Annotated in this window: 73 protein-coding genes and 1 tRNA gene (1 of these 74 only partly in view); 69 read left to right on the top strand and 5 right to left on the bottom strand. The window is 53.9% G+C overall.

The features are described from left to right. From BM235_RS05040 to BM235_RS05005, 8 genes are all read left to right on the top strand, one after another. Positions 1-358, top strand: the end of a protein-coding gene (locus BM235_RS05040; RefSeq protein WP_090110108.1) for an ATP-dependent DNA ligase. It extends 494 nt beyond the left edge of the window; 358 of the gene's 852 nt are visible here — the last part of the coding sequence; its start codon lies beyond the left edge, outside the window; it ends in the stop codon at positions 356-358. Between the two features lie 479 nt (positions 359-837). Then, positions 838-1,065: a hypothetical protein gene (locus BM235_RS05035; protein ID WP_090110106.1), complete on the top strand. Its 228-nt coding sequence runs from the start codon at positions 838-840 to the stop codon at positions 1,063-1,065. Between the two features lie 28 nt (positions 1,066-1,093). Then, positions 1,094-1,169 (top strand) — tRNA-Gly (locus BM235_RS05030). A gap of 428 nt (positions 1,170-1,597) precedes the next feature. After that, positions 1,598-4,108 (top strand): GDSL-type esterase/lipase family protein, encoded by a 2,511-nt coding sequence (locus tag BM235_RS05025; RefSeq protein WP_158543911.1) that lies wholly within the window; start codon positions 1,598-1,600, stop codon positions 4,106-4,108. Further along, positions 4,105-4,569, top strand: a complete 465-nt coding sequence (locus BM235_RS05020) for a hypothetical protein (protein WP_090110101.1) — start codon at positions 4,105-4,107, stop codon at positions 4,567-4,569. Before BM235_RS05025 ends, BM235_RS05020 begins: the two co-directional genes overlap by 4 nt. Then, entirely contained in the window at positions 4,475-6,997 is a 2,523-nt protein-coding gene (locus BM235_RS05015; RefSeq protein ID WP_090110099.1) for a glycosyl hydrolase family 28-related protein, read from the top strand. Before BM235_RS05020 ends, BM235_RS05015 begins: the two co-directional genes overlap by 95 nt. Positions 6,998-7,015: 18 nt before the next feature. Further along, positions 7,016-7,741, top strand: coding sequence for a hypothetical protein (locus BM235_RS05010; RefSeq protein WP_090110097.1), 726 nt, complete (start codon positions 7,016-7,018; stop codon positions 7,739-7,741). Beyond that, positions 7,741-9,897 (top strand): hypothetical protein, encoded by a 2,157-nt coding sequence (locus BM235_RS05005; protein WP_090110095.1) that lies wholly within the window; start codon positions 7,741-7,743, stop codon positions 9,895-9,897. Before BM235_RS05010 ends, BM235_RS05005 begins: the two co-directional genes overlap by 1 nt. 1,211 nt (positions 9,898-11,108) lie before the next feature. Here the strand turns inward: BM235_RS05005 and BM235_RS32890 are convergent. Continuing rightward, complete coding sequence (locus BM235_RS32890) at positions 11,109-11,516, bottom strand: CBO0543 family protein (RefSeq protein ID WP_369803481.1); 408 nt, start codon at positions 11,514-11,516, stop codon at positions 11,109-11,111. Positions 11,517-11,803: 287 nt separating this feature from the next. Here BM235_RS32890 and BM235_RS04990 point away from each other — a divergent pair, with 287 nt between their 5' ends. The 31 genes from BM235_RS04990 to BM235_RS31935 all read left to right on the top strand — a co-directional run bounded on the left by BM235_RS04990 (position 11,804) and on the right by BM235_RS31935 (position 33,324). Beyond that, entirely contained in the window at positions 11,804-12,307 is a 504-nt protein-coding gene (locus BM235_RS04990) for a hypothetical protein (RefSeq protein WP_090110088.1), read from the top strand. Continuing rightward, a complete protein-coding gene (locus BM235_RS04985; RefSeq protein WP_090110086.1) occupies positions 12,304-14,178 on the top strand; it encodes a phage terminase large subunit family protein in 1,875 nt (624 codons plus the stop codon). Before BM235_RS04990 ends, BM235_RS04985 begins: the two co-directional genes overlap by 4 nt. A gap of 25 nt (positions 14,179-14,203) precedes the next feature. After that, positions 14,204-14,443, top strand: a complete 240-nt coding sequence (locus BM235_RS04980) for a DUF6148 family protein (protein WP_090110084.1) — start codon at positions 14,204-14,206, stop codon at positions 14,441-14,443. Continuing rightward, on the top strand, positions 14,440-16,050 hold the full coding sequence (locus BM235_RS04975) for a phage portal protein (protein WP_090110082.1): 1,611 nt from the start codon (positions 14,440-14,442) through the stop codon (positions 16,048-16,050). Before BM235_RS04980 ends, BM235_RS04975 begins: the two co-directional genes overlap by 4 nt. After that, positions 16,016-17,107, top strand: a complete 1,092-nt coding sequence (locus BM235_RS04970; protein WP_090110080.1) for a head maturation protease, ClpP-related — start codon at positions 16,016-16,018, stop codon at positions 17,105-17,107. The genes BM235_RS04975 and BM235_RS04970 overlap by 35 nt, the downstream gene beginning before the upstream one ends. Continuing rightward, positions 17,107-17,490: a head decoration protein gene (locus BM235_RS04965; protein WP_090110078.1), complete on the top strand. Its 384-nt coding sequence runs from the start codon at positions 17,107-17,109 to the stop codon at positions 17,488-17,490. The genes BM235_RS04970 and BM235_RS04965 overlap by 1 nt, the downstream gene beginning before the upstream one ends. 13 nt (positions 17,491-17,503) lie before the next feature. Beyond that, positions 17,504-18,541, top strand: a complete 1,038-nt coding sequence (locus BM235_RS04960; protein WP_090110076.1) for a major capsid protein — start codon at positions 17,504-17,506, stop codon at positions 18,539-18,541. After that, positions 18,541-18,924 (top strand): hypothetical protein, encoded by a 384-nt coding sequence (locus BM235_RS04955; protein WP_090110074.1) that lies wholly within the window; start codon positions 18,541-18,543, stop codon positions 18,922-18,924. The genes BM235_RS04960 and BM235_RS04955 overlap by 1 nt, the downstream gene beginning before the upstream one ends. Next, positions 18,905-19,249, top strand: coding sequence for a hypothetical protein (locus BM235_RS04950; RefSeq protein WP_090110072.1), 345 nt, complete (start codon positions 18,905-18,907; stop codon positions 19,247-19,249). The genes BM235_RS04955 and BM235_RS04950 overlap by 20 nt, the downstream gene beginning before the upstream one ends. After that, positions 19,246-19,824 (top strand): phage tail protein, encoded by a 579-nt coding sequence (locus BM235_RS04945; RefSeq protein WP_090110069.1) that lies wholly within the window; start codon positions 19,246-19,248, stop codon positions 19,822-19,824. The genes BM235_RS04950 and BM235_RS04945 overlap by 4 nt, the downstream gene beginning before the upstream one ends. A gap of 3 nt (positions 19,825-19,827) precedes the next feature. Beyond that, on the top strand, positions 19,828-20,253 hold the full coding sequence (locus BM235_RS04940; protein WP_090110067.1) for a hypothetical protein: 426 nt from the start codon (positions 19,828-19,830) through the stop codon (positions 20,251-20,253). Beyond that, the gene (locus BM235_RS04935) at positions 20,250-20,534 is read left to right on the top strand and encodes a hypothetical protein (RefSeq protein ID WP_090110064.1); all 285 of its coding nucleotides are present in this window, start codon (positions 20,250-20,252) and stop codon (positions 20,532-20,534) included. The genes BM235_RS04940 and BM235_RS04935 overlap by 4 nt, the downstream gene beginning before the upstream one ends. 3 nt (positions 20,535-20,537) lie before the next feature. Beyond that, positions 20,538-21,983, top strand: a complete 1,446-nt coding sequence (locus tag BM235_RS04930; protein ID WP_090110062.1) for a phage tail sheath family protein — start codon at positions 20,538-20,540, stop codon at positions 21,981-21,983. A gap of 16 nt (positions 21,984-21,999) precedes the next feature. After that, entirely contained in the window at positions 22,000-22,521 is a 522-nt protein-coding gene (locus BM235_RS04925) for a phage major tail tube protein (protein ID WP_090110060.1), read from the top strand. Between the two features lie 13 nt (positions 22,522-22,534). Next, complete coding sequence (locus BM235_RS04920; protein WP_090110059.1) at positions 22,535-22,861, top strand: phage tail assembly protein; 327 nt, start codon at positions 22,535-22,537, stop codon at positions 22,859-22,861. A 157-nt stretch (positions 22,862-23,018) separates the two neighbouring features. Next, entirely contained in the window at positions 23,019-24,950 is a 1,932-nt protein-coding gene (locus tag BM235_RS04915; RefSeq protein WP_090110057.1) for a phage tail tape measure protein, read from the top strand. Beyond that, a complete protein-coding gene (locus tag BM235_RS04910) occupies positions 24,920-25,153 on the top strand; it encodes a tail protein X (protein WP_369803472.1) in 234 nt (77 codons plus the stop codon). Before BM235_RS04915 ends, BM235_RS04910 begins: the two co-directional genes overlap by 31 nt. Before the next feature lie 12 nt (positions 25,154-25,165). Then, complete coding sequence (locus BM235_RS04905) at positions 25,166-26,182, top strand: phage late control D family protein (RefSeq protein WP_090111022.1); 1,017 nt, start codon at positions 25,166-25,168, stop codon at positions 26,180-26,182. Between the two features lies 1 nt (position 26,183). Continuing rightward, positions 26,184-26,522, top strand: coding sequence for a hypothetical protein (locus BM235_RS04900; RefSeq protein WP_090110053.1), 339 nt, complete (start codon positions 26,184-26,186; stop codon positions 26,520-26,522). After that, on the top strand, positions 26,519-26,926 hold the full coding sequence (locus BM235_RS04895; protein ID WP_090110051.1) for a phage tail protein: 408 nt from the start codon (positions 26,519-26,521) through the stop codon (positions 26,924-26,926). The genes BM235_RS04900 and BM235_RS04895 overlap by 4 nt, the downstream gene beginning before the upstream one ends. Beyond that, positions 26,923-27,246: a GPW/gp25 family protein gene (locus BM235_RS04890; protein ID WP_090110049.1), complete on the top strand. Its 324-nt coding sequence runs from the start codon at positions 26,923-26,925 to the stop codon at positions 27,244-27,246. Before BM235_RS04895 ends, BM235_RS04890 begins: the two co-directional genes overlap by 4 nt. After that, complete coding sequence (locus BM235_RS04885) at positions 27,246-28,370, top strand: baseplate assembly protein (RefSeq protein WP_090110047.1); 1,125 nt, start codon at positions 27,246-27,248, stop codon at positions 28,368-28,370. The genes BM235_RS04890 and BM235_RS04885 overlap by 1 nt, the downstream gene beginning before the upstream one ends. After that, complete coding sequence (locus BM235_RS04880) at positions 28,363-28,926, top strand: phage tail protein I (protein ID WP_090110045.1); 564 nt, start codon at positions 28,363-28,365, stop codon at positions 28,924-28,926. Before BM235_RS04885 ends, BM235_RS04880 begins: the two co-directional genes overlap by 8 nt. Beyond that, positions 28,926-30,446, top strand: a complete 1,521-nt coding sequence (locus tag BM235_RS04875) for a phage tail-collar fiber domain-containing protein (RefSeq protein ID WP_090110042.1) — start codon at positions 28,926-28,928, stop codon at positions 30,444-30,446. The genes BM235_RS04880 and BM235_RS04875 overlap by 1 nt, the downstream gene beginning before the upstream one ends. 12 nt (positions 30,447-30,458) lie before the next feature. Continuing rightward, a complete protein-coding gene (locus tag BM235_RS32445) occupies positions 30,459-30,593 on the top strand; it encodes a hypothetical protein (RefSeq protein ID WP_255374058.1) in 135 nt (44 codons plus the stop codon). A gap of 33 nt (positions 30,594-30,626) precedes the next feature. Further along, positions 30,627-31,070: a hypothetical protein gene (locus BM235_RS04870; protein WP_090110040.1), complete on the top strand. Its 444-nt coding sequence runs from the start codon at positions 30,627-30,629 to the stop codon at positions 31,068-31,070. A gap of 14 nt (positions 31,071-31,084) precedes the next feature. Next, on the top strand, positions 31,085-31,366 hold the full coding sequence (locus BM235_RS04865; protein ID WP_090110038.1) for a phage holin family protein: 282 nt from the start codon (positions 31,085-31,087) through the stop codon (positions 31,364-31,366). Then, a complete protein-coding gene (locus tag BM235_RS04860) occupies positions 31,356-32,129 on the top strand; it encodes a DUF1906 domain-containing protein (protein WP_090110036.1) in 774 nt (257 codons plus the stop codon). The genes BM235_RS04865 and BM235_RS04860 overlap by 11 nt, the downstream gene beginning before the upstream one ends. A 126-nt stretch (positions 32,130-32,255) precedes the next feature. After that, positions 32,256-32,768, top strand: a complete 513-nt coding sequence (locus tag BM235_RS04855) for a DUF4352 domain-containing protein (RefSeq protein ID WP_090110034.1) — start codon at positions 32,256-32,258, stop codon at positions 32,766-32,768. 135 nt (positions 32,769-32,903) lie between these two features. Beyond that, a complete protein-coding gene (locus BM235_RS04850) occupies positions 32,904-33,128 on the top strand; it encodes a helix-turn-helix transcriptional regulator (protein ID WP_090110032.1) in 225 nt (74 codons plus the stop codon). A gap of 28 nt (positions 33,129-33,156) precedes the next feature. Next, a complete protein-coding gene (locus BM235_RS31935; protein ID WP_158543913.1) occupies positions 33,157-33,324 on the top strand; it encodes a hypothetical protein in 168 nt (55 codons plus the stop codon). Between the two features lie 360 nt (positions 33,325-33,684). Here the strand turns inward: BM235_RS31935 and BM235_RS31585 are convergent, their stop codons facing one another. Further along, positions 33,685-35,019, bottom strand: coding sequence for a hypothetical protein (locus BM235_RS31585; protein WP_143106630.1), 1,335 nt, complete (start codon positions 35,017-35,019; stop codon positions 33,685-33,687). A 155-nt stretch (positions 35,020-35,174) separates the two neighbouring features. Between BM235_RS31585 and BM235_RS04835 the strand changes: the two genes are divergently transcribed. From BM235_RS04835 to BM235_RS04815, 5 genes are read left to right on the top strand one after another with little or no spacing between them, the layout of a single operon-like run. Continuing rightward, positions 35,175-35,486, top strand: a complete 312-nt coding sequence (locus BM235_RS04835) for a hypothetical protein (RefSeq protein WP_090110028.1) — start codon at positions 35,175-35,177, stop codon at positions 35,484-35,486. Between the two features lie 11 nt (positions 35,487-35,497). Next, complete coding sequence (locus BM235_RS04830; protein WP_090110015.1) at positions 35,498-36,124, top strand: hypothetical protein; 627 nt, start codon at positions 35,498-35,500, stop codon at positions 36,122-36,124. Continuing rightward, a complete protein-coding gene (locus BM235_RS04825) occupies positions 36,121-36,648 on the top strand; it encodes an accessory gene regulator ArgB-like protein (protein ID WP_090110013.1) in 528 nt (175 codons plus the stop codon). Before BM235_RS04830 ends, BM235_RS04825 begins: the two co-directional genes overlap by 4 nt. Before the next feature lie 14 nt (positions 36,649-36,662). Further along, entirely contained in the window at positions 36,663-36,767 is a 105-nt protein-coding gene (locus tag BM235_RS04820; protein ID WP_110468958.1) for a cyclic lactone autoinducer peptide, read from the top strand. Between the two features lie 13 nt (positions 36,768-36,780). Next, complete coding sequence (locus BM235_RS04815) at positions 36,781-37,158, top strand: LytTR family DNA-binding domain-containing protein (RefSeq protein ID WP_090110009.1); 378 nt, start codon at positions 36,781-36,783, stop codon at positions 37,156-37,158. Positions 37,159-37,435: 277 nt separating this feature from the next. On the opposite strand, the gene BM235_RS04810 is transcribed toward BM235_RS04815, so the two are convergent. Further along, positions 37,436-37,657: a helix-turn-helix transcriptional regulator gene (locus BM235_RS04810; RefSeq protein ID WP_090110006.1), complete on the bottom strand. Its 222-nt coding sequence runs from the start codon at positions 37,655-37,657 to the stop codon at positions 37,436-37,438. Between the two features lie 120 nt (positions 37,658-37,777). Next, positions 37,778-38,179, bottom strand: coding sequence for a helix-turn-helix domain-containing protein (locus BM235_RS04805; protein WP_158543914.1), 402 nt, complete (start codon positions 38,177-38,179; stop codon positions 37,778-37,780). Positions 38,180-38,591: 412 nt separating this feature from the next. On the opposite strand from BM235_RS04805, the gene BM235_RS04800 reads away from it, so the two are divergent. The 19 genes from BM235_RS04800 (at position 38,592) to BM235_RS04715 (ending at position 49,920) form a co-directional block, all read left to right on the top strand. Then, positions 38,592-38,804, top strand: a complete 213-nt coding sequence (locus BM235_RS04800; RefSeq protein ID WP_090110003.1) for a hypothetical protein — start codon at positions 38,592-38,594, stop codon at positions 38,802-38,804. Between the two features lie 20 nt (positions 38,805-38,824). Beyond that, the gene (locus BM235_RS31930; protein WP_158543916.1) at positions 38,825-38,971 is read left to right on the top strand and encodes a hypothetical protein; all 147 of its coding nucleotides are present in this window, start codon (positions 38,825-38,827) and stop codon (positions 38,969-38,971) included. Position 38,972: 1 nt separating this feature from the next. After that, complete coding sequence (locus BM235_RS04795; protein ID WP_090110001.1) at positions 38,973-39,215, top strand: helix-turn-helix domain-containing protein; 243 nt, start codon at positions 38,973-38,975, stop codon at positions 39,213-39,215. A 26-nt stretch (positions 39,216-39,241) separates the two neighbouring features. Then, positions 39,242-39,514, top strand: coding sequence for an AbrB/MazE/SpoVT family DNA-binding domain-containing protein (locus tag BM235_RS04790; RefSeq protein WP_090109999.1), 273 nt, complete (start codon positions 39,242-39,244; stop codon positions 39,512-39,514). Continuing rightward, positions 39,507-39,785, top strand: a complete 279-nt coding sequence (locus BM235_RS04785; protein ID WP_090109997.1) for a hypothetical protein — start codon at positions 39,507-39,509, stop codon at positions 39,783-39,785. The genes BM235_RS04790 and BM235_RS04785 overlap by 8 nt, the downstream gene beginning before the upstream one ends. Positions 39,786-39,794: 9 nt before the next feature. Next, positions 39,795-41,312, top strand: coding sequence for an AAA family ATPase (locus BM235_RS04780; RefSeq protein WP_090109995.1), 1,518 nt, complete (start codon positions 39,795-39,797; stop codon positions 41,310-41,312). Positions 41,313-41,315: 3 nt separating this feature from the next. Further along, the gene (locus BM235_RS04775; protein ID WP_090109993.1) at positions 41,316-42,254 is read left to right on the top strand and encodes a RecT family recombinase; all 939 of its coding nucleotides are present in this window, start codon (positions 41,316-41,318) and stop codon (positions 42,252-42,254) included. After that, positions 42,251-43,000 carry an MBL fold metallo-hydrolase gene (locus tag BM235_RS04770; protein ID WP_090109991.1) on the top strand — a complete coding sequence of 250 codons (750 nt, stop codon included), beginning with the start codon at positions 42,251-42,253 and terminating at the stop codon, positions 42,998-43,000. The genes BM235_RS04775 and BM235_RS04770 overlap by 4 nt, the downstream gene beginning before the upstream one ends. After that, positions 43,001-43,396 carry a hypothetical protein gene (locus BM235_RS04765; protein ID WP_090109990.1) on the top strand — a complete coding sequence of 132 codons (396 nt, stop codon included), beginning with the start codon at positions 43,001-43,003 and terminating at the stop codon, positions 43,394-43,396. A gap of 1 nt (position 43,397) precedes the next feature. Then, on the top strand, positions 43,398-43,973 hold the full coding sequence (locus BM235_RS04760) for a hypothetical protein (protein ID WP_090109988.1): 576 nt from the start codon (positions 43,398-43,400) through the stop codon (positions 43,971-43,973). Between the two features lie 16 nt (positions 43,974-43,989). Beyond that, positions 43,990-44,883 carry a replication protein gene (locus tag BM235_RS04755; protein WP_090109986.1) on the top strand — a complete coding sequence of 298 codons (894 nt, stop codon included), beginning with the start codon at positions 43,990-43,992 and terminating at the stop codon, positions 44,881-44,883. Further along, positions 44,861-46,288 (top strand): replicative DNA helicase, encoded by a 1,428-nt coding sequence (locus tag BM235_RS04750; RefSeq protein ID WP_090109983.1) that lies wholly within the window; start codon positions 44,861-44,863, stop codon positions 46,286-46,288. The genes BM235_RS04755 and BM235_RS04750 overlap by 23 nt, the downstream gene beginning before the upstream one ends. After that, complete coding sequence (locus BM235_RS31580; RefSeq protein ID WP_158543918.1) at positions 46,257-46,412, top strand: hypothetical protein; 156 nt, start codon at positions 46,257-46,259, stop codon at positions 46,410-46,412. The genes BM235_RS04750 and BM235_RS31580 overlap by 32 nt, the downstream gene beginning before the upstream one ends. 135 nt (positions 46,413-46,547) lie before the next feature. Then, positions 46,548-47,129 (top strand): RuvC family protein, encoded by a 582-nt coding sequence (locus tag BM235_RS04745; protein WP_090109980.1) that lies wholly within the window; start codon positions 46,548-46,550, stop codon positions 47,127-47,129. A 297-nt stretch (positions 47,130-47,426) separates the two neighbouring features. Beyond that, positions 47,427-47,777, top strand: a complete 351-nt coding sequence (locus tag BM235_RS04735) for a hypothetical protein (protein ID WP_090109976.1) — start codon at positions 47,427-47,429, stop codon at positions 47,775-47,777. A gap of 3 nt (positions 47,778-47,780) precedes the next feature. Continuing rightward, the gene (locus tag BM235_RS04730; RefSeq protein WP_090109974.1) at positions 47,781-48,056 is read left to right on the top strand and encodes a hypothetical protein; all 276 of its coding nucleotides are present in this window, start codon (positions 47,781-47,783) and stop codon (positions 48,054-48,056) included. A 6-nt stretch (positions 48,057-48,062) separates the two neighbouring features. Continuing rightward, positions 48,063-49,070, top strand: a complete 1,008-nt coding sequence (locus BM235_RS04725; protein WP_090109972.1) for a DUF5131 family protein — start codon at positions 48,063-48,065, stop codon at positions 49,068-49,070. Beyond that, positions 49,067-49,303: a hypothetical protein gene (locus BM235_RS04720; RefSeq protein WP_090109970.1), complete on the top strand. Its 237-nt coding sequence runs from the start codon at positions 49,067-49,069 to the stop codon at positions 49,301-49,303. The genes BM235_RS04725 and BM235_RS04720 overlap by 4 nt, the downstream gene beginning before the upstream one ends. Then, entirely contained in the window at positions 49,303-49,920 is a 618-nt protein-coding gene (locus BM235_RS04715; RefSeq protein ID WP_090109967.1) for an HNH endonuclease signature motif containing protein, read from the top strand. The genes BM235_RS04720 and BM235_RS04715 overlap by 1 nt, the downstream gene beginning before the upstream one ends. Positions 49,921-50,058: 138 nt before the next feature. On the opposite strand, the gene BM235_RS31925 is transcribed toward BM235_RS04715, so the two are convergent. Further along, positions 50,059-50,226 carry a hypothetical protein gene (locus tag BM235_RS31925; RefSeq protein ID WP_158543920.1) on the bottom strand — a complete coding sequence of 56 codons (168 nt, stop codon included), beginning with the start codon at positions 50,224-50,226 and terminating at the stop codon, positions 50,059-50,061. Positions 50,227-50,283: 57 nt separating this feature from the next. On the opposite strand from BM235_RS31925, the gene BM235_RS04710 reads away from it, so the two are divergent. From BM235_RS04710 to BM235_RS04685, 6 genes are all read left to right on the top strand, one after another. Then, positions 50,284-50,724, top strand: coding sequence for an XF1762 family protein (locus BM235_RS04710; protein WP_090109965.1), 441 nt, complete (start codon positions 50,284-50,286; stop codon positions 50,722-50,724). Beyond that, positions 50,721-51,122, top strand: a complete 402-nt coding sequence (locus BM235_RS04705; protein WP_090109963.1) for an ASCH domain-containing protein — start codon at positions 50,721-50,723, stop codon at positions 51,120-51,122. The genes BM235_RS04710 and BM235_RS04705 overlap by 4 nt, the downstream gene beginning before the upstream one ends. Beyond that, positions 51,076-51,477 (top strand): hypothetical protein, encoded by a 402-nt coding sequence (locus BM235_RS04700; protein ID WP_090109962.1) that lies wholly within the window; start codon positions 51,076-51,078, stop codon positions 51,475-51,477. The genes BM235_RS04705 and BM235_RS04700 overlap by 47 nt, the downstream gene beginning before the upstream one ends. Positions 51,478-51,553: 76 nt before the next feature. Then, positions 51,554-52,276 (top strand): putative metallopeptidase, encoded by a 723-nt coding sequence (locus BM235_RS04695; RefSeq protein ID WP_090109959.1) that lies wholly within the window; start codon positions 51,554-51,556, stop codon positions 52,274-52,276. Positions 52,277-52,390: 114 nt separating this feature from the next. Beyond that, a complete protein-coding gene (locus BM235_RS04690; protein WP_090109957.1) occupies positions 52,391-52,849 on the top strand; it encodes an ArpU family phage packaging/lysis transcriptional regulator in 459 nt (152 codons plus the stop codon). Positions 52,850-53,059: 210 nt separating this feature from the next. Further along, the gene (locus BM235_RS04685; RefSeq protein WP_090109955.1) at positions 53,060-54,628 is read left to right on the top strand and encodes a recombinase family protein; all 1,569 of its coding nucleotides are present in this window, start codon (positions 53,060-53,062) and stop codon (positions 54,626-54,628) included. Positions 54,629-54,994: the final 366 nt, after the last annotated feature.

Raw genomic sequence — 54,994 nt, 5'->3', positions numbered from 1 at the left:
ATCCCGGCAGCTCGAAGGGACTGTCGCGAAGCGGTCGAACAGCGTATATGTCGGCCGGCGGGATCCGCGGTGGATCAAAATTATCAACTACACCTATGCTGAGGTCGCGATCGCGGGCTATCGACGCGAGGAATTCGGATGGCTGGCGCATTACGAGGGGCGACCGGCAGGACTGATCGAGTTCGCTGTGCCTTCCGCCCATAAGAAAGCTTTTTACGGAGTCGCCAAACAGCTCGTTACGGGACAGGACAAAGACTTCGTTTACTTAGAGCCACTTCTGCGCGTGCAAGTCAGGTTTCGGAATTGGACCCGGCGGGGAATGTTACGGTCGCCGGAATTCGTCAAGTTCGTGGTTTAAAATTTTGTTTATCGTGAATTATTTTTCTATAAAAAATGCAAATTAAAAGCGGTGCATTAGACTTGTACAGTGTTATATTTATATCATCGAGAAATCGATAAGGGAGCAAGTCGCCGCCGAATATGTGCCGGATGAAACAGGCCGGACCTATAGCGCGTACCGATCTTCCTGCTCAGGGTTCGGGGATATCCCGGACGAAAATTGCTCACGTCCGCAATCGAAAGATAGAGAGCAATCATATCGTGCATCTGCACGGAATGGTCGGCAATATCAATGGCGGTTGAAATACGTGGGAGACATAGCAAAGAACCGTGCGATCCCGCCCGGTTCTTTTTGTTTTGTACGTGATGTCGAGTGGCGCGCGGTAACACACGAGAAAACACCGCCGGATGCTTTCCGAGCGGTGCAAATTTATTATAGCATATATTGGCTATTAATGGAAGGTGGGGTAAGATAGAAATAGGAGGTGAATAACAAATATGCCAAAGTCAAAGGCTGGTTTTTCCGCAGAAGAAATAAAAGCATTAATTAACGATGCACTAAGAAGTAAGAGTGAAGTCAATACCGAGGATCTGATCGATGCGTTTGCGGATGTTATTGCGAAAAACAATGCTTCGCTGGTCCAGTATATGAAGGAGAACGTATCAGATATTGTACAGAAAGACTTGAGCGATAAATTGCGAAGAAAAGGAATAGCGGGTTTGTAAGCACCTTCGGGTGCTTTTTTTATTGCATGCGGACGTAGCTCAACGGTAGAGTTCCGGCCTTCCACGCCGGCGATGATCGGGTTCGAATCCCGCCGTCCGCTCCATTCGTTAACCCTTTTTACGCCGGACCTCCCCAAGACGCCCATGACATGATCTGCATGCCGGGGCAAGAGCATGCAGGGGCGGACACTCCATCCTCGGGCGTTGATGCCAAGCGCCTATGAACAAGGTCTGGATCGGCAGCGCACGCGGCCAGCGTCAATAATGGCCGCACCTAGAACGAAGCCGCTGATTGGGCCAACCGGGAGGCAATCGCGCCAAGGCGGCGGCCTGATTAAGCCAATGCAGCTGAGCGCCGCTCGGCGGCTTCGTTGTGTGGTTCGAGAAACCTAAGCGAAAGGATGAAATTATGCCAACCACGGTGATTTACATTGGCCCGAATGCCGATGGGCTTGAATCGAACGCAGTTTTTACCGGCGGTTTGCCGGCGAGTTTGTCCGCTCTCCTTACGAAATATCCTGAGATCAATGTCTTGCTCGCGCCCCTGGACAACGTAAGCGCAGCACGTGTCGCAGTGAATACGCCGGGCACGCCCGAGTTTGAAGCATATCGGAAGCTGGGCGGGATCGTTGGAGGGGCCGCAGCGGCTCCTGTCGCTACGCCTGCAGTTGTAAAGGGCATCACCTTTCAGGACGCGACGACGTCCGCCAAGGACGGTACAGCCTACGTGCCGGCGAGCGACGCAGAGGTCGTCACGTTCTCGATCCGCGGCACGAGCTCGAGCAGGACGGTCGTCTTCGAGATATCCGACGATGGATCAAGTTTCTTGCCGCATACCGCGTTCAGCGTCAACGATCCGACCAAATACGGCACGCAGACGACCGGAGGCAACAATGCAACTCCCGAGCTGTGGCAGGCGATCGTGCCGAAGGGCTTCTTTTTCCGGGCTCGCGTCGCTGCGGTGTCTGGCGGCAATGTAACGATCAAGGGCGGATCCAGCACCGCGAAGGGCGGGCTCAGCGTGATCGGGGCGTCGTCGGGCGGCTCAGTGACGCCTATAGCACCCGCCGCGCCGACCGGGCTCGCAACGTCGGTCTCCGGCGGCCAGATGGTCGTTACGTGGTCCGCATCCTCCGGAGCGACGGGATACACCCTCAAACGGGGCACGACCGCGGGCGGACCTTACAATACGTCCGTATATACGGGGGCGAGCCTCACGTACACCGATACAAGCGCGGTTGCAGGGACGACATACTACTACGTTGTCACCGCCTCTAATTCGGCCGGCGAAAGCGCGGCTTCGTCACAGGCGAGCGGAATTGTGTCTTTACCTGTGCCGAGCGCCCCAACGGGTCTGGCTGTTGTTACGAGCAGCGGTCAGGCCGTCGCGAGCTGGTCCGCAGCCAGCGGCGCGACTTCCTACAAGCTGAAGCGAGGAACCGCAGCCGGCGGCCCGTATACGACGATCTACACCGGTCCCAACTTGACCTACACCGACGTGAACGCCGTAGCAGGCACCGCTTATTACTACATCGTGACCGCGAGCAACGCCAGCGGCGAGAGCGCGAACAGCACTGAAGTGAGCGCGACGGTAGCGGTGCCGGTCCCTGCGGCGCCTACGGGCGTTGCTGCGGCGACCGGAACGGGTCAGATGGTATTGTCGTGGATTGCGGTGTCGGGCGCCACGAGCTACAAGGTCAAGCGCGGCACGGCCGCCGGCGGTCCCTACGGATCTACCGTGTATACCGGCTCGAACACAACGTACACGGACACGACGGCGGTTATCGGTACTTCATACTATTACGTCGTCACTGCATCCAATGCGTCCGGCGAGGGAACCAACAGTTCCGAGGTTAACGGCACCCTCGAGCTCATGCCGGCGCAGAACTACGGCAGCAATATGTCGGTGATCGCCTCATTCGTCACAAAGGTCAAGACGGCCGGAAGCCAGCCGCGAATCTTGATGCTGGGCGACTCCATCACGCGCGGGCTCACGTCGTCCGACGAGACTCAAATGTCTTGGGCCGAGCAGCTGCGAAAGCTCATGCAGGCCAAGTACGGCAACGCTGGTGTTGGCTTTATCGCCGCGCGCGAAGGCAGCGAAAGTGTCGGGACGCCAGGTACCGCGTCCGGCGTCTACCAAGCAACGAAGCGGACGGAGCCAGTCAGCCGATCGACCGGGTCTTATTACGCTGCTCCGCTGTTCACCGGCGGATTCGCCGGCGAGTACGTGAAGCTAGGCGGAGGCTACGATGTCCGTTTCCGCGGAATCAATTGCAATAAATTCACGCTTCTGTACGTCGACCGCAACGCAGGAAACGGCGGAAAGGCGAGCGTTTGGGTAGACGGGACGGCGATCGCGACCAACGTCGGCGACAATACTGTGACCGAGGATACGGCGCGCTCTGTGACGTACACCGTGACGGCCGGCATGCATGACATTTACGTCGGCTGCACGTCCGGGAACTTTAACGTTGTCGGCATTACCGCAGAGTCGGCGACGAGCGGAATCCTCACGTACCGGACGGGGCGCGAATCTTGGAAGGCATTCGACTGGAATCGAAACCCAATGACGGCCGGCGCCGATGCCGGGAAGTCCATTATTCACGTCCACTGGGCGCAGCAGCAGATTGATCTTGCGATTATCGCGCTCGGTACGAACGATTACAAAGCCGATTCAACCGCAACCTTCAAGACCAATATGACTACGATCATCAACGACCTTAAGGCGCAGGGGGCGGCGGTTATTCTGTATGCGATGCACCAAGCCGGAGATTCCTGGATCGCGAACGCCTCGACGCTATGGCCGACCTATGTCACTGCCATGCAGGAATTGGCGACTGATCTCGGCTGCGGATTCATCAACGGATACACGGCATGGGGCAGCAGCTACACGTGGGGCCAAAACAACGGTCTTTACGGTATCAACCCGTCCGACTTCACCGGCGGCGCCGGCACCGATCCGGTTCACCCCAGCGACAAGGGACATCGTTACATCGCACAGACGATTTTCAAGTCGATTGACGCGGCGATCACGGCATGACGCAGTCTATTTATCTCGGGCCGCCTATTGACGGGCTTGCTCAAAATACGGTGTTCATTGGCGGCGTGCCGGTTAGTCTCGCCTGGATCCTCGACGCGAATCCGCTTGTTGAATACCTGATCGTCCCGATCGAGGCGACGGTCACGACGATGATTGCGATCGATACGGAGGGCACGCGCGAGCATGAAGCGTTCAGGCTGCTTAGCGGATATGTGCCAACCGACATGGACGGATCTGATCCCAACCCCGGGGGCGGCAACAACGGCGGGGGCAGCTCGGGCCCAGTTGGCGAAATCTCGATCGAGAAGATCACGACGCTTCCGGCGGCGACGCAGGTGCTTGCCGAATCTTCAAAAATCGTGAAGCTTGCCGGTTCGACGGACGTCACGCCTTCGCCCGATCGTCTGTACGTTTGCTCGATGCTCGGAGACGGTTCATACGGATGGATTATGCTCGGATAGGGGTGAGGAATTGGAATATAATGTTTTGCACTTTGGAGCAGATCCGGACGGCATCAATGACAGCACGAACGCATTCAAACAGGCGCTTTTGGCCTGCGACAATAAGCATAATCTCTATGTCCCTACAGGGCGATACATCATCAAGGATTCACTCGACGTGACCTGCCGAGTGCTTCGCGGCGATGCACCTTTCGTCGACAGTTCTTCGGGCGGCACGACGCTCTATTTCTCGCCGACCAGCCCGACCGATCTCATGCCTTGCCTTCGGGCCGGCAGCGGCATCATCCGTGACATTATGGTTTGGGGAGCGACGTCGTACAGCTTGCCGAACCTCGCGAACTGGATCGACAAGACGCTTTTTGACCAAGATCGCTATGAGATGTTCGTAGCCGGCCAGGTCGCCATCGGCGTCTATGGCGGCGCGACGCTGACGTTCGAGAACGTGCGGACGCGAAATATCAAGGTCGGGCTGCTGCTCAACAACAACGTCGGGCATGTTACTTCGCGGGATTGCACATGGAGCGGTCTGGCCGGCGTGTACGTCAAAACCAACAACTACGATTACACCTTCGAGCGCGGCAATATCAACGGGACGTTCTGCGGCATTCTGATCGGCACATCCGGTAACAGCGGCCTCGGCGGCGCGTTCTGGAACGTTCATGCGGGGTTCAGTCCGTACGGGATTTATCAGTGCATCGACGACGGCGGCGCACGCATTGATCCGGTCGGGCTCACCGGATCGCTTGATTTCCTCCAGTTCGAGGTTTGCGGCGAGGCGGCCATCAAACTGCTCAACAACGCTACTTCAAACGGGCTAGATATCAACGGATTCGGCTTCTCCTGGGCGTCGCATATCCAGAGCGGAGGCACGGGCTGGCTGTTTGCACTTCCTGACACATTGAAACCGTTGAACGAGAAGCAAAAGTATGCGGCCTACCTCGGGAAAATCGGGGCCAATGTGCGCATCGAATCGTACAGTGCTGCGCTGAAAAAATCCGGCGCGCCGGGTGCGATCGGGTCTGTGTATATTCACCAACTTGCAAATAGTGCAATTTTAAGCGGCGTGAACGTTTCGCAGGCAACGATCGCCAATCGCATCGATGAGGCGTATACGACCCTGGATCTCAAGACCGTATTAGACGAGCGGCAGCATCGTCGCAACAGCCCGCCTGGTCTCAATCTGCTCCAGAACGTGAACGACCCGGCGAACTGGAAGGTCAGCGGAACGGGCGCAACGATCGAGGTTGTCTCGGACTTGTCGACGCTGCCTGTGCCTTTGTCGCCGGCGATCAAGCAGACGGTCGGGGCGAGCCCAGTCGTTCTCAAGATCACGCCCAACGGCGTCGACAAGCCGAATCTTAAGATCAAGTTTCGGGGCACGAGCGGATCTCTCGATCAAGGGCCGGTACAGCTCGACACAGGCCGCGACGTCGCCTACAGCATTTTCATCCAAGGCGGCCTATCGAACAGCTCGTATTCGGCTCGTATATCGGGTGGCGCGAACGGCGACGAGTACCTGTATCCGTACGCGATCGGCGGTGCATTCAGCAGTTGGGTGCAGGCGGTCGGACGCGGCCAGCGAACAACGGACGGCCAGTACATTCAGTTCTACATCGCCGAGCTGCCTGCGACCGCGCCGACATACATCTGCGGGGCCATGGTCACATACGACGACGTCGCGCCATTCTCACCCGGAGACAAACACTATTTCGAGCAAGGCGTGCTGATCGGCAACGAGCTGCAGGCGGACAACTACGTCGGCCGAGTCAACGGATATGACGTCCCGGTCGTACGCTCGCCGCGGAACATCCCTTACAAGGTCGCGATCGATGACAGCGGCGCCCTCATATCGCCTCTCCCGTTCGCAGGCCTCGCCTACGATACGTTCGTAAGGGCAGATGCATCCTCGCTCGGCAGCGCGCCTGCAGGCGGATCCTGGACGGTTTCAGGGGCATGGGCGATCGTGAGCAACGAGGCGGCGAACACATCCGACGTGGACGGAAACGCCGCGACGCTCGCGCTGCCAGGCGTCGACTATGCGATCTCCTGCAAGGTTAAGGGGCAGCTGACCGGCGGTGTCCGGATGGCGAGCCTTACGTTCAGGCGCGTCAACGCCAGTAATCAATTCTGGCTGTCGATCGATGCGACGTCCATCAAGCTTAACCGGCGCGTCGCCAACACAGCAGCCACGCCACAGACGTACCTGTTCGCTTTCACAAACGATACGTACTACACGCTCAAGGTCATCTGCAAAGGCCGCCGTATTAGGGTGTACGTCAACAACATGATTGCAATCGACCACAGCGTCAGCGACACCGAACACGCAGCAACCGGCACCGGACAAAACGCCGGGCTGTATCTGCTTAAAAGCGGATCGCCGACAATCGCTGCGCGGTGGAGTAATTTTATCGTCGAACCAAATGCCTGACCATGAAAGGGTGTGCTTATGCCGATTATATACGTCGGTCCGAACATTGGCGGTTTGAATTCGAATGCAGTATTTTCCGGTGAAATCCCCTCCAGCCTTGCGCCGCTCTTAACCAAGTATCCGCAAATCGAATTGCTTCTCGTGCAGATCGAAGACGCTGCTGCAGCTTACATCGCAATCAGCACACCGGGCACTCCGGAGCACGAAGCCTATCGGTCGCTCGGCGGTAGCGCGCCAGGAAATGAGCAGCCTTCCACGACGCCTCCGCCGACAGTTGATCCGCTGAGCAAAGCTGTCCCGTCTCGGCAAAGGAGGACCAACGGCACCTACGTAAACGCGGCGGACGGATACAACGATGACGGGTCTTTAAACGTTCGGGTATTGAACGGGTCATCCGATACAGGGGTGATCGACGTCACGTTGCAAAATGATGTCAGCGCGATCGGGAATGGCACGCCATTTACGGCGACGGCGGGAAATGCGACGCTTCGCTTTACGATCCGCGGTACAAGCACGAGCCGGACGGTGCTATTTGAATTGGCTGACGAGAGCGGCGTCTATATTACCTGCACTGCTTTCGGCGTCACCGATCCGACCAAGATGGCATCACAATCTTCGGGCGGCAGCAATTCAGCCCCCGAAAGCTGGACGGTTGATGTACCTGCAGGCTGTTCGTTCCGGGCCAGGTCGACGGCCTTGGTTGGCGGGACGCTCGCAATTAAGGGCAAGGCGGTGATCAGGTAATGGATTATGGCAAAGCAGCACTCGCCGCCCTTGCCAGCATCCCGACAGGGTTAGAGTTTTCGGATTCTAACGTTGCGCGTTCAATCGCCGTAACGCTTGATCAAAGCCTAGTGAAGCAGGACTACCTCGGGGGATACATTGAGATTCAGCCGGATTCCTGGGACTCTACGCTCCCTTCGACGGACGCGACAACGAATGCGTGGGGCTTTCCGACTTCGTTGTCGCCGGCTGAACAGCAACGGGTTAAAGATTTTGCTTTTAACGGCAGAAGCATTATGTATATCCGGCTGCCGCTAGGGTTTGCTTACCGCGGCTATCGAAATATCGACGGCACGACCAGTTTGGCGAAAAACATCGGCGAACGCTTCGCGGGACAAAACGCTGCGTTGAAGGCATGGTTTGACCGGATATCGGTTAACGGCGGCGGCTTGGCCCCTGAATACTGGTGCCCTGCCCCATACTGGGTGACGAGCGGAACCTACAGCGGGGACAATCAGCTGCGGGCTGGAGGATCGTACCCGATGACCACTACGCTCGCAAGCATAAAGGCATCTGACGCAACGCAGTATAACGCTCAAATCACGGCTTTCACTGATGCTGTCGTAAACGACCTGGAGTATTTGCACCAAAACATCGCGCCCGTCCGGATGTTCGGACTGCAAAACGAGCCGAAGTACAGTCAAATGCTCTATGGCGCTTGCAAGTATGACGCGCAGACATACAATGACGTGCTCGAGGCATTGTATCCCAAAATCCAAGCGAGTGTTGCGCTGTCGACTTATAACGGACTGCCAAACACCGTCAAACTGCACGTCGCTTCGAGTGACGAGACATCCCCGTTCACCGGGATTGCGGCCACCTTTATCGCCAATCACGCGAATTGGATATGGGGATACTCGCACCACTCCATGCGTAAAGCCAGCGGCGAAGCCTACAGCGGTGGGGCAGAATGGTATAAGTCAGCAGAGTTCGCGACGATTAAAGGCAGCAAAACGAACGTGTTCATCAATGAGTACGAATATTTCTCCACCACGTTCGGCACAGACGATTTCCGCTGCTCGAACAACATGCTTCACCTGATCAACGAAGCCGTGTACGGCGGGGCGCAGGTCTTGCATCCGGTTATTCACATCTGTAAGCCTTTGGGTCAAACGTCCTCGGACACGAATACCAGTGGGTACAGCCTGTTTGCCGCAAACCTGAGTGGCAACTACGGTGTTCCCCCGTTTTCCGGCACTAACACATACGGCCTTAACAAAGGCGCGGTTAGTCCGAATACATGGGCGTACAATTCTTGGGCGATGTTCGGAGATAATCTTCCTGTAGGGGCATATCTCTTAGGTGACTACTCCAAAACGATTCAAAACGCTGGTTGGTGTGCGTACAAGTATGGCGGCAAGTTATATTTGTTTTTCGCAAACAATTCGGCGGAAGACGTGAGCATTTCCATCTCTTTCGGCGCCAGCAAGACCTTTAAAGGCAAGGCGTACAGCATGAAATATGTCGGGGATGCGATGAAGAACAAAATGGGAGACACGATTAAATTCGTGATCCCGGCGTACAGTGGTCAGTCTTGGATAGAGGCTACTCCTGCTCCTACGGTCATCCTTCCGAACACGACGCTTGTCTCTGATTCATTTAATCGAGCGAACAGCACGACCACAATCGGAAATGCGGACATCGGAGGAGCATGGAAAAAAGACATCGCGACTACCGTATTGGGGATTAACAGTAACAAAGCGTACCCGGTAACGGTAATCACGGACACGACGATATATTTTGACGTCGGTAATACTGATGTCATTGTATCCGCTGATGGCGTGTTTGCCGGATATCTGGCTCTCAGTCTTAGGGTTTTAGACGACGACAATCATCTTCGATTGCGCTTATCGTCCGCTGGTTTTGCGTTAGCGACGTACATTAACGCGACCACGACCATTGTCGTACAGGACACGTCAATAGTGCCTGTTAACAGCACGACTTACAACATCAAGGCCGTTATGAACGGTACGACAATCGACTGCTACCTTGACGGCATTCTCAAATTTACTGGTACAGTGACTTCGTTGACAACCAGAACCAGACATGGACTGTTCTTCAGCCATTCGTTTGTCCCGAACACGCGGTATGACAATTTCTTAATCAAGAGTAAATAACGTGCATTTATCGTCCTCTAATTAGTGGACGGTAATCGCCGGAAAGCCTTTATACACAAGGGATTCGCCGTTACATTTGTCGTCCTCCATTTAGTGGACGACCCGTCCTCCATTTAGTGGACGCTAATCGCGCAATCCATTGCGGCTGTAGGGTTTCTCTGCTTCACACATAGCGTCATTTTGACCCCCTGCAGAAAAATGCTCTCGTCCACTAATTAGAGGACCAAGAAAGAAAGGTTTTATCTTTTAAGTTACTTAAGAGCTTTAGAGTTACAAAGAATATTCCTCGCAACTTTTCAGTCGCTCAAAGGAGCGGCTATTTTTATGCGGAGAGAGGAGCGTGGGGGATATGAAAAGCGAGCAGAATATTCCACTGGTAGAGACTCCGACATTGAAGGCAATTGCGGATCTCCGTAACAGCATCATGGAGCTTTCAAAACGCGCAGGATTGTTCAAGTTGAGGCAGCGCTTCGAACGATAATGATTCGATAGGGAAAAGCGAAGCGACAGAGTCGAGCGATACGAATACCCTCGGAGGGTAGGGAAGGCCGAGAAACGATGATTTATCATTACGAGAAAACAGTAACTTAGGGGTGCTCGCATGTACGTCGAAGAAACGAAGTCCAGTGAAAATCAAAACCGTGTTGAAAAGGGGGATGAGGGCGAAGCAAAGGACGCTCGTCATGATCTTCTGGAGTCTGAGAGAGAAATACGCGCTGTCGTCGTCGGAGATTGATTCTGACGGCTTGGCGTTCTATGAATTATAGAATGTGGCCAAGGATTCTACAGCGTCCTAGAAAGGCAAATAGACGGCTCAAACGTCGTGCTTGGTTTTATAGGTCAAGGTCAAGACCATGGGCGGCGACGATTTTTCGTTGGCCAACATAAATAGAAATAACCCGCGTGTTAGGCCCACGGGTCTTGAACTCACTCTAAATAAATTATTTTTCTTGTTCTAACTTCTCAATTGCTTGCAACGTATCCGCAAGGTATTTGTTGAACTGACGGACTCTATAATCGTCGTTAGACTTTTGAAAGAATGCAATCCACTTTCGCAAGTCTTCCTCACGAGCTTTCAAAGTAGCGCATTTATCCGTCACAACATCACCTGTTAATATCACTGTAAGCACTCCAAAGTTTGGCTTTAAGCAAAATTACACGCATTGTATAAAATCCAAACACCTGTATGCAGCTTGCCGCGACTGGATTAGTCACGGCACGTTAAATACTTTCTTTAAAAGCTTCATGTTAACAAATACAATGCAGCAGGCAATCATATACGAGACAAGTGTCCAACCGGTATTCCAACCATCTTCATAGTCTACGTGGCCTAGGAGCATAAAGCAAAGTTCACAGAGTGTTAGCAAAATTGCAGTAAGGATTATGAACCCAGTGGCTTTTAGCTTGGGATATACGAATTGATACATCAAAGAAACCACCACGGGATAAAGGCCTAAGCTGTAAGGCAGCGTTGCGATAGACTCAAGTTTTGAGGGCACTAACGACCACCATTTCATTGCTACACCAATATCATTGAAGAGTAGCCCAAGATAAGCACTGATTGGAAAACTCAAGAGCATTACTCTACTGGCCTTTTTAATAAAGAACAGTCCGATCACCCACGGTAGAACAAAGCCAACTAGAATGTGAAATAGCACCGTATCACCTCGAATACAGTATTGTCGAAATCAGTAGTACAGATACGCTCGCGGGTCCTTCTGACGACCTTTTCGACATGCGGGTGCGCGTGAGCCCGAAATACCCCCAGTTTTTATTTTCAGAAAATCGTTCCGCTTCCCGCCCCGCGGGCTTCATTTGGGGCGGTTTTTGTTTTTCGCTTCGAATAAAGCGATAAAGAACACTTATTGCTTCAGCTGATAAAAATTCGGAAGTCGAGGTGGTAGCAGTGGCGAAAAGCAAAGCGGTAGCGGCGCCGCTGCACGAAACGGAGATTCAGTCGCAAGAATTGGCCGCGATCGTCGGCAAATCTACCCGATGGATACGGCAGCTCACAACCGAAGGCGTCCTCAAACAGTCCAGCCGGGGTAAATACATCCTCGGCGAAGCGCTGCAGGCGTACATTGAGCATGCCGCGGGCGGGAAAGAGGACAGCAAGCGCCCTCGTTTTATCGACGAAAAGACGGAACACGAGCGGATCAAGAAAGAAATGGCGCAGCTAGAACTCGAAGAGAAGCGCAAAAATCTGCACACAACGGCGGATGTCCTGGACGCTTGGGGCGCATTAATGATCAATTTTCGGGAGCGCGTGATCGGTTTGCCGCCAAAAATGTCCGGCCAACTCTCATACTTGACCGATGAGAAAGAAATCCGGCGCTTACTGGAGGAGCGGCTTAACGACGCTCTCTTCCAACTCGCGAAGTACGATCCGCTTGCGAGTGATAGCGGATGAATGATCAGCGTAGAGGGACATTCCAGCTCCTCAAGGACACGGTGTACCTCGTCGCGCCGCCCGCGCCGATCACGCTGGCCGACTGGGCCGACGAGAACCGTGTTTTGTCTCCGGAAGCGTCGGCGGAACCTGGACCATGGCGGACCGACCGGACGCCATATTCAAGAGGGCCTATGGAAGCCATCTCCGACAAGAACGTCGAGTCGGTTGTGCTGATGTGGGGCGCGCAGCTCGGCAAGACGGACATCCAGCTCAATGCGATCGGATTCTACACCGGGCACGACCCGGCCCCGATCATGGTTGTGCAACCGGATCTAGTCGTCGCAAAGGATTTCTCAAACGACCGCCTGACGCCGATGTATCGGGATTCCCCGCAGCTGAGCAAGCTCGTGGTCAAAGATAAAAGCCGGGACAGCCGGAACACGATTTATTACAAATCGTTCCCGGGCGGACGGATCAACATCGCGGGTGCCAACTCCCCCGCCTCGCTGGCGTCGAAACCGATTCGCGTCGTTATCGGCGACGAAGTCGACAGGTTTCCGAAGTCGGCCGGCAAGGAAGGCGATCCCGTTTCGCTCGCGACCGCCCGGACCAAGACGTTCTATAACAAAAAACTGATCTGGGTATCGACGCCAACGTTGAAGGGCAACTCGAAAATCGAAGAGCTGTACGAAGACAGCACCCAAGAAAAAATGCACCTTCCGTGTCCTTCATGCGAGGAACTGCAAACGCTCGAATGGGCACAGATCAAATTCAAATACGACGAGGCGACAAGGTCCTGCACCGAAGTTCATCACGCGTGCAAATATTGCGGCGCGCTCCACGAGGAGCACGAATGGAAGAAGGATTATGCGAATCGTCTGGTCTGGATCGCGGACAAGAAGCATGCGACGACTCGCGGATTCCACCTGAACAGCTTGGCCGCGACGATCAATTACACCTGGAAGAAAGCTGTCGAAGAGTTCAAGGCCGCAAAGCGTGCCGGCCGCGAGAAGCTGAAGACCTTCTTCAATACCGTGCTCGCGATGTCGTGGGAAGAAGAAGGCGAAAAGCTCGACGAGGACATGCTCATGAACCGGCGCGAATATTATGCGGCGGATGTGCCGGAGGGCGTTAAGTTTCTGACGGCTGCCGTCGACACGCAGGACAACCGCTTTGAAGTCGAAGTCATGGGCTGGGGCACCGGGCACGAGAGCTGGCGAATCGAATATCACGTCATTTACGGCGATTTGAAGCAGCCCCGCGTTTGGGCCGACTTGGACGAGTACCTTCAGCGGACCTGGTCGGATATTCACGATCGAAAGTTCCGGATCGCTTGTACTTGCATGGACAGCGGCGGTCACTTCACCGGTGAGGTCTATCAGTTCTGCAAGGCTCGTCTCGCTCGTCGTCTCTTTGCGATCAAGGGCGAGAGCCCGGGCGACGGTACGCACGTTCCGCTGATCGCTGGGGTTTCCACGAACAACAGGTTCAAAGCAACCGTGATTCGGCTTGGCGTCGACGAAGGCAAATCGAAAGTCTGGAGCGCCCTAAAGCAGCCACTCGTCGATGAGGACGGGAACAAGCTTGAGGGCTATTGCCATTTCCCATTGTCTACGCCGCAACGAAATCGAGGTTTTGAACGGCAATATTTCGAAGGACTGACGGCAGAAACGCTTCAGACTCGGTACAAAGAAGGTATTCCATATCAGGTTTGGGTAAAAGTTCGGCCGCGAAATGAGCCGCTCGACCTCGCGGTCTACAACCGGGCGGCGATCGAGATCCTGCGGCCAAACCTCGACGCGGAGCTGCCGCCGCTGCCCGATCCGGCGCAGCCGCGGCCGCCGGCGCCGCAGCGAGCAAAACGGCGCGGGACCGAAAGCAGCATCTAGCCTATGAGAGGAGGTGAAAAGGAAAATGCCGCTTTACACATACGAACAAGCGAAAAATCACCTTGATGCCTGGCTTGCTGCAGACCTGGCGATCTCAACCGGCCAGAGTTACACGATCGCGAACCGCACGCTGACGCGCGCCAACATCAAGGACGTTCATGCGATGATCAAATACTGGCAAGCTCATCTCAAAGCCGCAATCCGCGCGGAAAATGGTCAGCGGGCGCCGAGCCGGATCCGCCGGTATGTTCCGGTTGACGAATGAGCTGGGTAGACAACATCGTCAAAGCGGTCGCCCCTGGTGTCGCTGTTAAGCGGGAGCGAGCGCGGACCGAGATTGCTCGGCAGCAGGCGATGCAGCAGGTATTTAACCAGGGATACGGCGACCACGGGGCGAGTCGTAAACGGAAATCGCTGAAAGAATGGACACCCGGCGCCGGCGACGCGGAGAGCGACATACACATGAATCTCGAAGAGCTCCGCCCGCGGGCGCGTGATTTATACATGGGCGGCGCGCTTCCAAACGGCGCCTTGAAGACGATGCGAACAAACATAATCGGCACGGGGCTGCAGCTCAAACCAGCCTTTGATGCTGATTTTTTACGACTTTCAGATACACAGGCTGCCGATCTTAAACGGCAAATCATGCGCGAATGGGCACTATGGGCGGAATCAAAGGATTGCGACGCGGCCGGGCTGCACAACTTCGTTGAGCTGCAGCAATTGGCTTTTTTGTCGTGGCTGATGAGCGGCGACGTTTTCGTTCTGCTGCCCCTGCTTCGGCGCAATCATGCCATTTACGACCTCCGTGTTCGATTGATCGAGGCCGACCGTTGCAACTCGCCGATCGCGAAGGACCTGGCGGCCCCCAACAAGATAAGCAGCGGCGTGGAGGTGGACGCTGACGGGATGGTTGTCGCCTACTGGTTTTCGGATGAGCATCCAGGTGCGTTCGATGCACTGTCGGTGAAGTCAAAGCGCGTCGCTGTTTACGGTCAAGAGAGCGGCCGTCGCAACGTCCTGCATCTCATGGAAGCCGAGCGGCCGGAGCAACGGCGCGGTGTGCCAATCCTCTCCCCCGTCATCGAGGCACTCAAGCAGCTTGAGCGGTACACCGAAGCCGAGCTTATGGCTGCGGTCATCTCCGGCATGTTTACGGTCTTTATCGAGAAGGAAGGCGCGCAGGACGGCGCCGACGAATTTGGACTTCCAACAATCGAGGTCGATAATCCGTATGGCGAGCCGCTGCCGCCGGCTCCGGACGCTCCTTCCGATCTCCGCCTTGGAAACGGCGCCGTTCAATTCCTGGAGCCAGGGGAAAAGGCAACGATTGCGAATCCCGGTCGCCCAAATGAAAAATTCGATCCGTTCGTAACGGCTATCCTCCGGCAGGTCGGCGCGTCACTTGAAATCCCGTATGAGTTGCTTCTAAAGCACTTCACGGCCAGTTATTCGGCGAGTCGCGCCGCGTTGCTCGAAGCCTGGAAGATGTTCCGCATGCGGCGAGCGTGGATGTCTACGGACTTTTGCCAACCGATCTATGAGGAATGGTTCGCGGACGCCGTCATCAAAGGCCGGATCTCGGCGCCGGGTATCTTCGACGACCCCGTGATTTTCAAGGCTTACACCAAAGCAGATTGGCACGGGCCTTCCCAAGGCCAGCTCGATCCGGTCAAGGAAGTTAACGCGGCGAAGATCCGGATTGAAGAAGGGCTCTCCACTCGCGAGAAAGAGACGGCGGAACTCGGTGGAGATTTCGAGGAGAATCACGCGCAGCGCGTTCGCGAAGAGCAGAAGCGCCGCGAAGGTGGACTAACGGGAGGAGGTGAAAAACAAAGTGGCCCGCAAGAAGACAAAGAAGATCAAGATTAACGGGACGATTACAAGCGACAGCAACGCAGCGATTTATAGATGGTTTGGGATTTCTGCAGCGAGCCCCCAAATGCTTTCCGATGCTCTCGAGGAAGCTGCTGGCGATCCGGTCGAAATCTATATTAATTCGCCGGGCGGGGCGGTGTCTGCTGGCTCTGAAATGTATACCTTGATCAAGGAATACGAGGGCGAGACCACTGCAAAAATCACCGGATTCGCAGCGAGCGCAGCTTCATTGCCTGCCATTGCAGCCGATAAGACGCTCATTGGTCCGACTGCGCAATTGATGATTCATAACTCCTGGGTCTACAGCGAAGGGGATCGAAATGCTCATAATCACCAAGCTGGCGTTCTGCTGTCCATTGACAAAGGGATTGCTGCTGCATACTCGGCAAAAACGGGAAAAACAGCAGAAGAATTGATGTCTCTCATGGACACTGAAACGTGGATGGATGCAAAAAAGGCAGTGGAACTGGGCTTTGCGGACGAAGTTATGTTCGAAACCACCGAAGCCGAAGGTGCTAGGAATAGTGCGGAAAAGTTTACGGAATTGCCGCAGGCAGTTATTGATAAGGTTCGCGCGGAGTTGGCGAAGAGCGGCAGTTTTGCCGAACCAGTCAATTTCACGCTTGTCGAAGCCCCAACAGCACAAGCGCCCCAGGGCGCACAAGGAGATGACCAAGTGAAGACTTTGGAAGAACTGAAAGCATCGCACCCGGATCTATATGCAGCAGCAGTCAAGGACGGTATCGCCGCTGAACGTGCGCGCATCAACGATCTGAATGCACTGGCCGGCGCGCCCGGCGCAGCTGATGTCGTGAAAGCAGCAATCGAAGATGGCCGCACTGCATCGCAAGTCGCGATCGACATCGTGAAGGCATCCGCTGAACGCATCACCACCGAAGGACAACGCCGCGCCGCCGACGCGCAAGCGAGCGGAGCGCACGCTGTGCCGCCTGCCGAACCGCCTGCAGCTCCGTCGCCGGAAGCGGCATCGGACGCTGAAGCTGCGGCTATTCTCGCCGAGATGGACAAACAGAAGGGAGCGAAACGCTAATGGCTGCTTACACGGTAGATGGATATGACAAATTGATCGCTGGCATGGTTGAGCCGATTGTAACGCAATCGGTCATCATCAACAGCGGAGCTGCAGCGGTAATGGAACGCGGCACGGTGCTTTCTCGGACGGGATTCGCCGCGGATGGTACTTGGCAGTGCGCGATCGTCAATTCCGCAGCAACTCCGGCTGCTGAAAAGGTGCCGGTCGCAATCCTAGCCGATGTCGAGGTCGATGCCCGTACGGCTGCTGTTCGCGCAACGGCATATGTGTCGGGGGAGTTCAACCGCGCTGCGCTGAAGTTCGGCGGCACGGATACGATCGCAACGCACGAAGCCGCGCTGAACAACGGCAAGATTTTCACCAAACGAGTAGTAGGATAAGGGGGATAACAAGTTGGCATACAAGGACATTTACGCAACACCGACGCTTCTGAAGGTCGTCGATCAAACAACGCCGCTCAGCACTTACATTCTCGAAAAGTTCTTCGAGGACGGAGAATCCTTTGATACCGAATGGGTGGAAGTTCAAACGGTCAAAGGCAACAAGCCGATCGCTCCGTACGTTTCTGAACTGCAACCGGGCAAGGTTGTCGTTCGCTCGGGCTTCCAGGCTAAGCAATACAAACCGGCGCTGATCAAGCCGTCTCGCGCGATCACGGTCAATGATCTGAAGGTGCGTTCTGCGGGCGAAAGCCTGATCAACCCCGAATCCCCTGAAGTCCGCGCCCGCAAGTTGATCGCAAGGGACATCTCAGAGCTGAACGACACGATCACACGCCGTCTTGTCGAACAAGCAGCGACGCTGATCTTTACCGGCAAAGTCATCCAGGTCGGCGAAGGCGTCAGCCAGGTCATCGACTACGACTTCACCAACAAGGTCATACTTTCAGGCACGGATCTGTGGAGTGATAAAACAAACTCCGACCCGATCGCATTCCTCGCAGCCAAGCGCCGCGTGATTCTGAACGGCAACGCGCCGAATCCGGACATCCTGCTCTGCGACTACGATGCAGCGGTCGCGCTGATGCGTCACCCGAAGATTCTCGCGCTTGCGGACAACAAAGGGGTCGACATCGGAACTCTGGACACGACGCTACTGCCTGACGGCGTGACGTATCACGGCCGCCTGCGGGACGTGGGTCTCGACGTATTCAGCTACACGGGTACTTACACGGACGACGCCGGCACCGAGCAACCGTTCATTCCTGCTGGCTACATCGCCATGCTCTCGAGCCGCGACAAGTTCAAATTCCACTACGGCGCAACGGTCATCATGGACAAACAGCGGGAGGAATTCGTCACGTTCCGCGGCAAGGTCGCTGCTCAATCCTGGATCACGGTCGAGCCGGCTCAACGTTGGCTGCAGCTGCTCTCTCGTCCTCTTGCGGTACCCCCGAACGTCGCGGGCTGGTACGTCGCGAAGGTGCTTTAATGTCGATCATCAGCGACTGGCATGTGCGTCATGACGGCGTCGAGTATCCAGCTAACAAGCCGTTCAGCCTCTCTCCTGAAGCAGAGGAGAAGTTGGTGCAGGACGGCGCGGCGTTAAAGTATGAGGCCGATTTGGGGCAGGCAGAACTTGACGAAGGCAGCGGAGTTGGTGGCGCTGCCGATGAAGGCGGGAAAAGAAAAGACAACCCGATCGTATCGGATCTCCTGACTCTCGAAGCATTCGAGAAGCTGAAGGCGCCGGAACAAAACGAACTGCTCAAGTCGGTTGGCATCGAGCCGGCAAGCCGCGAGCCCGAGCGGATCCTGCAATATACCACCTGGTACGCCGAAAAGGCGCAAGAGAATGGCACGGCCAACGTTTAAAGACGTCGCCGCCGCCGACCTTGCGTCTTTTTTGAATCCGGAAGAGTTCGCTACCGTCCATACGATCGACGGCCGTGATCTTCTGGTCCTCATTGAGACCGACGCCAACGGCCGAAGCATCCCGAGTACACGCGGGGCTGCGCCCCCTTCCTACGCGGAGGGGGTTTCCCTTTGGCACCTCGTATTTTATGTCGATCCAATCGAGCTCGGGTACCGACCGGAAGAGGACCAAAACATCACCTTTGACGGTCAGTTATATCGGGTCGTCAACGTTGGCGACGAAGACGGACTCTATCGCATTACCCTGGAGGCGAGTCGGGCATGATGGAATTCCGCGGCGAGATTGTGAACCTGAAAGAAGCAGTCCGGCTCACCCGATCCACAGCCGCGGAGGTTCCCAAAGCCTACTACCGGGCGATGAATCGGGCGACGCAACGCGTCCGAACGGAGTCGGGTCGCGAGGTGTCGCGGATCTATCATGTCCGGGCTGGCGACGTGAAGAACACGGTTTCGATCAAGCGCGGCAGCGCACGCAGCATGGTTTCGGAGGTCCGCTGGAAGGGCGGCAATATACCGCTCTTCAAATTCAGGACGAACCCGAACAAGCCTCGTGATCCCATGCGGCCGCCGCCGAAAATTTTGAAAGCGGCGGTCAAGCGCGCGGGACTCAAGCCGGTCAAAGGCGCGTTTATTGCCCGGGTCGGTGCCGGCGGCCATATCGGCGCATTCAAGCGCGCGGGGCGCCGGCGGCTGCCGATCGAGGAGCTCTACGGTCCGGCCGTTCCGATCATGGTAGGAGAAGAGCATGTGCTGAACAACCTCGGCGACATCGCGGAGACCGAAGTGAAGAAGCGGCTCGACCATGAAATCAAACGAATTCTCGAGAAAGGAGGAATCTGATCTATGACGATCGTTTCTTTGCTCAAGTCCGTTAAGGCTGCGGTACAGCAAATCGTCGGGACTGGCGTCGGCGTGCATCTGTTCTTCCTGCCGCAAAAGACCGCGGCGTCCGTGGTCAACGCGTTACCGGAATTTCCGTACATTATTCTGCGACCCAGCGCCGGAAAAGACGCGGAAGACTCCGCGAGCGGCACGATCAAAATGCTATTCGGTGTCCAAGCCGCCGACGACGAAGGACCGATCGACGTTTTCAACTACATGGAGTCCATCCGGCAGGCGTTTCTCAAAAACCGCGTTCTCGATCGCGTCTTCCTGCTCGACAAGTTCAGCTGGGAGTTCTTCGACGAGCAACCATACCCCGAATGGATCGGTGTGATTACGACGGAGTGGACGCTTCCGACCGTTCGCGAGGAGGTGCCCAACATATGACGACAACCAGGAAAAAACGGAAGGCGGTAGAAGAAGAAATGCCCACATCCGAACCCGGGCAACTCATTTACGTCGGTCCGACCATCCTCGACGGCCTGCTGCAACAAAACGCCTTGTTCATTGGCGGCGTACCGCTGCAGTACGAGGATCTCTTGAAAGAGCAGCCGGATATCGAGCTGCTGATCGTGCCGGTCGCGCAACTCGTCGAAACGAACAGGCTGACGCAAATCCCTGGTACGCCCCAACATGCCGTTTATCAACGGCTGCAGAAAGGAGCATGATCGGTGTCTGACAACCATGGCATTTATACGTCCGAGCTCAAAACGAGCGTTCTGTCCAATGCATCCCAGACCATCCCGGTCATCATCGGCACGGCGCCTATCCACTTGTCCCAACTGAGTGCAGCTCCGGTGAACAAGCCGATATATGTCGAGTCCTACGAGGACGCAGTCCGGCAGCTCGGCTACAGCGACGATTGGGCGAGCTATACGCTCAGCGAGTACATTTTCGCTCACTTCAAGCTGTACAAGGTTTCGAAGGCGATCTTTATCAACGTTCTCGATCCGACGATCCACAAGACGACGGTCGCGCCGGCAAACCTGGCAGTCACTTCCGGCGCGGTGACGCTGTCCGATGCTGGCGTCCTCAAGGCCGGCGTGACGGTCAAATCTGCGGATGGCGCAACGCCGTACACGCTCGGCACCGACTATTCTCTCGGTTACGACAGCTCGGGCAAACTCGTCATCACGGCCCGCGCAGGCGGCACTATCCCATCGGGTGTCTCGCAGCTCAAGATCGGCTACGACAAACTTAACCCGGCGGCGGTCAATATCTCCGACATCATCGGCGGCGTCGATTCGCAAACCGGCAAGCAGAGCGGCCTCGAGCTCGTCAACCAGGTGTTCCCACGCTTCGGCGTCGTGCCGAGCCTCATTGTCGCTCCCGGCTACAGCAGCAATCCGACCGTCGCTGCGGTCATGGCCGCCAAGTCTGGCAGCATCAACGGCATGTTTAAGGCGCAGGCGATCGTCGACCTCGACGTCAGCAACATTACGCAGTACCTTGACGCGCCCGGCTGGAAGACGAGCAACAACTATACGTCGGAGTTCCAAGCGGTCGGCTATCCCAATTTGACGAAGGACGGCAGAACGTTCCGTTTTTCCAGTCATCTGGCGCCGGCCATATGCCGGACTGATACGGCTAACGACGGCATTCCGTACGTGTCTGTGTCTAATCAAAATCTGGATATCGACGGCGCGCTCGGCAAAGATGGAGCGGAGTTTTTCCTCGGCCGCGACCAGGCGGCATATCTCAACAGCAAAGGCATCGTGACCGCGTTCAACTTCGCCGGATGGGTGGCGTGGGGTAACCGGACTGGGGCATACCCGGCAAACACCGACCCGAAGGACGCAATCCTCCCGATCCGTCGCATGTTCAGCTGGGTTCAAAACCAAGCGATCGTTCGCTACTGGTCGCGGGTTGATGGGCCGTTGACGGTCCGTCTCGTCGAGTCCATCACGGACGACATCAATATCTGGCTCAATGGTCTGACCGCAGGCGGCGCGCTTGTCGGTGGCCGCATCGAGTTCAACGCCGCCGAGAATCCGGCAGCCGATCTGCTCGACGGCAAGATGGTCTTCCACATCTTCTTCACGCCGCCGGGGCCGGCGCAAGAGATCAGCTTTAAGGTCGAGTATGACCCGTCGTATCTGTCGACGATTTACGCTTAAGAGAGGGGGATGACAATTGAATAAACAGGTTCCTGAGAAACTGACGGGATTTTCCGCTTATCGCGATGGCACCGACTATCTCGGCGTCGTCGACGTCACGCTGCCCAGCTTCGAAGCCTTGACCGATACGGTCCGTGGCGCCGGCATTGCGGGCGAAATCGATAGCCCTGCGGTAGGTTTATTCGGCAGCATGACGGTAACGCTCAACTGGCGGACGGTCGTCGCGGAGGGGGCGCGCCTGCTTGCTCCTAAAGCGCATGCCCTGGATTTCCGGGGCAATATGCAGACGTATGACATCGTCACGGGTCAGTATAACAACGTCGGCGTTAAGGTGACGCTTCGTGCGGTGCCGAAAAAGTTTGACCTCGGGAAGTTCGACGCAAACAGCACGACCGATACTTCGAACGACCTCGAAGTCATCTACATCAAGGTCGTTGTCGACACCAAGTCTATTGTCGAGCTCGACAAGTACAACTACGTCTATGTCGTCGACGGCGTCGACTACATGGCAGACATACGCAAAAATCTCGGCATTTAAGGAGCCCGGACTAATGAGCGAACAACCGAATACCCCAGCCGTTCAGGCCGACGAGGACTTATTCGTTCTCAGTCGGCCTTTTGTTTTTGAGGACAAGAAGATCACCGAGCTGCGTATCGACTTCGACAAACTTACGGGAGACGACTTGATTATCGCTGAACGTCGATTCCTGAGCGAGCTCGCCCCCACTGAAAAGCCATGGGGCAAGGAATTCAGCAAGTCTTATCTTGCTTTCATCGTTGCGGCGGCCGCATCGGTCCCCGTCGAATTGATCCGCAAACTCCCGGCAAAGGACTTCACTTCTGTGACGCTGAGCGCGCAGAATTTTTTGCTTTTATAGGGCTGGCGGAAGGGATAGGGACGCTGCGAGAAAGGGTCCTCTCGCTCTCGATGGCGACCTATACGCCAGCCCCGTATTGGCTCAGCTTGCCCGTAGCAGAACTCTTCGGATGGATCGCGGAAGCGAACAAATTCCTCGAGAAAAGAGCGGGTGATTGATGTCGAAAGAATACGAATTAGCGTTCCGACTGAACGCCGAACTTGATGCTAAGTTCTCGCGTGTCTTCACGAACGCCGCTGACCGACTCAACTCTCTCGAGCGGCAGATTCACGGTCTCGATCGCGTCGGACGAAGCGGTCCGAAGTTCGGATCCGGAATCGTCTCGGGGCTAGAATCGATCGCGCGCATGACGACCAAGGTCTCGGCGCTCGCCGCGGGCGGGATCGTCTTCGGCGGCGCCGCGGCTGCCGGGTACGCAATCAAGAGCTCAATGGATAAGGCCATGGAGTTTGAGGCTGAAATGTCTACAATCCAGGCGCTGACCGGTTCCACGACCGCAGAGATGGCGAAGTACCAGGCGCTTGCGCTCAAGATGGGTGCGGACACGAAATACAGCGCCATGGAAGCGGCGAAGGCGATCGAGGAACTGCTCAAAGCCGGCATGCAGCCGGCAACTGTGCAGGCTGGCGGATTGAATGCGGCTCTGAACCTTGCAACAGCTGGCGGGCTCGACCTGGCCGAAGCGGCCGCTACGATGGCGACGTCGCTAAATGCATTCAAGAAAGACGGAATGAAAGCTGACGACGCTGCGAACATTCTGGCCGGAACTGCAAATGCATCTGCTACGAGCGTCCATGAATTAGGCTACGCGCTTGCATCTGCGGGTGGCGTTGCCAATATGGCTGGATTGTCCTTCCTCGATTTAAATACTGCAATTGGTCTAATGTCCAATGATGGCCTAAAGGGCGGTTCTGATGCCGGTACCAGTTTTAAGTCAATGCTTAGTTATTTGCAGCCAAAAACAAAAGAAGCTACTAAGCTTTTCCTAAAGCTTGGGATTGGCGTCGACAAGGCAAATAAGTTTTTCAGCAAGGGGAAAATTAAGGATATCGCTGGCATTGCGGATGTGATGCACAAGGCATTCGCAGGGATGAGCGAGCAAGAGCGCACGGCCAAAATGATGGACATGTTCGGCACGGACGGCGTTAAGGCAGCGAGCACGTTGTACAAGGCCGGGGCGAAGGGTGTCAAGGAGTTTCAAAAGGCCATGTCCGACGTTACCGCGCTCGACGTCGCCAAGAAGAAGATGGACAACGCTGCCGGTTCGGTTGAGCAGTTCAAGGGCGCAATCGAAACGCTGCAGATATCCGCGCTGCTTCCGACGATGCCGATCATCAAAAGGTTCGCGAGTGCTGCCGCCGACTTCGTCACCAAGTACACGCCTCAAATTACGGCCGGCGTCGATCAAATGGTGCAGCGCTCGAAGTCGTATCTCAATGAGCACTTCTTCGACAACGCTGAATTTAAAAAGCTCCATACCTTCGAGAGCAAAATCGACTTCGTCTACGGAGACATCATGGCTTCGCTCAGTGCTTGGTGGGATTCCTCGGGTCGCGAAGCTTTTATTAACACGAGCGAGAAAATCGGATCGACGCTGGCGCAGGCGATTGCTTCAACCGCGCCGGACATGTTCGAGGCCGGGGCTAAACTTGGCGGCGCGTTGGCTACGGGTATTTGGAAGGGGCTTGAAGATTCCCCTCTCGGTAAATTCTCTCCCCAGTGGGTCGATGACCTATGGGCCAAGGCGAACGGCGAAGATGTAAGCTGGGGCGACGTCGCGGGAGACTTCATGAAAGGTCCGCTCGCGAAAGATCGCGAAGCAGATCGCGCTAAGACTGAGGCGAGTAACGCTGCAGGGACAAAAGAGTTTGTAAATCGGCTCCAGAATCCGGCTTTCCCGACGAGCGGCACGGTCAATCCCAAGCTGGTAAACAGTCATACGACCGTCAACTATAGCCCAAATATCAACATCCAAGGAAACGCCGACAAGTCCACGGTCGAGCAGGTCACAAGAGCCGGCAGCGACAGCTTCGCTCAGTTTGTACAACAACAAAATGCATGGCAGAAGCGGGTGAGCATGTCACAATGACAACTTATCGCACGGTCCAGGGCGACACCTGGGACGCAATCGCCTATGCCGTTTATGGTCGGGAATATTTAATGCCGCTTTTGCTCGACGCAAATCCGGACTATTCGCGGGTGGTTGTATTCGGCGCAGGGGTCTTGCTAAATGTTCCCGGCGCGCCCGACGAAGCCGCGGCCGGTCTGCCGCCGTGGAAGCGGGAGGGATGATCCTTGCAGAGCATGATGGCGCGGCAAGTGGCATTGACGGTCGAGTACAACGGCAAGGACATTTCCGAAACGCTCTCCGAAAGCCTGATCCGGTTTGAGTACGGCGACAACGCATCGGGTCTGCTGGATGACTTGGCGATCACGCTTGAGGATGCAGAGCGAAGATGGCAAGGTCCGTGGTCACCGGCTGAAGGCGACACGATCGTCGCGCGAATCAAGACGATCAATTGGGACGGGCCGAACGAGTTTAAGTATCTTCCGTGTGGTAAATTCGAGATCGATACGTGCGACACGTCCGGTGCCCCCGACACTGTCGCGATCGGCGCGGTGTCTTTGCCGGCAGGATCTACGGTGCGACGCCAGCGGAACACGCGCGCATGGGAAAAGGTGACGCTTAAAACCATCGCGGCCGACGTTGCAAAGACCGCGGGGCTTAAGCTCAGATACGAGGCACCCGATAATCCGACCTATGACCGGCTCGAGCAACGGGAGCAATCTGACCTGGGCTTTCTGGTCGAGCAATGCGCTCGCGAAGGGATTGCGGTCAAAATATCGAGCGGTCAGCTCGTCTTGTTTGACGAGGCCGTCTACGAGGCGCGAGAGGCCGTCTGCGATCTTGTTCGCGGAGCTGACGCTGTAATCTCCCACTCGTTTAACTGGAGCATCGCGGATGCCGCCTACCGGGCGTGCGAGCTCACATATACCGACACTAAGAGCAAGACGCTCAAAGCGACGTACACGCCGCCAGGCGCCCCGAAGACTGGTCCCACGCTCAAGGTAAACGAGAGCGCAGCTTCCCCAGCGGAGGCGCTCAGAATCGCCAAGCAAAGGCTGCGCGAGAAGAACAAGAATTACGGCAAGGCGTCCCTGTCGCTCGCCGGCGATGTCCGGATGGCTGCCAGCTCGACGATCAACGTCAAAGGCTGGGGCAGGTTCGACGGCAAGTACATCATCGAGAGCGCTAGACATACGGTCGATTCGAGCGGCTATCGGACGGACATTCAAATTCGAAAGGTATTGGGGTGGTGATATGCAGCAGCTTATCCGCGTCGGCCAGGTCTCGACCGTCGACGCCGCGCGCGGGACTGTCCGCGTCGCATTCCCTGATCGAGATAATATGGTTTCTGCGGAGCTCCCGGTCCTGTCGATCGGAGGGCTTTTTTCAATGCCGGCAATTGGAGCGTCGGCGGTCTGCCTCTTTCTCGGAGACGACCTTGGCGGCGGGTTCTACCTCGGCACTCTCCCCATCGTTGTCCCTAATACGTCGCAAGGCCCGGTGCTGAGTGGCAATTTCACGGTTACGGGCAGCCAGACGGTAAGCGGAGACGTCACGATCGGCGGCTCGCTGCATGGCGGTGGGATCACATGAGTCTCGGCGTCCTTGGCAACATCGTCTTCCAGGTCAGCGCGGACACGGTTCGGACTTTCGACGGCTTAATTCGTTCAGTATCCGGCAGGTGGGCACAGCATGACGTGCTGCAGCGAAAGCCGCTGACGCAATGGTCCGGGCCGGGCTTGGACGAGATCAACTTCACGATGCGATTCGACGCTTCGCTCGGCGTTAATCCGCGCAAGGAGCTCGATAACCTGACGCTCATGGCAAACGGCGGCAAGGCGTATCAGTTTACCTTCGGCGGCAAGCCGCTGGGTCGATCGGGGATGTGGATAATCGTTTCGGTTGAGCTGGGATTCAAGACGGTCGACAACCGCGGCAACCTTTTGGTTGGCACGGCAAACGTCACGCTTCGCGAATATGGGGTGAGCAAGCAATGACGACGATCACGGTAGGACAAATGCCGATAGACTTCGGCGCAAGCGGACGTGCCGAGATCCTGCAGAACGTCAATATGATCGCTTCAACCATTCAAGGGACCGTTCCCCTCGATCGCTCATTCGGGATTGACTCCCGGGCTGTCGACCGTTCGCCCGACGTCGCGAAGGCGCTGTTCGCCGCCTCCGTCATCATGGCTATCACAGAGCGAGAGCCGCGGGTCATTGTCGAGCAGGTCACGTTCGAGCCACAAGAGGATCCGGACAAACTGGTCCCGGTCATCCGCCTGCAGTTTGTCGACGAAAGTGAGGCGAGCACTTAATGCAATTGATCGATTTACCCGAGGTCGAGTACGTCAGCGAGGACGTCGCTTCTACGCTCAATAATATGGTCACGGTCATGGAGGGGTTGCTCGGGCGCAAATTGTACCCGGGCGACCCCGTTCGTTTGTTCCTGCTCGGCCAAGCCGCGCTGCAGGTGCAGTTGATGACGGCGATCAATCAGACGGCAAGGCTCAATCTCTTGCGGTACGCGCGCGGTCCGGTGCTGGACAACATCGGCGCGTTTACAGAGACGCCTCGCTTGTCGGCTGCCGCGGCATCTACGACCGTACGAGTCACCTTGTCCGCAGCTCAGCCGACAGCGGTCACCATCCCGGCCGGCACGCGCGTCAGCACGGCCAGCGATCCAAAGGCGTACTTTGCGACATCGACGAGTGCAACGATCGCGGCCGGCACGCTGTATGTTGACGTTGTAGCAGTAAACCTCACCACAGGCGCGGCAGGCAATGGATACCTCCCGGGACAGATCAATCAGATTGTCGATCCGCTCCCGTTTGTACTCTCCATCGTCAACACGATGACAAGTTCCGGCGGTGCGGACATTGAGAGCGACGATGCCTACCGTGAGCGGATCCACGAGGCGCCGGAGTCGTTTTCGGTAGCTGGACCGTTTGGCGCATACGAATATTGGGCCAAGACCGCGAACCCGGCTATCGTCGACGTGTCGGTGACGTCGCCAAGCGCTATGCAGGTGCTCGTCGTGCCCCTGCTCGCCGGCGGCGCGATCCCGTCGCAAGGCGTGCTCGATTCGGTCAGTGCGATCTTGTCCAACAGCAAAGTACGGCCGCTCACCGATCAGGTTACAGTCGCCGCGCCAACGACGGTCGGCTACAACGTCACATTGACCTATTACATCAAGACCGGAGACAGCGCGGCAGCGTCCGACATACAGGCCGCCGTAAACGCAACGATCGCCGGCTACGTCACATGGCAAAAGTCGAAGCTCGGCCGGGACATCAACCCGTCGGAGCTTATTCGGCGCGTCATGATGGCGGGCGCGTACCGGGTCAATGTAACGTCGCCGGTCTATACGGTGGTCGATCCGACAAAGGTTGCTGTCGCCGGCACGATCACGGCCACGTATGGGGGGACCGTGAATGATTAATCTCGCGAACGCGTCGCTCCTCGACATCCTGCCGCCGAACCTGACCGAGGACCCTACAATCGCGGCAGCCGCGAAGGCGCTCGACGCGCAACGTCAAAACGTGCTTGCTGCGATTGACCGGCTGCCGTATTTCTCTCGCCTAGGAGAACTAACTGACGAAGAGGCGAACGAGCTCGCGTGGCAATGGCACGTTGACTTCTACGACCCTGACCTCCCTCTCGAGCAGCGGCGCTCGCTCGTCAAGAACGCCTATGCATGGCACAAACGCAAAGGCACGAAGTCCGCGATCGAGGAGCTCATTCGTACGATTTTCGGCGACGGCCAAGTGCAGGAATGGTTCGAGTACGGCGGCAATCCGGGGAATTATCGAATCCTCACGACCAATACCGACACGACGTCGACGAACGCTGCACAGTTCTTGGACGCCCTCTCGACGGTCACTCGCGCAAGCGCACACCTCGAGGAAATACAGGCGACCGTCTCCGACGAGATGAGCCTGTACTATGCCGGCTTTGCTCATATCGGCGATTTTATTACGTTGAAGCAGGTGACATAATGGGCCTCTTTGCAGGATTTTATCTCACGAATAAAGGGCAGACCCTGCAGACGAAAGTACAAGCAGGGGCGACGCTGCAGTTTACGCGGATCGCGATCGGCGACGGGAACCTCGGGGCACAGACCATCGCGAACCTGACGGCGCTGATCAGCCAAAAGAAGTCGATGTCAATCACTAAGCTGGAAGCATTGACCGGGGGCAAGGCGGTTGTCGGCACTAGCTTCAACAATTCGAACGTAACGACCGCCTTTTACATGCGCGAGGTCGGCGTGTTCGCGCAAGACCCGGACGTCGGGGAAGTCCTCTACTGCTACGCTAACGCCGGGTCCAATGCGGACCTTATCCCGGCAGGCAGCGGGAACGACATCCTCGAGCGGTACATCAACGTCATCACGCTCGTAGGCAACGCGGCCAATGTAACAGCAGTCATCGACAATTCGCTCGTGTTCGCGCTGGCTTCGGACTTGGGCAGCCTGTCTGCCCTTCAGACGACGGACAAATCTTCTGCCGTCGCAGCAATCAATGAGCTTTTTACGTTGTCCGGTAGCGGTAAGACGCTTGTGGCCGCCGCCATTACCGGCAAGGGAGTACCGGCGTCTGCATCAGAGACGTTCGCGCAATTGGCGGCCAAGATCGATCAAATCGTCCTTGGGAGCGGGAATGCCGCCGCGGGCGACGTGCTTGCGGGAAAAACCTTCAGCAATGACAGCGGACCAGGCAAGACCGGCACGATGCCCAATCGAGGGGCTGTCGTCATGACTCCGGGGCCGAGCGATCAAGCGATTCTCGCGGGCTACCATAACGGCGCTGGTAAAGTGTCCGGAGTGGTAGTGGATCCATCGAAGCTCCTCGCAGGCTCGACTATTGCGGGAACAGCAGGCAGCATGCCGAATCGCGGGGCCGTTACGTTCACGCCAGGACCATCCGCGCAGACGATTCAAGCCGGATATCACAACGGTTCGGGCTCAGTAGCGGGCGTGACTGTACCTGCAGCAGCAGTTCTGTCAGGGACGACGATAGCAGGAACGGCGGGTATTATGCCGAACCGAGGACGTACGATTCTCACTCCTAGTAAATCGTCAACGGTCGCGATACCGGAAGGCTACCATAACGGTACCGGATACGTTCAGTCGTACTCGATACTGCAGAGCATATCCTTTCCCTCCTGGACGTATGGATCCGACGTCTATACGTATTTCGGAGGAAACTATATCTATATGGCTGAGGCTAAACTAAACCAGCCGATCCCTAATGTAAAATGGATGCGAGTCGGATTTAACGTAAATAATGCGGACTGGGTAGGGGTCTATAACCTACAGATCCGAGACGCGTCGACTGGCGAAGGGTATACCACCATCGGGAGCGTAAACGTAGCGTCCAACGGCCTCGCATATTATTGGGAGGGGTACTTATCGAGGGAAACTACCGTTTCGCATATCTTTTTTCAGCCGACCAGCTATAAGAACACATTCTCAGGCATTTCGTACGCTATACACATAATCAGCAGATACGATATTTAGGAGGTATCCAACTTGGAGAAGTACGAGCCAGCGATCGAGGATACTATAGTTTACTCGACCGGTCCAGTTCCGGCGAATATCCCCATTTATCCGGCGGGTATCGGCCAGGTTCCAGAAGCCGACGAGGTAACCGCACCAAACGAATAACGAAAAGGCTCCGCAGTCGCGGGGCCTTTTGTTTTGGAGGTGGATCAACTGGGGGAATCCGAAGCGCTACACGATATCGCCGGGAAGCTCGGACGTCTTGAGGCGACATCCGAAGCGCAGCGTCAGGCAATGATTGACCTTACCCACAATGTCAACAGGCTTGTTGATAAGATCGCTCAGAACGATAAGGATGCGACCAAAGCGCTCGAATCCACCAAGTCTGCGCATCATCGCATTGAGGAAATGGACAAGGAGATCGAGAAGATACGCTCGCATTACGACGGTGAGGTTCGGCTTCTCAATCTGAGGATCGAAACAGAATCGACGGCACTTCGCGAAAAGATGGCTTCGGATGCAAAAGCAATTCAGGAGCGCGTCGATACCGAGCGGAAAGAACGCAAGGCGGATCGTCGTTGGCTTATTACGACCGTGCTGACGATCGCAGGTCTCGCCGTGACCGTAATCAAACTATTTTAACGGAGGTCTTACTTATGGAATGGACAGCAATTAATGAACTACTTGACCCGGCGCTGCTGATCGTCATAGCTGCGAATTGGGTGCTCGGTTACATCGTGAAGCGAACACCGCGGGTTCCGGACTGGTCCATCATCTACATCGTCACCGTATTCTCGATCGCGTTCACGGTTGCGACCCTTGGCGTTTCGGCTCTCTCTCTGCTGCAAGGATTCTTGGCAGGCGCGGTCGCCGTATACGGAAATCAATTCGCGAAACAGGCCGTGAAGGCTGCCGGAGGTGATGGCAATGACATCTAAGGGAATTGACTGCGCAACGCCGCTAAGCTCCAAGACGGCACCGGCGATCGTGGCAGCCGGCTATGGATGGGCTGCTCGTTATCTTGTCCCGATCGCATATGCCCACAAGCGCCTAACCCGCGCGGAAGCTCTCGCGATAACGAGCGCGGGTATGAAGATCATTTCTGTGTTTGAAACGACGGCGAATCGTCCGCAAGGCGGCGCGAATAATGGGAAGAAAGATGGCGCATCGGCTTACCTGGAAGCCCGGAACATCCAGCAGCCTCTCGGCAGCGCGATCTATTTCGCCGTCGACTACGACGCGCAGCCAAAGGACTATGATCTGATCGAAGCCTACCTGCGTGCGGCTGCACAAGAAATCCCCGGTTACCAGGTCGGCGTTTACGGTTCCTACGCAGTCGTCGAAGCGATGGCAGCGCGCGGAGCTGCCAAGGTCTTTTGGCAGACCTACGCTTGGAGCAAAGGGAAAAAGAGCAGCAATGCTAACCTGTACCAGTGGAAGAACGGGCAGACGCTTGCCGGGGTCGGTGTCGATTTCAATGAGTCCTACGGCGGCGAGGGCTGGTGGGATACGAAGCCGATCGAGACTCCGCAGCCGGCTAGCTCCGAGCTTGTGGCAAAGGTGGTTCGAATGATTGACAACTCCCTCATCACGACCGGTAAGATTGTCGACGGTCGTATTGAAGCGCCTATTGCTGAGGTTCTGGATGTGCTCGGGGTGAAGTACACCTACGATAACAATACGAAGAAGCTGTACATCTGATTCCGTCCGGGAGCTTCGGCTCTCGGGCTTTTTTTATTTAACGAAGGATATTTTGCAATATTATGGAATCAATTATAGATAGTTATACGTAGAGTTTAGAATGCTTGATAGTGGGAGGGAAAACGAATGTCGCAGATTCATAATGGCCCTAATGGCCCCAAGGACTACAAGACCGAACTGAAAAAGGGATTAATAAGAGGCGGTATAGTCGCAGCAATACTGGCCGTTTGCGTTTATCTATTGTTCACCTATGAGGATCGGTCTGCCTCTTCCAAGAAAGACCAGAAGTATTATAAAAGCCTATCAGCCGGCGACATGACCTACTTTGTAACGAAGTACGAATCCGACGACTCCGGTGCAACAGGTAAGATCATCACTCTTCAAGTGACGGTTAAGAATGATGGGAAAAATGCAACCCTTATTGGCCGGGAACTACTCAAGCTAAAAGACGGGGAAGGCCGGATCTTCAATGCTTCAAACAAGTGGGAACGAAACGTATTAACGGGTCAATCGCTGAATCCAGGAATGAAAGTGTCGGGGTATATTTCATTCGAGGTTCCCTTTGATGCAAAAGGACTGAAGCTTCAAGCGTTCAGCTCCATACATTCCAGCACCTTCCCTGGTGAAATCAGATTATGACAAAGCGCCTATTGGAGGGTGCTTATTTAGTTGAGCCATAGGTATTTTAATTAAATACTTTCTTTGGCATCTTCGACAAAGTTCATCGAAGGAACTTTCTATGCTCGTATGGAAGTTACTGACGAGGTGACGCCAATGGTCAAGAATCGTTTGAAGAGCATCCGCCATGAATACGAGATGAACCAAGTTGAGTTTGCGAAAATGTTAGGGATCAGTCAATCCCAATACAACCGGTACGAGCTTCAACAACGACAGCCATTGCTCGAGATCGTTCTTCAAATGGCCGAGAAGCTAAATCGCCCTGTCGAACAAATCGTATATCTGGACAGGCATCAAAATCCCCAAACTGGCATAGATTGAACCATCACCGCTAAGGGAGATGGTAGAAGTGGAGAAGCGGACAGTTTACCGCCTTAGGTACACGCTGGATAATCGTATCAAGTCGGTCGAGGCCACGCAGGAGCCCGCAGGACGACCGAGAGATAGCAAGGCCGCAGGATGGATCGTCGTCGCAGTCGGCGTGGTTCTCTGCGTCATCTGGTGGTTCGTATGGTGAAGTCCTTTCATGCACGAATGGCCGAATTGTGGGTGCTAAACAAACAGCGCAGCTTATCTACCGAAGAGATGGACGAAATGCAGCACGTCCTACACCTGAACGCGATGTACTGTTGGGAAATGGCGAAGCTGGAGAACTTGTCGCTGGTCGCGTCCATGCTTGGAGACACGAGGGAGCAGCTCGCCATATGCGCGCAGATCGATGACCTGGAACGCAATCCTCACTTCGGACCTACACAGAAAAAAAAGACGGACCGTAACGGCCCGCCACAAATCCCATAATAGCTTATTACAAAATTATTAAGATAGAAGCGGTCAAGCATTAAAAAGTGTTCTTGACCGCTTTTAATGAATTAGAGATTTAAAGCTGATACATTTCAATGAAACTAAGCCAATTGTATTTATTGTATACACCAACCGTTGTTAGCAATTCATCTAATAACTCATTAGCCTTTTCCGGATGCTGTAAACAATCAAAATATAAGCAAAGTAATTGCAATCCAGAGATAAGACAGTGACTTCTTCTTTCAGAATAGGTCACCATTTGATGAGGAAAATCATCTTCATTTCGTTTGTCCAATGGCAAGTCTTTAAAAGCATTTACAACCAATATTCCTTTTGGCATTTTTTCGTTCACTTCAATGTATTCACTTACCCATTTTTCTAATTGAGCTGCATGCTTCTCAGCCGCACTTTTAGAAACCCCTTTTACTTCCACAACAGCGACAGCGTCATTTCTCTCTAATATGAGGTCGTCTCTACCTGGTATTCCTTCAGAAACCGAAAATCCCAGCTCCTCAAAAACTTTTCCTACTTGTATTTCTAAAGCTCTTCCTGTCCCAGTAAACAGTAATTTATAACTCTCCAACGTAAGAATTTCTTCTTTTTGCTTGTTTATCTTTTCAAGTACAGCTGCTAATTCAAGTTCCGATTCCTTAAGCTGATGCTTATTCGAAATTTCTGAAGGTAGTGTATACTCCTCACTCCATTGTGGTTGTTCGAAATCACCTGTGTCGCGCTTTAATTCCTCAACGAGTTTAATGACTGAATCTATAAATTTTTTTTGTAATTGTTCATCTTCATCATCGACAAAAGTAGGAATAAACAATAAATTTCCATTATGAATTTTTAAACATGAAGCCACTACTTTATTGGTACCTTTTATGTAATAAAGAGGGTTTCCTAATGATTTATTGAAGTAGGCTTCATAATGAAAATGGTCCTTATTTTCATTAAAGAATGATTTATACGGCTCAGCCGCCCTACAGTCAATACTTGATCCTGTCGATCCAATAGTGTTTATATTTTCAGGGAGTATAGAGAGTAAATCTATTTTGCTTACTATGTTTGTAAAAACCCTGCTTTTTCCGGTTCCTGAAGACTGTTTTTCACCAGTATAGTGGTAACAAAATTGATTTTGAGACATAAAAACAATAACCGTTCTTCCAATTTTAAGTAACTCATCAATTTCAGTTCTTCTTCTTTTAATATCTTGTTGGATATTTATTGAGTCACTTTCTGATAAACTTTTTAGTCCCATATATGTTCCGCTTCGATAGTCCTCTCTATAATTACTCAAGGAGTAATTGGGATCCCAAATAATCACATCATAATCTAAAAAAGTTGTAGTTGAAGAGATACTGCAATCAGTTGTAAGTTCGTGCTCAAAAAAACAATCTACAGTTAAAATGTTCAATCTAAGTCCCCCGAGATATGTTAATTGGTTTTTCTTGAACAAGTTATTCGCTAAATGAATTTATTTATCCTTTAATCACGACGTTCAAACAACCAAACATATGTAATTGACATATATATGTGGAACACATATATTGTACATAGGGGGGCGGTGAAATGCAGCGAATAAAGACCTATAGAGATGTTGCTAATCGGATCGGAGGAACAGACGGTAAGCTCATTCATGAGCTGATCGACGCATACATTGATCTTCTCGAAACTGAGGATGAATTTCTTAATAGCGCCCAAGTTGCCGATATGATTGGCATACACCCTAACAACATGCAGCATAAGCGGAAAACAAAATTTTTCCCCGAACCGGACGATCACGTAGGAAAAAGGAAATCTCCTGTATGGCGAAAGTCCCGAATCGAGTATTATTTAAAGCATATAGACGAATGGCGAATACAGGACAAAAATAATATCTGAGGAGCTTTTCGATGGAAGAGTTTATTGGGTATATGGTGTTTTCATTGGTTGAGGGGCTCGCCTTATACGCTATTATCTTTTACTCCCTGAGAATTGATTTGATCAAGCATTTGCTGCCTGTAATTGGGGCCATCACAGTTATAAATTTGCAGAGCTATATCATTCGTGAAGAACTTTCCTTATCGACGATATCGCCAGTGATAAATTTGTTAATTACAGCGATTTTCATCATTGTGTATTTAAGAATACCTCTAGCCTGGTCGCTCATAATGACGATCGTTGGTTACATAGCATTCGGGCTTCTCCAGACAGCAATAGTCTATCTATCGTTCGGATTTTTCTCAATTCACGAATTAAGCAATCTTGTTTGGAAGTCGTACCTACTGCAAGTATTGACAGGGTTTATAGGGTTTGGCCTTTCGTATCTTACATACAAATTCGGATACGGGTTCACGTTTGAACTCGAGAAGCTGCGCCTACGTAAAGAGAAGATCCTTGTATCGATGGGAATTGCCTCATTCATTCTAGCTCTGCTAGTAATCATGTTGTACAAGTCGGTTTTTTCAAACCTTGTCGTATTTGCTGTTTTCATGTTTCTTGCCGTGATATATTATCAGAGAAAGGACACAGAAGCATGATAGCGACCTTATCGGCTCGCATTGCCCGAAGCATAAAGGACGCAGCTCCTGAGTCACCACAAAGCTTTGAAGTCCTCAAATATGCAGTATCCTTCCTCCTGAACGCCATCTTCATCATTGTGCTCTCCCTCATCATTTCGGCTTTCACTGGTCGGGTTCTCGAAACGCTCATTGCTCTAATTTCATATGCAGTGCTAAGGCAACTCTCAGGCGGCCTTCACTTAAAATCAGGAATGGCTTGCGTAGTTATTTCAACGGCCGGCATTACTGCTATCTCAATGCTTGATCTAAACCAGGATTGGAAATACATTTTAACTGCGGTGAGTGCGCTTTTGGCATTGATTTATTCACCATCCAGAATAGGGAAGCAGACGAGGATTTCGAAAAAGTATTATCCGTATCTAAAGGTTGCTTCAGTAGTCCTGATTCTAATTGGAATTATGGTTGGATCTTCAAGCATTATTGTCGCATTCTTCGTACAGAGCTTGACCTTGATACGATTGAAGGGAGGTGAGGACTTTTGAAGAAGAACGTCGCAATGAAGCTTGCTTCCATACTTGGAGCACTAGCCGTTCTGATCGTTAGTACCGCAAGCTGGCTTTACGTACATCAAGATGAGACCCCCGCTGAACTTTTGAAATAGGGAGCTGGGCATTATGTTGTATCTTGCTGTCACTGAAGATTTGGAAGGTAAGAGTGGGTATATTAATATCGCCGCTGATGATGTACTTTATTTAGAATTCGATATGTTTGAAAAAATGGTGCACGTTCATACGGCTGACAGCAAGTATTACATTGCGGGCACCTTGTTATATTGCACTGAAAGCCTCAAGTCGGCAGGGTACCAGTTCGAACGTGTCGATCGAAGCTGCGTAGTGAACGTGCCGAAGATTCGGCGAATGGACAAAACGTTCTATCTTGCATACTTCGAGGATGAGATCGGACCTAAATCCAAGAAGGTCACGATGTCGCAGAAGCTTTTTAAGGAAGTATTCAATGTCGTCAAAGCCTCTCAAAAGCCGGCAATAATATAAATCAGGCGCCCTCCGAGGCGTCTTTTTTGTTCCTATATCACAAATATAAGTTCTTGTGTGTCGGTTCATGTCGGAAAAATAATAAATGATAGCGCAATTCATCCGGTTGAGTGAGCATTTACAGTTAGTCCCACACAAGACATAATTGGAATACAAAACCAATTGTCAATGGGCACTTGAGGACTCAAGACTATGTTGACAAAAGTAAATAAGCCTGCATAGGCTCGGCTTCTGAGAGGGAGCGGCGGAATATCCACCGATCGCCAGGCTGGCTGATCTACCATTCATATTCATACAGGTCGTCCATGTGAACGCCGAATACGATAGCACATGCCTTGCGGACGAGGTCCGGCATATCCTGTACTCCGCGCTCGTACTTGCTGAGCGACTGAGGCAGCACGGATACATAAGGCTTCAGCTGCTCGGCAGTCGTCTCCTGAGACCAACCGCGTTCAGCTCGCAGATCAGGCAGCCTGCATCTCCCCCTCTTAAGGGGCATAGCGGCTTACCTCCAAACTATTTAATTGGGAGTGCTATATGGACATGATCGACGTACTCGCGTTAATCGAAAAAATTAACAAAGGCACCCCAGAACACAAAAAGCTTGTACGAGAACTCGTTATGTATCTTGACGCGAACTATCAAGCAGAGCGCGCACAACAGAAAGAACACGTTTCTTCTCAGCATCATCAAGCTCACGGCCAAAATAGTACATAGGCTCCTCGACGAGCTCTTCATCGGAAAAATTGATTCCCTCAACTAGTCTTCTCTCTTCTTCAGTAAAGCTTGCTCCCGGATCGTTGGTCTTTCCTAACAGCCAATCGACCGTAACGTCATAGCAGTTCGCCAACTTCTGAAGTACATCTAGCTCTATTCCGTTTCGGGCTGCCTCATAAGCACTCAAGGATTTATTGCTTATTCCCGTACGCTGCATAACCTCAATTTGAGAAAGCTTGCGCATCTTGCGGGCTTTTTTAAGTCTGGAACTAACTGTATCATGATCCGAACCGACTCTAACCACTGAGGACACCTCCATGATGGTATAATATCACAGTTTTCCACTATGCGGATAAAAAATTCTATAAATAATAGAAAAAGTTGTTGACGGAGTGTAATGCGGCAGTTTATATTGTGGAGGCACCAAATTCTACGATTTATAGAAATGGGGAGAAGGTGGTGATTTGAATTGTTAGTCCGGGAGAAGATGAAGGCCTATATCGTCAGCAGCGGGCTAAAAATAAGTGTCGTTGCTAAGAATGCGGGATACACACCTGATGTGCTTTACCGCATGTTGTATGGCACAAGGAACATGTCTCCCGAGGATCTTGTCTCTATTTGCTCGAAGGGTCTGCAAAAGCCGCCAGAATTTTTTTTAACCGAAAGTTCTACGAATTATAGAAATTTGAATCCTGATAAGGCAGGCGATCCATCAGATGTTGAGACATACGCTTCCGATCGGTGAAGATCAGGTCGTGCTGCTGACGCAAGGCGAACACGTCCAGTCCCTTAAGCTTTACCAAGAAGACAACTTCGGCGAGGACGGTCATGGGTATCAGCCGCCGAAGAGCCTGACCATCAACACGAAGGACAATATTATCGCTCTCCGAGATTTTCTTAACCAGCACTATCCGCCAGACGAAACCTAATTCCTCCGGGAGGTTTTCATATGTCGAAGCAAATGCTCCGTAATATTGCTGGTTACTTTCTGCAGCTCGAAGAGCGCGCCGTCGCTGACTGCTATCCAAATCTGCAGTCCTTCGCCCGCCGTCAGAGCAGTCGTTATCTCAAGCAGTTGCGCGATCTGCGCGGTTAATATGGCAGGCACCGCGAATTTGTTTGCAGAACGCCTGAAGAAGACTCGTCAAAGCCGCGGCATGACTCAGGCGCAATTGGGGGAACGGATTTTCCAAACTCGCGGCGCTGTCTCCCATTACGAAGGGGGCCGGAACCAGCCGGATTACGACACGCTCATTCGCATCGCTAATGTTTTAGGCGTCACGCTCGACTACCTGCTCGGCCGCGTCGACGGCCACAAAGAGGATTTCAAGGCATCATAAAAACAATTTTGAGGAGTGTTCATTTCATGTTGAAAGCTACGGGCATTGTGAGAAAGATCGACGAATTGGGCCGCGTTGTGATTCCAATGGAGCTCCGCAAGACGCTTCAGATCGCCGAAAAGGACCCTATGGAGATCTTCGTCGACGGCGAGCAGATCGTGCTCCGCAAATACGCTCCGGGCTGCGTCTTCTGCGGCAATACGGAGATCGCAAAGACATTCGAGGGCAAGCATATCTGCGGCGAGCACGTTCGGGCGATTGCCTTCAAATGGGAGAGCGAGAGTGTCGCGAATGGATAGGGTCACGCTGAAACACTACCAAGACCGGGCGGCGAAGGCGCAGGCGATCGTCGATGAAATCGATTTGCTGCTTCAGAGCATCGAAACTGCCAAGGGAGCATCCGTCATTCGTGTCCATGGAAAGTATCGCATTATTGATATCGACCACCGAACTACGGGCCAATACCCTAACGACAAACGCACTCGCCTGCTGGCGTTGCTCAGCAATGTTTTCATCGATTCTAGTCTCGACGAGATCCGGCGCCTCGAAGCCGAGCTCGCGGCACTGTAGGAGGCGCCCATGCAGATCACCTTCGAATCGCTCCACCTCACCGAGTTCAAGAATCACCGCGACCTACTCATCGAGTTCGGACCCATCACCCGGGTCACTGGTAAGAATGGCGCAGGCAAGTCTACGATCGGCGAAGCAATCTCATGGTGCCTCTACGGGACCGATCCACTCGGCAATACGCTGATCAAAAACCTGAGCCCGGAACCGGTCGATCGTCCCTACGATCGCGTAGAAGTCTCGCTGCGGCTGACGGTGGGCGCGCAGGAAGTCGAGCTCACCCGCGGCATTGAGAGCGGGGACACCTGCTACTTTATCAATGACGTTCCGGCCAAGGCGACCAAGTACAAAGAGACCGTCGAGGCCCTGTTTGATAAACCCCTATTTTTATCGCTGTTCACGCCGGCGTATTTTTTTTCGCAAAAATGGGAGGAACAACGGTCTTTGGTGCTCAAAAACGTGCTTCCTCCCGCCAGCAAGGACGTCCTTAAGGGGCTGCCAAAGGTGCAGGCCGACAAGCTCGCCGAAGCGCTGAAGAAGAACAACCTCGACGATCTGGAAGCGAAGCACAAGGACAATCGGACGCGCCTGGATAAAGCGCTGATCGGTGCCAAGGAGCGCGCCAAGACGCTGCAGGAGCAGCTCGACCTGTCGCCGGCGCTGACCGAGACGGAAGTCCACGAGCTGACCGCGAAGATCGCCGAGATCGACGCGAAAATAGCAGAGATCGAAAAAGCGCTGGAAGCGGCGAACAAGGCGTACGCAGACGCAACCAGGCTACGCGCCGAACGGGAGATCATCCGAAGCAGCGCCGATCGCGTCGCGACCAGCTACAAGACGCTTAAAGCCAAGGCACCGGCCGACCACTGCCACGCATGCAAACAGCCACTGCAAGAAGAGTCACTTCAAGCGGCGGTGGACTCGCACAAGGCAGATCTTGCGCAGCTTAAGATCACTCACGACGAATTGCTCGCCAATTTCAAGGATCTGACCGCGGCAATCGGCGACATTGGCATCGTCGAATACGATCCCGACGACTTGCGCCTTCTGCAGACAACTCGGCAAGAGCTGGCTTCGAAGCTTCAGGCCGCGGGTGCCGGCGACCGCCTCAAGCAACAACTCGAAACCGCCCGCCACGCTGAGAAGGAAACGCAGGCCAGCCATGCCGATTCCGTCTTCCTCCTAGATGCGATCAAAGCTTACCGCGCAAAGGAAGCCGAACTCATGGCGTCCAAGGTCACCGGCCTGTTCAAGACGTTGACGATCCAGCTCTTCCAAGAGAACAAAGGCGACGGCGAGCGCAAACCATTCTTCGAAATATTCAAGGACGGCAAGCCGTACCGAAAGCTCTCCACCGCGGAGAAGATTCTCGCGGGGCTCGAGATCATCGACGTGCTGAGCGAGCAGAGCGAAGTTATTGCCCCTACGTTCATCGACAATGCCGAATCCATCCTCTCTTACAAGCAGCCCGCCGGGCAGCTCATCGAATGCCGCGTTGCCAATACCCCATTCACAATTACGGAGGTCTAATCAATGAGCAAAGACACGCAATTACAAGCGATCGGCGAGTTCAGCCCCGCCGACATCGATACGATGCGCCATACTTTGGCGAAGGATGCCAACCCCGAACAGTTCAACCTGTTCATCCGCACGGCAGCGGCGTCCGGCCTGAATCCATTCCTCAATCATATCTACTGCATCGTGTACGGCGGCAAGCTCAGCATTCAAATCTCCGTCGAAGGCATCGTCTATCTCGCAAAGCGCGTCGAAGGCTACCAAGGCATCGATACGCAGCTCGTTCACGACAACGACATCTTCAAGGCCAAGAAGACGAAGGACGAAGACGGCCGGGACGTGTGGGAAATCGTCGACCACGAGATCCAGTTTCCGCGGGGTAAGGTCATCGGCTGTTACTCGATCGCATATCGCACCGGTTTCCGACCGGTTACGGAGTTCATGGAGGTCGACGAAGTACAGCATCACCTCACCGGAAACAACGCGGGAAATTGGAAGAAATACTTCAACGATTTCTTTAAGAAGACCGTTACGAAGCGCGCGGCAAAGAGACAATTCGGCATCGAGGTCAGCGAAGACGAGGCGCCTGCGAACGGTCCAGAGCTCCCGCAGCAGCAAACCGAACGTCGCGACATCACGAACGAAGCGACCACTTCGGAGTCGAAGTCGCGTCAGCAGCGTCAACAGGCGCCAGCAGCGGCAACTGACTCGAGTCCTGCGCCGATCGACGATGAACCTAACGCCGCAGATCTCGAGCTCAAGCGCAAAACGGCCGAACTGAATGCCAACTTTCTGAAGCTCGGTAAGCCCACGAAATCCGCCCGCGAAGAATACATCAAGGGAAAACTGAACGGCGCCGGCCTAACCGATAAGAACATCGACCAATTGCTCCGTATCACGGCGTTGGAAATCCAAGAGCAGGAGGAAATCGAAAACGCTATTGAGGATCTGAAATGATCGTAAAGGTCCTCGCCTCCGGTTCTGACGGCAACTGCGTCTATGTCGGCACGGAAACGGTCGGAATCCTGATCGACATCGGGTTGCCGAAGAGTAAGGTCGAAAAGATCCTGCTAGCCGCCGACATCATTCCGACCCGGATCGATGCTGTTTGGCTCACGCATGAGCATGGCGATCACTGCAAGGGCCTTCCGTTCGCGGACAAATACAAAATCCCCGTTTACGCCAGCGAAGGGACGCTCAAGCAGCTCGACCGCCTCGAGACAGGTCATGCGGTCGGGGTAGAAGGGTGGCGCGGTTTCGATGGCTTCTCCCGAGACTTTATCACGGTCGCCCCGTTCCGCGTCTCGCACGATGCGCTGGAGCCTTACGGATACACGGTCCGCGGCTTTGACTGGAAGGTCAGCGTCCTCATGGACACCGGCGTCGTCACCGACGAAATGCTACGGAAGATGGCCGACAGCGATGTCTACGTCTTCGAATGCAACCACGACGTACAGATTCTCCAGGACGGCCCCTATGACGCTTTTCTAAAGTCCCGTATCCTCTCCGACAACGGTCACCTTTCCAACGATGCCGCCGCGGCCGCCCTCTCGAAGCTGGTCAAGGGCCGCGGCGAGCACATCTACCTAACGCACATGAGTAGCACGAACAATCTGCCGGCGCTCGCGGAGGCTACGGTCAAGCGCGCCCTCCTGCAGCGTAAATTCATCGCGGGCAAACATTATACGATCGAGGTGGTTTAGATGCTCGAACAACTGGATGACTACAGCTGGCGCGAAGCATTCGGATATGCAGGTAAAGAACAAGGCACTTTTGCTACTTACCAGGGAATTGAGCCAGTAAAGGTCGTTCAATTCGCTGCTCCCGTCTCTACGGAACCTTTCGACCGTGAGGATGTGGCGGAAATCATTGCTATGTCGGACGGTGAAAACGACGGTCCCAATTGGATAGGAATTTTCAAATTGAAAGATGGCCGGTACGCTTCGATCGACGCCGGCTGCGATTATACCGGATGGGACTGCCAAGCTTGTGGGTACGCAGAGGTTTGTGGAACTCTCGAAGAAATGATCAAGTGGGGCCTTTCAGACGAACAGCGTAAACGTCTTGGGCTTTCGGTCGACAAGCATGGTGAGGCCTGATATGAGCGACCCGACACCGCCAGATTATTTTCTACAGGGAGTAAGAATGTCGCTCAATATGAACCAGCAGACGTTTCACCGCAAGACTGTATGGCTGCTTATGCAGATGATCGACCAGCTGCAGCACGACATCAAGGTGTCAAACGAGGACGAGGAGCTCGCCATTGCAAATGCCGATCGTTTGGATAACGAGAATGTCGCGCTTCGGAAGCGATTGGAGAATCCGCCCAAGGTGACACTTCCAGCAGAGGTGGCGAAAGAAATACGTGATCTGCAAGCTGCTGGATTGGATGTGCCGGGGATTTTGGGATCAGCATTTTGGTACGTAGGTCGAACAATTCCTACATCCGATTTACAACATTTCGCTTCGCTCTATCCATTTGATCTAACTCGCGCCCTCGAATTCGGCTATGAAATTGAACCGTCGCCCGAAGAGAAGCTCTTCCAGCAGTATCTCGAACTTCGTAACGGAGGCAAGCATGACAAAGCTGACCTGCTCGAAGGTGCCACCGAACTTCTCGGGCATAAAGAGCTAGCCGAACGTATGTACCAAATCCCGCGCGATCTACCATTTTGAACGAAGGTGAGGTTGAGTGGCCCGAGGACCGCAGCTTGAAGATGGATTTACCCGAATCGCAAACGAGATCCTCGAGAAAATCGGCCGTTGCAATCTGAACGGGACGCAGCGCGGGATCATCGATCAAATATGGCGTTATACCTACGGCTTCGGGAGGAAAGACGCTGCGCTCTCCATCTCGTTTATCGCCCGCGCGCTGGAGAAGCAGAAAAGCCAGGTCGACCGCGAACTGACCGCGCTGATCGATCGCAATATCGTCACCGTCGTTATGACCGAGGGCGGCAGCCGTTCGCGGGTCCTACGCTTCAACAAGGACTATTCGACCTGGCAGTCAGAGCGTCGTCAGCGGAATGGCGGACATGAAAAGATCGTCCACCAAAACGAGGACGAATCGTCCGCCAAAAAGAGTACGAGATCGTCCACCAAAACGCGGACCAAGAAAGATAGTAAAGAAAGAAATAAAGAAACTCCCTCTCGGAATAGCAAAAGGCACTATCCCGAGGACGATCAGTTTTATAAAATGGCGGTTTACTTTCACGGACTCGTTCAGCAGGTCGCGAAGGATGATCCCAAATTAAAGCACTTGACCGTTAACGCAAACCTGCAGTCCTGGGCAAACGACTTCCGTCTCTTGTTCGAACAGGATAAGCAGAATGACAAGCACCTTATTCGAGATGTAATGGACTGGGTGACGAAGGACGACTTTTGGAAGGCGAACGTTCTGAGCGCTTCGAAGTTCAGAAAGCAATTCCAAACGCTCGCGATAAAAATGCGAGCTTCAAATAAAGCCGGCGTGAAGAAGCCTGATCCCAAGGCTGACGAGCTGAATCTGCAGATCAGGCGGGACGAGGCGCTTCGGGTTTGGATGGCTGAGGGGAACGATCCGGATGACTTTGTCTTTGATGAATAAGGCAATTGAAGCAGAACAAGCGGTGCTCGGGTCGGTCTTCATTGACTCATCCTGCTTCGACAAACTTTCGAGGCTGGAAGACCGGGATTTCTCTCTCGAGACGCATCAGCTCATATTCAAGGTCATGAAGTATCTGGCTGACCGGGATCTACCTATCGATATCGTTACGGTGACGGACCAGTTTGTTAAATTCGGCCGCATTACTGATATGGGTGGCGTCAGCTACATCAAGGAATTGGCGGACGCGGTACCGACCGCGGCGAACGTCACCTACTATGCTGACATCGTCCGCTCGAAAGCGCTGCGGCGCCGCGGCGAGGCTGCGGGAAACGAGATCGTCGCATTGTCCCGGCAGGACTTCGAAAGTGACGAGGACTATTTCTCTGCGGTTGAGGATACCGTCGACGAGCTCCGGCCCAAGGAAACGAGCAGGATGCGTAGCTTCTCCGAGATGGAAAAGGGTTATTACGAGCACTTGAAGAGCAAGGCGAAGAAGCTCAAGACCGGCCTGTTCGCGCTTTACGACGCTTGGGCACAGCTTTGGATTGGATGGCTGTACGTGCTGGCCGGCCGTCCTGGTGTCGGCAAGACAGCTAAGGCGCTCATGCTCGTGTATGGGATCGCCAAGTACAACCCGAACGCCGGCCCCGTCCTCTTCTACTCGCAGGAGATGGGCGAGGAGGAAGTGATTGACCGCATGGTCTCCATGATCGCTGAGGTCAACTACAACAAGCTCATCAACAAGGGCGGCGAGGAAGGCTTCACCGATAAGGAGTGGGCGAAGATCCAATCGGCCTATACCGAATGCAAGAATCTCCCGATCTTCGTCCAGGATTCGGCCGGCGTCACCATCGACGAGATCCGCTCGACCGCTAAGCAGTTCAAGAAGGAGTACGGCAAGCTCGCTGCCGTCGTCGTCGACTACTTGCAGATCATGGAGATCACGGAGCGAAAGGGCGAAACCCGCGCGCAGGCAATCGGGCGGGTGACGAAGTCAGCGAAGAACATGGCGCGCAAGCTCAGGTTCGTGTTCATTCTTCTCTCGCAGCTGGACCGCTCCGTCGATACCGAAGAGCCGAAGCTCAAGCACCTGAGAGAGTCAGGAAGCATCGAGCAGGATGCCGACGTTGTTGAGTTCCTATATCTCAACCCCGAGAAGCAAGCCCCGAACGTGAAAGTTATCGATTCCATTTTTGCGAAAGGCCGGAACACCGGCGTCAATCGCTTCACGCTGATTTTCAAATGGTACTATCAGAAATTCACCGAAGTCGATCCGAAGGAGGCTTCGCAGTCATATGGCAAAAAGAACGAATCAGGTAAAAACCGAGGAGGAGTACGTGGCGGCGCTCGAACGTCTCCAAAAGGGCGCCGAGATGATGGGGCATCCTCTGACGAAGACGACTAAGCGCGAGGAATTAATGGTCGTGTACGACGGCATCTGCAGCGCGATCGAGGCGTACAAGGTTCGCACGATCCCTGCCGAGCTGCCGCATATGAAAGCCGTCTTCAATGCGCAGGGCCGGTTATGAGACAGGATCCGTACTTCAGCCGACGGAACTGTGAACAGATCAGGGTTAAAGGCGAACTGCTTGCCGAGGTCTTCTGGTATGAAGAACCGAAAGAAGATCAGGCCCCCAAACCAAAACGACGTAGGAGGAAAAAGAATGTCAACCCGATTCGTGGGGATCGACCCCGCAACGACGACGGGGCTCTGCATCCTCGACATAGACGGCAATCCGATCGTTGAAGCAGATTTGCGTGGCAAGGGTGAAAAAGAGCCAGGCGGTTTATCAATCGCCCAACTCGTCGATCTGGAGAATCAGTTAATCCCCATTTTACAGCCGGGCGATGAGATCGCAGTCGAATCAGCAGCGTTCGGGACCAACTCCGCGGTCACGGCCGGCATGATCCATGGCGGCATTCGGTCGATTATCCATCGCAAGAAGCTGGCGTTTTCCAACGTAAACCCGACCTCTACGAAAAAGTATGTCGGCGTAACTGGTTGGATCGGCGAGAAAGGAAATAAACGTCGCCTGAAGGATGACGAGAAAAAAGCGGCCGTGAAGGCTGCTGTCCTCGATCTTTTCGGTTACTCCCACAAATCGCACAACGTCGTCGACGCCTATGTCATTGCCCGGATCGCTCGGAGCATCTACCTTCGCCGGGAGCTGCTGCCGGCTGTCGACACCCAACCCTATCAGATTGAGGTCGTGCGGGATATCCTCGAAGGCAAGGCGCCGAAATGAAGCCGCGGAGCTGGCGTAAGGCGACGCTCGCGCAGCTCATTATGATAGCCTATCACGACGCCGAGGCCGCGTCTGTCGATCGTCAGGCGGCGCTCGACGAGATTGTGCGCCGGCAACACGCGGTGCGCTCCCGTAGCGGCAGCCGCATCAACCAGCGCGAGAAAGCGAGGTACGGTCGATGAGCTGGATTGAGCTCTATGCAGCATGGAAGATCGTCGGCGGTGTGCTTATAGTCCTCATCTTTCTCTCTATCCTCGGTGTCGCCAAATTCCTAGACTGGATGGAGGGAAAACGTCGATGAGCCAAGGAACGATTAAAGTCTGGAAGCGAACCCCCGAGCAGATCGCAGCCTACACGTACAACCAGGATCTCGGCCCTCCAGACCGCATTGATGACGCAGGCAAGCACGTTCAGCGCATCGAGCCGCCGTCTATTGTCCCAAAAAAGAGAACATCCCGCAACGCAAAGCTCTTCATCCCATTCGAGGAATATCTCGCGCTTCGAATTTCAGGCTTATCCCGCGAACAGATTGCCGTCGCCCACTCAATCAGCGTGAGTAGCTTATACAACCGACTCCGCGAGTGGGGCATTTCCAGCAAGAAGGACGAAGCTGTCGCTATTGAGAAGCAAAAATCGAAAGGAGAATGACCCATGGATTGGGACGCACTCAACAGGCAAATCGAAGACCTTCATCGGGACCATCCTACCATGAGCATTAAGACGCCGGCAGGCTCTAAGATTAGGTTCGCTGGATTTCACGGGGAAGAGATGGATCTAGAGGAGGCAACCGCAATCCTTACGGTTGGCGAGGTCTACACCATGAAATGCATCGACGTCGGCCAATCCCGTTCGTACGTCTACCTCGAAGAGGTGCCGGACATCAGCTTCAATTCTGTGATGTTTCAGAACGTCTGCAATGGAGAGTGAACCGCTATGAGCGATAAAAGCAAGATTGAATGGACTGACGCAACGTGGAACCCCGTCACCGGCTGTACGAAGGTCTCGGAAGGCTGCCGGAACTGCTACGCGCTGACGTTCGCGGAGCGCTGGCGCGGGACGGCGGGCCACTACTTCGAGAAAGGCTTCGACATCGTGATGCGGCCGGATAAGCTTCTCGAACCGGTCAGATGGCGGAGACCGCGCAAAGTCTTCGTGAACAGCATGAGCGATCTCTTTCACCGCGAGATACCGCAGGATTATATCGACAAGGTCTTCGCCGTCATGGCGCTGGCGCCGCAGCATGAATTTCAGTTACTGACCAAACGTCCGGAGCGCATGCTGCATTACTTTCAGGGCTTGGAGAAGCGCGGCGCCCGCCAATTGTTGGCCGACGCGGCCGAAGCTATTACAGGCGATGAGAATGCTGGGATATTCGTCGCTAATCGAATCGGCGCGGGAGCATCGAGCAAGCCGGGCTGGCCGCTCAAGAACGTCTGGCTCGGAGTCAGCGTGGAGAATCATAAGGCGGCGGACGAACGGATCCCGTTGCTGATCCAAACGCCGGCAGCGGTCCGCTGGCTGAGCTGCGAACCGCTGATCGGTCCGGTAGATCTGTCGAAGTGGCTCATGACTCCCGGGTGGACGCCTACGTACTATGACCCTGACAATATACACGGATATCCGAATTCTGAGCCAACAAACGAATTTATCAATTGGGTTGTTGTCGGCGGCGAGAGCGGCCATAAGGCGCGGCCTATGCATCTGGCCTGGGCGCGGAGCCTACGGGACCAATGCCAGGCTGCCGGCGTGCCTTTCCTCTTCAAGCAGTGGGGCGAATGGACGCCGGGCATGAATTTCCCGGACTTCATCCCCTCGAGCATCAGTGCATCAGATATGGGCTTCGGAAACGATCTTAACAACGTTTGGCGAGTTGGAAAGAAGGCTGCCGGTCGAGAGCTTGACGGCCGAACCTGGGATGAATACCCGGAGGTGAGAGTGTGAAGAACACAATGGGTGATTTGAACAATCATCTTTTTGCGCAGCTCGAGCGGTTGAATGACGAGTCTTTAACTGATGAGCAACTGAAGAAGGAGCTCGAGCGTGCCAAAGCGGTGTCGTCTGTCGCATCGCAGATCATCTCGAACGGTTTTTTGGTCCTCAAGGCCGTACAGATGAAAAGCGACAGCATGAACGCTGATGCGCAATTACCGAAAATGCTTGAAGGCGGCAACTGATGGCAGGGCTACGCCAGGAAGTAAAATCGTTTATTCATGACCACTACCGCGGCAGGCCGTTTCCTGAACTGGTTCGACTCGTTCAAGAAAAGTTCGGCGAGGACTCTACGCACAAACAGATTCGCTGTTACGTTCATAACCACAAGCTTTGGAACGGATTGAACACTCAGTTCAAACCCGGTCAATCTCCTTTCAACAAGGGAAAGTCGAAAACATGGATTGGTGGTGAGGAGACGCAGTTCAAGAAGGGCCACCGTCCGCGCAATTACATGCCGTTAGGCAGCGAACGAGTCAACGCAGACGGCTACATCGACGTTAAGATCGCGGATCCGAATAAATGGGTTGCCGTTCATCACCTTATATGGGAGGCCGTGAAAGGACCCGTTCCTCCTGGACATGTAATCATTTTCGGCGACGGCGACAAAATGAACGTCCACCCCGACAACTTGCTGCTTGTCACCCGCAACCAACTCGCCAGGCTCAATCAAAATCATCTCATCAAAGGCTCTACGGACTTGACAAAGATCGGAATTGTAATCGCCGATCTCAAGCAGAAAATCAGCGATAGAAGCAAGCGGCAAAAGGGAAATAAACCAACGAGGGGCGGAGAACATTGAAAATCCAAGTTGAAATTACGCATCCAAACGGCAAAGAAAAGCTTGTTCTGATTGATCCTACTGAGTCCGTTTTACAACTCTTGGTCGGCAAGCTTTTCAGCTATTGCCGTGACGTGAACGCCTCACAGTCTACTACGTCTAAGGAGCCGTGACGGCTAACTCATCCAGCACCGCGCGCAGCTCCGAGACCTCGGCGCGCATCACGGAAGCGGACGGCACACGGGGGAGCAGCCAAGCTTCAAAGCGCTGTACCTTGTCCCCGCACCCGTCGTATTGTACGAAAAATTCATATGCAAGTTCAGTCATTAGAAACACCTCAAGGCAAGTATAAATCGGAACGCTTGTTCGGAAAAGAGGTTTTAAATGCTATTGTTGCAGCCGGTCACGTTCGAGGACGCTTGCGAGTTCGTTCGGCAGCACCATAGGCACCACGTTCCACCTGTCGGGCACAAGTTTAGCATCGCCGTCGCGGACGAGTCTAAGGTCGTGGGCGTCATCATAGTCGGAAGGCCGGTCGCTCGGCACCTGGACAATGGCCGCACACTGGAGGTTACGCGCTGTTGTACGGACGGCACCAAGAACGCCGCAAGCCTGCTGTACGGGGCTGCATGGCGCGCCTGCAAGGCTCTTGGTTACCGGCGTGTCGTAACATATACGCTCGCCTCTGAACCGGGCACTAGCCTGCGGGCCGCCGGATGGCGCGAGCTTTATAAGACGCCTGGAAAGAGCTGGAGCGTGCCGTCCAGACCCCGGATCGACAAGCATCCTATCGGACAAAAGACGATTTGGGAAGTGATCGAATGAAAGGACTCATCATCAAGCCCTACTGGGCTGATCTCATCCTCGCCGGACAGAAGACCTGGGAGATCCGCGGCAGCTACACGCACCACCGCGGTCCGACGGCGATCATCAAGAGCGGCAGCGGCAAGGTATACGGTGTGGTCAATATCGTCGATTGCATGTCGCTGCCGTTTTCATCGTGGAGCAAGAACAAGAGCAAGCATCACGTACCATTCGGAAGGATTACTTACGAACGTCCGCATGCCTGGGTGCTGCAAGACGCCCGCATGTTGCCGGAGCCTCTGCCCTATGTCCACCCGCAAGGCGCGGTGATTTGGTCAATCTACCGGATGACATCTTCGAAGGAGGATCCCTATGCTAAACAGAGAGCTGACGCTCCAGCGCCTCGACAACCTATCTGAAATGAGCGATGACGGCCTTGCTGTATATCCCATGGAACGCATAAGGGAAACAGCCGGCGCCGCTGTCGGGCATATCAAAATACTGAACGATCGGATCGCTGAAATGACGAAGAGGCTCAGGCGTTACAAGGCGTCCGCGCATCACCATGCGAAGCGTGCGAAGGAAGATGGAAAAAGTGCCAAGGAAGAAAGCCGGCCTGGCTATGGAGACATCCTCTGGCTCAAGGACAAAGCTGATAGGCTGGACCGTGAAAACGCGGAACTGAAAGCTGAAGTCGAGCGACTCCGGAAACAATCCGCACATGACATCGATATGGTTGGTAAAGGGGATGTCGCTTCCCCATCTGAGCATTAATTTTTTTGCTCAAATATTCTACAAATCGTAGAATTCTATATAACGGAGAACATACTAATTTGCAAAGGATGCGTGAATGTATATGCCAAGAGGTCGAAGGAAGTCTGCAGCAGTACCAAAGCCACCTAAGTTTCACAGCGAAGCCCCCGAGGCGGTTTATAAGTTCCTCGAGGACGTGGTCGGCAACCTTCATGACAATCTCGACGGATCCGAGCCTCTGATTCTGTTCAAGCACAATGGATGGAAGTCAAAGGGCAAAGAACTTTTCGCTAAGATCAAGATTCTCGGCGAGGATCTTCGTACGGCAATGGGAAAGGACTACATTCTCTTTCTCAACAAAGACTTGTGGGAGAAGATGAGCGAGCCGCAGCGCCGTTATGTGCTGGACCACCAGCTCAGTACGATCGACATCACTACCGACAAGCACGGTGATGCCAAGACGGCGAATGACGGACGGGCAAAGCTTAAATCTCTACCATTCGATATCGAGGCTTACGCGCCGGTCATCAAGCGGCACGGTGCAATCATGGAGGACGTGAAACGCCTCGCCCTCTCCCTCAAGGAAACGAACCAGCTCACGATCGAGGAAGCTGCAGCCGCCGTCGAGGCTGATAAGCCGGAAGAGCCTCGGGAGGGCATACGCGGCACGATCGCGCAGGACGGAACGGTCGACGTCCAGCGGACTGATGAACCCGAACCGGAGGATGACAAGAACCAGGTCAAGCTCGAGGAAGCCATGCAGGCTGCAGATACCGGTGAAGATCCGAACGCACTCTTCCCTGGCTTGGGTGATGACTAATGGAGCGGCATCATTTCTGGCGGCTAGCGTTTGTTTTTATCGTCCTGTTCTGGGTTTCATTCTATTACTTGGTTAACTGGCTGATCTCAAAATTCTAAGCATGGGGGCGATGGTGTGCAGCAGCTTCAATTCGAGTTGCCGGAGCTGGATCGTAAGGCGACGCAGCGTGCAGTCGAGGACGCTCTCGAAAAATACCGGGTGTGCAAGTACCTGGTGTTCGAGGAGCGAGAGGCGAGCACGACCGCCGGATACGTTGAGCGATTCCACGGTCCGACAAACGTCACTTCCGACTCGACTGCTTCCATCGCCATTCATAACGTCGATGCACAGGCAGCTCAGAAGGCATACTGCGAACGTATGGAACGGCAGGTTAAGCGGCTGCCGGTTAACGAGCAAAAGGTGATTCGCCTTCGCTATATGGAGGACGATTACGTACTCGATTACCAAGTGCAGATGGAGCTAGGGATAAGCGTCAACACCTACAACAAGCGTCGCTGGAAGGCTTTCTACAAGCTGGCGCTTGCGCTCGATATAGCGGTTCAAAAATCAAACGACGAAGCAGGGGCAACATGACCGAGCCCCTGCTCATAAAATAGATCGGGTGATGCTGCGTGGAGAAGAAAAAGCCCTATCGAATAAATCTGATTCATAAAGGCACGGACCCCCAAGCCGTAATAAATAAATTGGTAAAATCCGAGTGGACAAAGATACTGGATAAAAATGGCCTGATCGCTTACAATCTAGACGAGGTTCTGAACAAACACACTTCGGGGGAAATGTGTAATGATCACTAACGGCGTAAGAGGATATGTTCGTGTCTCAACTATGAAAGACTCGCAGAAGGACAGCCCCGAACACCAAGAAGCTTTTATACGTGAGCGGTCAGCTGCTATGGGCATGGAAATTGAGCAAATTTATGAGGACCGCGATTCGGCCACGAGCATTGTAACGCGTGACGATGTACAGAGGATGATTGCGGATGCAAAGAGGGGCGACGTTCGCACCCTCTTTTTTACGTCACTCTCACGGTTCAGTCGGGATGCGCTGGATGCGATCTCGCTGAAGCGAATCTTAGTCAACGCGCTTAAAGTGCGAGTAATCTCGATCGAGGATGGATACGATTCAGGGATCAAGGACGACGAGTTGGTGTTTGGCATCAAATCGGTGGTCAACCAAAACACGAGCGGCGATATAAGCACATCGTCGCGGCGTGGCATTCGGCAGTCGGCAGCCAAGGGCAACTACATCGGCTCGATTCCCCCGTATGGGTACAAGAAGGTCGTCAGGGACGGAAGAAAGACGCTTGATGTCGTTCCCGAGCAAGCCGAGATTGTCCGAATGATTTACGACCTGTACGTTAATCACGGCATGGGAGAAAAATCGATTGTCAATTATCTGAATGGCGAAGACGGCGAGCGCGCCCCGATCCCTTCATATAAAGGCGGATTGTGGGGCCTCACGGCTGTGCAGCGTGTTCTCCAGAACGAGAACTACACGGGCTTCAACGTATACGGACGGCACACCGTGGAGGTCACTTACAATGATCTGACGGACCTGATGGACCGGGGAAAGAAACTCGTTCAGAAGCCGAAATCAGAGTGGGAGAAAACTGATTTCCAGACACATGAAGCGATCATCTCTCCCGAGCTGTTCAAGGAAGCGCAGGACTTTCGATTGATTCGAGGTGGAGGTGTCCGCGGCGGCCGGCGCTCATTCGTCAACGTATTTGCGAAAATGATCTTCTGCTCGGAGTGTGGATCGGCGATGGTCACGATGGCGAGCAAGACCAACAACAAAGCCGAGAAGGAATACCGGTATCTTATGTGCTCCAGGCGTCGACGCGTCGGTGCCAAAGGCTGCGGCAATGACAAATGGTTGCCGTACTTCGATTTCCGCGACGATCTCATGCAGATGATCTTAAGCGAGGTCCGAGCTCGTCTGAAAGTGTACGAGCAGGATCCGAAAGCTCTTTCGATCGGGTTGGCTGGAAAAGATACGGAGAAAGAGAAGCAGAAGCTTGAGAAGCGCGTAGAGGGTAACCGTAGACTGTTGTTCGAAATTCGCAGGCAAAATATGCTCGGGGAGATCGACGCCGGCCAATACGAATTCGAAAAGGCGCAGTACGAAAAAGAGATCGAGGAAGACGGAAAGCGATTGAACATTATCATCGCCAAGCAGCAGCAACAAGCCAATATCGATAAGACACATAAGCAGATGAGACAGAGCCTCTCCGATTTGACCAAGCTGGAAAATTACGAAGACATCGAAAAGACCCGGCTACTGTTGACCCGTCTTGTACAGCGAATTACGGTCAATAAAGAAGGGGAAATCGACGTCATTACAAATCTATAATCAAAGAGCATCAGTCCGGATGATTAAAATCTAGGATTGGTGCTTTTTTTAACTCCCTCGGTAAAATGTAGTTTTCTCACGAATGCTCGCTTATTCGCAGGATCTCTCCCATGGATAAATCGCTATCCGGATAGAAGGGGCTTTGTACCGTCAAATTCGGCAACCGAAGCGTATGCGGGAACAGAAGGGGCGAGGTTTCGCTCCTCTTTTTACTGCTCTGCTGCACGCTGCTCCACATGACCTCCGGAGGCTTTCACTCCCATTTCTCGACGGGTCGATGCCCTTTCATTCCTTCGTTACGCCTATCCGGTGGGTGGAGGCCGGTTATCCTAACGGTACGGGTCTGTGCCCTTTTGCGTAATGCAA

The sequence above is a fragment of the Cohnella sp. OV330 genome (assembly GCF_900112065.1).
Lineage (GTDB): Bacteria > Bacillota > Bacilli > Paenibacillales > Paenibacillaceae > Cohnella.
This window is presented reverse-complemented; position numbering and strand designations above follow the sequence as displayed.

What these genes read in the sequence shown, in the direction of transcription:
- BM235_RS05035 (WP_090110106.1), top strand. Translation starts at nt 838, where the DNA reads ATGCCAAAGTCAAAGGCTGGTTTTTCCGCAGAAGAAATAAAAGCATTA.
- BM235_RS05020 (WP_090110101.1), top strand. Translation starts at nt 4,105, where the DNA reads ATGACGCAGTCTATTTATCTCGGGCCGCCTATTGACGGGCTTGCTCAA.
- BM235_RS05010 (WP_090110097.1), top strand. Translation starts at nt 7,016, where the DNA reads ATGCCGATTATATACGTCGGTCCGAACATTGGCGGTTTGAATTCGAAT.
- BM235_RS05005 (WP_090110095.1), top strand. Translation starts at nt 7,741, where the DNA reads ATGGATTATGGCAAAGCAGCACTCGCCGCCCTTGCCAGCATCCCGACA.
- BM235_RS04985 (WP_090110086.1), top strand. Translation starts at nt 12,304, where the DNA reads ATGAATGATCAGCGTAGAGGGACATTCCAGCTCCTCAAGGACACGGTG.
- BM235_RS04980 (WP_090110084.1), top strand. Translation starts at nt 14,204, where the DNA reads ATGCCGCTTTACACATACGAACAAGCGAAAAATCACCTTGATGCCTGG.
- BM235_RS04975 (WP_090110082.1), top strand. Translation starts at nt 14,440, where the DNA reads ATGAGCTGGGTAGACAACATCGTCAAAGCGGTCGCCCCTGGTGTCGCT.
- BM235_RS04965 (WP_090110078.1), top strand. Translation starts at nt 17,107, where the DNA reads ATGGCTGCTTACACGGTAGATGGATATGACAAATTGATCGCTGGCATG.
- BM235_RS04955 (WP_090110074.1), top strand. Translation starts at nt 18,541, where the DNA reads ATGTCGATCATCAGCGACTGGCATGTGCGTCATGACGGCGTCGAGTAT.
- BM235_RS04950 (WP_090110072.1), top strand. Translation starts at nt 18,905, where the DNA reads ATGGCACGGCCAACGTTTAAAGACGTCGCCGCCGCCGACCTTGCGTCT.
- BM235_RS04945 (WP_090110069.1), top strand. Translation starts at nt 19,246, where the DNA reads ATGATGGAATTCCGCGGCGAGATTGTGAACCTGAAAGAAGCAGTCCGG.
- BM235_RS04940 (WP_090110067.1), top strand. Translation starts at nt 19,828, where the DNA reads ATGACGATCGTTTCTTTGCTCAAGTCCGTTAAGGCTGCGGTACAGCAA.
- BM235_RS04935 (WP_090110064.1), top strand. Translation starts at nt 20,250, where the DNA reads ATGACGACAACCAGGAAAAAACGGAAGGCGGTAGAAGAAGAAATGCCC.
- BM235_RS04920 (WP_090110059.1), top strand. Translation starts at nt 22,535, where the DNA reads ATGAGCGAACAACCGAATACCCCAGCCGTTCAGGCCGACGAGGACTTA.
- BM235_RS04915 (WP_090110057.1), top strand. Translation starts at nt 23,019, where the DNA reads ATGTCGAAAGAATACGAATTAGCGTTCCGACTGAACGCCGAACTTGAT.
- BM235_RS04910 (WP_369803472.1), top strand. Translation starts at nt 24,920, where the DNA reads ATGGCAGAAGCGGGTGAGCATGTCACAATGACAACTTATCGCACGGTC.
- BM235_RS04905 (WP_090111022.1), top strand. Translation starts at nt 25,166, where the DNA reads ATGATGGCGCGGCAAGTGGCATTGACGGTCGAGTACAACGGCAAGGAC.
- BM235_RS04900 (WP_090110053.1), top strand. Translation starts at nt 26,184, where the DNA reads ATGCAGCAGCTTATCCGCGTCGGCCAGGTCTCGACCGTCGACGCCGCG.
- BM235_RS04895 (WP_090110051.1), top strand. Translation starts at nt 26,519, where the DNA reads ATGAGTCTCGGCGTCCTTGGCAACATCGTCTTCCAGGTCAGCGCGGAC.
- BM235_RS04890 (WP_090110049.1), top strand. Translation starts at nt 26,923, where the DNA reads ATGACGACGATCACGGTAGGACAAATGCCGATAGACTTCGGCGCAAGC.
- BM235_RS04885 (WP_090110047.1), top strand. Translation starts at nt 27,246, where the DNA reads ATGCAATTGATCGATTTACCCGAGGTCGAGTACGTCAGCGAGGACGTC.
- BM235_RS04880 (WP_090110045.1), top strand. Translation starts at nt 28,363, where the DNA reads ATGATTAATCTCGCGAACGCGTCGCTCCTCGACATCCTGCCGCCGAAC.
- BM235_RS04875 (WP_090110042.1), top strand. Translation starts at nt 28,926, where the DNA reads ATGGGCCTCTTTGCAGGATTTTATCTCACGAATAAAGGGCAGACCCTG.
- BM235_RS04865 (WP_090110038.1), top strand. Translation starts at nt 31,085, where the DNA reads ATGGAATGGACAGCAATTAATGAACTACTTGACCCGGCGCTGCTGATC.
- BM235_RS04860 (WP_090110036.1), top strand. Translation starts at nt 31,356, where the DNA reads ATGACATCTAAGGGAATTGACTGCGCAACGCCGCTAAGCTCCAAGACG.
- BM235_RS04855 (WP_090110034.1), top strand. Translation starts at nt 32,256, where the DNA reads ATGTCGCAGATTCATAATGGCCCTAATGGCCCCAAGGACTACAAGACC.
- BM235_RS04850 (WP_090110032.1), top strand. Translation starts at nt 32,904, where the DNA reads ATGGTCAAGAATCGTTTGAAGAGCATCCGCCATGAATACGAGATGAAC.
- BM235_RS04835 (WP_090110028.1), top strand. Translation starts at nt 35,175, where the DNA reads ATGCAGCGAATAAAGACCTATAGAGATGTTGCTAATCGGATCGGAGGA.
- BM235_RS04830 (WP_090110015.1), top strand. Translation starts at nt 35,498, where the DNA reads ATGGAAGAGTTTATTGGGTATATGGTGTTTTCATTGGTTGAGGGGCTC.
- BM235_RS04825 (WP_090110013.1), top strand. Translation starts at nt 36,121, where the DNA reads ATGATAGCGACCTTATCGGCTCGCATTGCCCGAAGCATAAAGGACGCA.
- BM235_RS04820 (WP_110468958.1), top strand. Translation starts at nt 36,663, where the DNA reads ATGAAGCTTGCTTCCATACTTGGAGCACTAGCCGTTCTGATCGTTAGT.
- BM235_RS04815 (WP_090110009.1), top strand. Translation starts at nt 36,781, where the DNA reads ATGTTGTATCTTGCTGTCACTGAAGATTTGGAAGGTAAGAGTGGGTAT.
- BM235_RS04810 (WP_090110006.1), bottom strand. Translation starts at nt 37,657, where the DNA reads ATGCCCCTTAAGAGGGGGAGATGCAGGCTGCCTGATCTGCGAGCTGAA.
- BM235_RS04800 (WP_090110003.1), top strand. Translation starts at nt 38,592, where the DNA reads ATGTTGAGACATACGCTTCCGATCGGTGAAGATCAGGTCGTGCTGCTG.
- BM235_RS31930 (WP_158543916.1), top strand. Translation starts at nt 38,825, where the DNA reads ATGTCGAAGCAAATGCTCCGTAATATTGCTGGTTACTTTCTGCAGCTC.
- BM235_RS04795 (WP_090110001.1), top strand. Translation starts at nt 38,973, where the DNA reads ATGGCAGGCACCGCGAATTTGTTTGCAGAACGCCTGAAGAAGACTCGT.
- BM235_RS04790 (WP_090109999.1), top strand. Translation starts at nt 39,242, where the DNA reads ATGTTGAAAGCTACGGGCATTGTGAGAAAGATCGACGAATTGGGCCGC.
- BM235_RS04785 (WP_090109997.1), top strand. Translation starts at nt 39,507, where the DNA reads ATGGATAGGGTCACGCTGAAACACTACCAAGACCGGGCGGCGAAGGCG.
- BM235_RS04780 (WP_090109995.1), top strand. Translation starts at nt 39,795, where the DNA reads ATGCAGATCACCTTCGAATCGCTCCACCTCACCGAGTTCAAGAATCAC.
- BM235_RS04775 (WP_090109993.1), top strand. Translation starts at nt 41,316, where the DNA reads ATGAGCAAAGACACGCAATTACAAGCGATCGGCGAGTTCAGCCCCGCC.
- BM235_RS04770 (WP_090109991.1), top strand. Translation starts at nt 42,251, where the DNA reads ATGATCGTAAAGGTCCTCGCCTCCGGTTCTGACGGCAACTGCGTCTAT.
- BM235_RS04765 (WP_090109990.1), top strand. Translation starts at nt 43,001, where the DNA reads ATGCTCGAACAACTGGATGACTACAGCTGGCGCGAAGCATTCGGATAT.
- BM235_RS04760 (WP_090109988.1), top strand. Translation starts at nt 43,398, where the DNA reads ATGAGCGACCCGACACCGCCAGATTATTTTCTACAGGGAGTAAGAATG.
- BM235_RS04750 (WP_090109983.1), top strand. Translation starts at nt 44,861, where the DNA reads ATGACTTTGTCTTTGATGAATAAGGCAATTGAAGCAGAACAAGCGGTG.
- BM235_RS31580 (WP_158543918.1), top strand. Translation starts at nt 46,257, where the DNA reads ATGATGGGGCATCCTCTGACGAAGACGACTAAGCGCGAGGAATTAATG.
- BM235_RS04745 (WP_090109980.1), top strand. Translation starts at nt 46,548, where the DNA reads ATGTCAACCCGATTCGTGGGGATCGACCCCGCAACGACGACGGGGCTC.
- BM235_RS04735 (WP_090109976.1), top strand. Translation starts at nt 47,427, where the DNA reads ATGAGCCAAGGAACGATTAAAGTCTGGAAGCGAACCCCCGAGCAGATC.
- BM235_RS04730 (WP_090109974.1), top strand. Translation starts at nt 47,781, where the DNA reads ATGGATTGGGACGCACTCAACAGGCAAATCGAAGACCTTCATCGGGAC.
- BM235_RS04725 (WP_090109972.1), top strand. Translation starts at nt 48,063, where the DNA reads ATGAGCGATAAAAGCAAGATTGAATGGACTGACGCAACGTGGAACCCC.
- BM235_RS04715 (WP_090109967.1), top strand. Translation starts at nt 49,303, where the DNA reads ATGGCAGGGCTACGCCAGGAAGTAAAATCGTTTATTCATGACCACTAC.
- BM235_RS31925 (WP_158543920.1), bottom strand. Translation starts at nt 50,226, where the DNA reads ATGACTGAACTTGCATATGAATTTTTCGTACAATACGACGGGTGCGGG.
- BM235_RS04710 (WP_090109965.1), top strand. Translation starts at nt 50,284, where the DNA reads ATGCTATTGTTGCAGCCGGTCACGTTCGAGGACGCTTGCGAGTTCGTT.
- BM235_RS04705 (WP_090109963.1), top strand. Translation starts at nt 50,721, where the DNA reads ATGAAAGGACTCATCATCAAGCCCTACTGGGCTGATCTCATCCTCGCC.
- BM235_RS04700 (WP_090109962.1), top strand. Translation starts at nt 51,076, where the DNA reads ATGCTAAACAGAGAGCTGACGCTCCAGCGCCTCGACAACCTATCTGAA.
- BM235_RS04695 (WP_090109959.1), top strand. Translation starts at nt 51,554, where the DNA reads ATGTATATGCCAAGAGGTCGAAGGAAGTCTGCAGCAGTACCAAAGCCA.
- BM235_RS04685 (WP_090109955.1), top strand. Translation starts at nt 53,060, where the DNA reads ATGATCACTAACGGCGTAAGAGGATATGTTCGTGTCTCAACTATGAAA.